The organism is Parapedobacter soli (genome assembly GCF_025460835.1).
GTDB classification, from domain to species: domain Bacteria; phylum Bacteroidota; class Bacteroidia; order Sphingobacteriales; family Sphingobacteriaceae; genus Parapedobacter; species Parapedobacter soli.
The window spans coordinates 1-57,671 of record NZ_JAMXAY010000021.1 but is presented as its reverse complement, the minus strand read 5'-3'; the positions used below and the strand labels follow the sequence as shown (position 1 = coordinate 57,671).

27 protein-coding genes (1 of these 27 running past the window's edge) are annotated in these 57,671 nt (G+C 52.0%); 26 read left to right on the top strand and 1 reads right to left on the bottom strand.

What is annotated here, in order from left to right:
* The 17 genes from NGM62_RS10775 to NGM62_RS10695 all read left to right on the top strand — a co-directional run.
* On the top strand, positions 1-13 hold the 3' portion of the coding sequence (locus tag NGM62_RS10775) for a DUF4998 domain-containing protein (protein ID WP_262247889.1). It extends 1,223 nt beyond the left edge of the window; 13 of the gene's 1,236 nt are visible here — the last part of the coding sequence; its start codon lies off the left edge, out of view; it ends in the stop codon at positions 11-13.
* Positions 14-315: 302 nt separating this feature from the next.
* Positions 316-1,749 (top strand): DUF4998 domain-containing protein, encoded by a 1,434-nt coding sequence (locus NGM62_RS10770; RefSeq protein ID WP_262247886.1) that lies wholly within the window; start codon positions 316-318, stop codon positions 1,747-1,749.
* A 39-nt stretch (positions 1,750-1,788) separates the two neighbouring features.
* Entirely contained in the window at positions 1,789-3,723 is a 1,935-nt protein-coding gene (locus NGM62_RS10765; protein ID WP_262247884.1) for a glycoside hydrolase family 97 protein, read from the top strand.
* 11 nt (positions 3,724-3,734) lie between these two features.
* Positions 3,735-5,321: a hypothetical protein gene (locus tag NGM62_RS10760; RefSeq protein WP_262247883.1), complete on the top strand. Its 1,587-nt coding sequence runs from the start codon at positions 3,735-3,737 to the stop codon at positions 5,319-5,321.
* Positions 5,322-5,426: 105 nt separating this feature from the next.
* On the top strand, positions 5,427-7,316 hold the full coding sequence (locus NGM62_RS10755; protein WP_262247880.1) for a glycoside hydrolase family 97 protein: 1,890 nt from the start codon (positions 5,427-5,429) through the stop codon (positions 7,314-7,316).
* Positions 7,317-7,383: 67 nt separating this feature from the next.
* On the top strand, positions 7,384-10,467 hold the full coding sequence (locus NGM62_RS10750; protein WP_262247879.1) for a SusC/RagA family TonB-linked outer membrane protein: 3,084 nt from the start codon (positions 7,384-7,386) through the stop codon (positions 10,465-10,467).
* Positions 10,468-10,484: 17 nt separating this feature from the next.
* Positions 10,485-12,224: a RagB/SusD family nutrient uptake outer membrane protein gene (locus NGM62_RS10745; RefSeq protein WP_262247877.1), complete on the top strand. Its 1,740-nt coding sequence runs from the start codon at positions 10,485-10,487 to the stop codon at positions 12,222-12,224.
* 26 nt (positions 12,225-12,250) lie between these two features.
* Positions 12,251-13,771: a DUF4955 domain-containing protein gene (locus tag NGM62_RS10740; protein WP_262247875.1), complete on the top strand. Its 1,521-nt coding sequence runs from the start codon at positions 12,251-12,253 to the stop codon at positions 13,769-13,771.
* 23 nt (positions 13,772-13,794) lie between these two features.
* Positions 13,795-16,749: a glycosyl hydrolase family 28-related protein gene (locus NGM62_RS10735; RefSeq protein ID WP_262247873.1), complete on the top strand. Its 2,955-nt coding sequence runs from the start codon at positions 13,795-13,797 to the stop codon at positions 16,747-16,749.
* Positions 16,739-19,366, top strand: a complete 2,628-nt coding sequence (locus NGM62_RS10730) for a glycoside hydrolase family 95 protein (protein ID WP_262247869.1) — start codon at positions 16,739-16,741, stop codon at positions 19,364-19,366. Before NGM62_RS10735 ends, NGM62_RS10730 begins: the two co-directional genes overlap by 11 nt.
* Before the next feature lie 2 nt (positions 19,367-19,368).
* Positions 19,369-20,820, top strand: a complete 1,452-nt coding sequence (locus NGM62_RS10725; RefSeq protein ID WP_262247868.1) for an alpha-L-fucosidase — start codon at positions 19,369-19,371, stop codon at positions 20,818-20,820.
* Between the two features lie 10 nt (positions 20,821-20,830).
* Positions 20,831-23,293: a glycoside hydrolase family 2 protein gene (locus NGM62_RS10720; protein WP_262247866.1), complete on the top strand. Its 2,463-nt coding sequence runs from the start codon at positions 20,831-20,833 to the stop codon at positions 23,291-23,293.
* A gap of 139 nt (positions 23,294-23,432) precedes the next feature.
* Positions 23,433-24,269, top strand: coding sequence for a ligand-binding sensor domain-containing protein (locus tag NGM62_RS10715; protein WP_262247865.1), 837 nt, complete (start codon positions 23,433-23,435; stop codon positions 24,267-24,269).
* Entirely contained in the window at positions 24,158-27,544 is a 3,387-nt protein-coding gene (locus tag NGM62_RS10710; protein ID WP_262247864.1) for a hybrid sensor histidine kinase/response regulator transcription factor, read from the top strand. The genes NGM62_RS10715 and NGM62_RS10710 overlap by 112 nt, the downstream gene beginning before the upstream one ends.
* Positions 27,545-27,659: 115 nt before the next feature.
* Positions 27,660-30,818, top strand: a complete 3,159-nt coding sequence (locus NGM62_RS10705) for a SusC/RagA family TonB-linked outer membrane protein (RefSeq protein ID WP_262247862.1) — start codon at positions 27,660-27,662, stop codon at positions 30,816-30,818.
* Between the two features lie 38 nt (positions 30,819-30,856).
* The gene (locus NGM62_RS10700) at positions 30,857-32,557 is read left to right on the top strand and encodes a RagB/SusD family nutrient uptake outer membrane protein (RefSeq protein WP_262247860.1); all 1,701 of its coding nucleotides are present in this window, start codon (positions 30,857-30,859) and stop codon (positions 32,555-32,557) included.
* 43 nt (positions 32,558-32,600) lie between these two features.
* Entirely contained in the window at positions 32,601-35,039 is a 2,439-nt protein-coding gene (locus NGM62_RS10695) for a sugar-binding domain-containing protein (RefSeq protein ID WP_262247858.1), read from the top strand.
* Positions 35,040-35,084: 45 nt separating this feature from the next.
* Here NGM62_RS10695 and NGM62_RS10690 read toward each other — a convergent pair whose 3' ends face one another.
* The gene (locus tag NGM62_RS10690; RefSeq protein WP_262247857.1) at positions 35,085-39,167 is read right to left on the bottom strand and encodes a hybrid sensor histidine kinase/response regulator transcription factor; all 4,083 of its coding nucleotides are present in this window, start codon (positions 39,165-39,167) and stop codon (positions 35,085-35,087) included.
* Between the two features lie 231 nt (positions 39,168-39,398).
* On the opposite strand from NGM62_RS10690, the gene NGM62_RS10685 reads away from it, so the two are divergent.
* The 9 genes from NGM62_RS10685 to NGM62_RS10645 all read left to right on the top strand — a co-directional run bounded on the left by NGM62_RS10685 (position 39,399) and on the right by NGM62_RS10645 (position 57,646).
* Positions 39,399-42,467 carry a SusC/RagA family TonB-linked outer membrane protein gene (locus NGM62_RS10685; protein WP_262247856.1) on the top strand — a complete coding sequence of 1,023 codons (3,069 nt, stop codon included), beginning with the start codon at positions 39,399-39,401 and terminating at the stop codon, positions 42,465-42,467.
* 17 nt (positions 42,468-42,484) lie between these two features.
* Complete coding sequence (locus NGM62_RS10680; protein WP_262247855.1) at positions 42,485-44,233, top strand: RagB/SusD family nutrient uptake outer membrane protein; 1,749 nt, start codon at positions 42,485-42,487, stop codon at positions 44,231-44,233.
* A gap of 23 nt (positions 44,234-44,256) precedes the next feature.
* A complete protein-coding gene (locus NGM62_RS10675; protein WP_262247854.1) occupies positions 44,257-47,259 on the top strand; it encodes a SusC/RagA family TonB-linked outer membrane protein in 3,003 nt (1,000 codons plus the stop codon).
* A 23-nt stretch (positions 47,260-47,282) separates the two neighbouring features.
* On the top strand, positions 47,283-48,959 hold the full coding sequence (locus NGM62_RS10670) for a RagB/SusD family nutrient uptake outer membrane protein (RefSeq protein WP_262247851.1): 1,677 nt from the start codon (positions 47,283-47,285) through the stop codon (positions 48,957-48,959).
* Positions 48,960-48,990: 31 nt separating this feature from the next.
* A complete protein-coding gene (locus NGM62_RS10665) occupies positions 48,991-51,444 on the top strand; it encodes a family 43 glycosylhydrolase (protein ID WP_262247848.1) in 2,454 nt (817 codons plus the stop codon).
* A 16-nt stretch (positions 51,445-51,460) separates the two neighbouring features.
* The gene (locus NGM62_RS10660) at positions 51,461-52,453 is read left to right on the top strand and encodes a glycoside hydrolase family 43 protein (protein ID WP_262247847.1); all 993 of its coding nucleotides are present in this window, start codon (positions 51,461-51,463) and stop codon (positions 52,451-52,453) included.
* Between the two features lie 62 nt (positions 52,454-52,515).
* Positions 52,516-55,182, top strand: coding sequence for a DUF7133 domain-containing protein (locus NGM62_RS10655; protein WP_262247844.1), 2,667 nt, complete (start codon positions 52,516-52,518; stop codon positions 55,180-55,182).
* A 70-nt stretch (positions 55,183-55,252) separates the two neighbouring features.
* Positions 55,253-55,825 carry a helix-turn-helix domain-containing protein gene (locus tag NGM62_RS10650; protein WP_262247843.1) on the top strand — a complete coding sequence of 191 codons (573 nt, stop codon included), beginning with the start codon at positions 55,253-55,255 and terminating at the stop codon, positions 55,823-55,825.
* Between the two features lie 255 nt (positions 55,826-56,080).
* Positions 56,081-57,646 (top strand): TonB-dependent receptor plug domain-containing protein, encoded by a 1,566-nt coding sequence (locus NGM62_RS10645; protein ID WP_262247840.1) that lies wholly within the window; start codon positions 56,081-56,083, stop codon positions 57,644-57,646.
* Positions 57,647-57,671: the final 25 nt, after the last annotated feature.

Genomic DNA, 57,671 nt, shown 5'->3' with positions numbered 1-57,671 from the left:
TAACATACCATAATAACTTTGAATGTTGATATATACGAACAAAAGCGAAAGACATTCTTTTGTTCACTAAGTGAATAGAAATAATGAAATATTTGGTGGTTGCTAAATATTGAAAAGATTAATATCGAGTTTGAACGCTATAATATAATAGGTCTGAAAAACTAAGGCCGCAATACCGCGGCCTTAGTCTTTAAATCCCTAAGCTCAAGGCTGAAAATAAACAGGATATGATGCACTGGACACATTTTACACATTATTTGACCCTCTGAAGGCTCCCAGACCGGAGCCGAAGAACCTTTGTTAACACGACTGCCTATGAAGCAATTATTTATTATTATAAGTGCACTTATACTTAACCCCACTGCCTGTACAAAAAAGGATAAAAGCAGCATTGAAAGTGTAGAAAAAGCACCCGCGGCGGTGAGTGCATTAACGGTACATCCCGGAAGGGAGCGTGTAAAGCTCACTTGGAAGCAACCTGTTTCTGAAGAGGGGATAATGAACTATCAGGTATCCTGGAACAACGATGCAGATTCACTTAAAATAGCTGCTCCTTCAATAGACAGCGTAGGTGTTATGATACCCAATCTCGCTGAAGGTGATTACGCCTTTCTAGTGCATTCATACAATGCTAAAGGAGTTAGATCACAAGGTGTTGCTATCAGCGGAAAGGTTTATGGCAGTCAATACGAGTTGGGCCTAGTAGGCCGCCCCATAGACTATGCATTTTTTAATGATGCGACGAGCGCTGTTACAATCAACTGGAAGGCTGCTTTGGGAGACGCAATAGCCTCTGAATTAAAATTTACCGACAACAGTGATATGCAGCAAACAATACTTGTTTTGAAAGCTGAGATGAGTACCGTGCTCTCGGCATATAAGCCTGGAAGCGATTTTACCTACCGAACATTATATAAGCCTCGTGGAGCAATAGACACGTTCTATACGGCCTATGAAATCGTTACCGTAATTGAATCTGATGACGAGGACGGTAAGTATAGCAGTATGGTTACGCTGGAAGCTGACGGTCCGGGAAACACCTATGAATTACTTGGCAGTGTGCTGGGAGGTTCGCCGGAAGAAACTCCCGACTGCGGCCATACGGATTTTGGCAGACACATCACAGAAGAATTTAATACGGAACTCAATAAACATGTATTTGCTTTTTTTGCGCATACCGCTTTCGATGATGATCGCTGCGGAGCCACAGACCGGCAGCGGACGGAGATTAAGACCTACAGTCCTTCACCCGCAGCTGTAAAGGCATTTAATGGCGATGAAATGATCTTCAAATGGAAGTTTAAACTAGCGGACGGTTTCCAGCCTTCTTCGTCTTTTACACATATCCATCAAATCAAGGCCGGAGATGGCACGAATGCTGGGTCGCCGTTAATTACGATTACGCCACGCTATGGAAATCCGGATAAATTGGAAATCATCCATACCGGGAACACCGGAGCAACGTCACTGAATAAGGTACATACTGTGAATTTGGAAGCGTTTAAGGGAGCCTGGATAGAAGCGGTGGAGAAAATCAAATTCGGTGCACATGGCACCTACTCCATCGTACTGAGAAGAGTAAGCGACGGCACCGAGCTGCTATCCTACGAAAACAATGATATTGACCTTTGGCGTTCGGCTGCTACGTTTATACGGCCTAAATGGGGTATTTACCGTAGCTTGAATAACAAGGAAAGGTTACGAGATGAGAAAGTTCTTTTTGCCGATTTTGTAATCGGTAAAAAGTAACAGATTTAAAATGTGAAGATTGTCTATATGATTAAAGCTATGCATAATTTGAAATTGATATTGACATTGACCGCTGTAGCCTTCGCGGTATTTGTTCGGGCGCAACCTGTTACAATCAGTAGTCCGGATACTGCTGTGACGCTACAGGTAATGAGCGCTGAAGGACAGTTGACCTATACTGTGCAGTATGCCGGTAAGTCCGTAATCGATCGATCCCGCTTGGGGATGGTCGTCGATGGGGTAGACTTGGGAAAAAGCGTACGTTTGGGTGAAGTGGAATCTTACGCGGGTGAAAGGACCTACCCGATGCGGGGCAAGCATTCGCAAGCTACGGACGCCCACCGTGGAGCACGGATCACCATCCGTAACGAGTCGAATAATACGGCGTACCAACTTGACGTACGTGTATTTAACGATGGGGTAGCATTCCGATACATACTGCCCGGCAGCGGGGAGCGCCAACTCACGGCCGAATCGACGTCATTTGCCGTAGTTGACGGAAGTACGGTGTGGCATCACGGTATCACTGCCATGCATTATGAAGAAAAGCACCAGCAAAGTGATGTCAATGCGATTGTTGCAGGTACATGGGTGGCCCCGCCGATGACGGTAAAGTTGCCGGATGGCAGGGGTTTCGCGGCGATTACTGAGTCGGGCATTATCCAGGCAACGGGCGAAAATTTTCCGGGGATGGCATTGGAGGCCACTGGGCAGCGAGTTTTTGAAGCGCGTTTGGGCCATGAACATCCGGCAAATTTCCCATATGTATTGCGTTACGGCGAAGAAGACCATCAAAGGCTTACGGAGCCACCACTATTGCACGGAACCATTGAATCGCCATGGCGCATCGTTATGATCGGCCAAGACCTCAATACGCTGTTTCACAATGACATCGTACAGCATGTTGCGCCCGCACCGGATCCCAACGTATTTCCAAATGGTTTTGACGAGGCATGGATGAAGCCTGGCCGCGCCGTGTGGGGGTATCTTACGGACGAACCTCGGACACTGGCCGGAATGAAAAATTTATCCAAGCTGGCCGGTGACTTGGGGTTTGAATATCATGTGGTAGAAGGCCATTGGCAGCGATGGAGTATCTCCGAGCGGAAGGAATTGGTTGACTATTCCAATCAGTATGGAGTGAAACTGTTGTTCTGGAAGCACTCAAAAGACATCAGAGACCCCGAAGCCCGACATGAGTTTTTCAAGCATTTGCATGAACTTGGTGTGGCTGGGGCTAAGATTGATTTCTTCGATCATGAGGCCAAGGAGATTATTGACCTTTATGCGGCCTGTTTGAAGGAAGCGGCTCATTATCAACTCGTCCTTAATTTTCACGGCGCTTACAAACCTGCGGGCGAATCGATTACTTGGCCCAATGAAATGACCCGCGAAGCCATTCTCGGTTTTGAGATGCGGGGTCCATGGGCCATACACAACACAACACTCCCATTTACCAGGATGCTGGCCGGCCACGCCGACTATACGCCGCTTCATTTCGGTGATCGTCGGGCAGAGACGTCAGAAACGCATCAGGTAGCCAGTGCTATCGTTTTACAGGCACCTCTGCTGATCTACGCGGCACACCCGCAAGAGATGCTCGACCACCCTGCCGTAGCGGTGATTAAGCAGATCCCAACGGTGTGGGATGAAACCATTGTGCTTCCAGGAAGTGAAATCGGTGAGGTTGCGGCGTTTGCCCGGAGAAGTGGCGATAAATGGTTCATTTCGGTCATGAACGGCGAGCAGTCGCGTTTTTTGAAAATCGATCTTCCATTCCTCGGCCCGGGCGAGCACAAGATAACCATGGTACGTGATAAGCAGCCGGAGTCGGCGATGGTATCATTGGTACGCAAACGTCGGTCTTTCGGCGCGCAGCAGGGGGTATTAATTGATGACGAGACGATTGCCCACAACGAGTCGTTGTTTGTTGAGTTGGTTGCAGGTGGTGGTTTCGTTGCGGTTATTGAGTAAGGTGAAGGGCTATGAGGAATAGGTCTAATCGATTGTTTTTAAGCGTGCTGGCCACTATGTTCGTGGCTGTTGTACACGCCCAATCCAATGCTACGGCCGATTTGGCAAAAAGCGAGTGGGTCAGCTTGGATGCCAACGATAAGTTGCAATACCAACGGTTGCCACAAGGCGACCAGATTATGGATTTTTCACATGCCGGCTATAAGGGCGGAGGGATAGCGCTGCCTGATGTTCCTGTCCGTGTTTCTGTAAAACCTTCCGGAACAGGAGATGATACGAAGACTATCCAGGCCGCAATAGACCAGGTTTCGGCCATGCAACCGGATAAATACGGATTCCGTGGCGCTGTGTTATTAACTCCGGGTACGTTTACCTGTTCAGAGACAATCACTATTACGACGAGCGGCGTGGTGTTGCGCGGCAGCGGCACAGGTAATGAAGGGCCGGCCAGCACCATTCAGATGGCTGGCGGCAAACATACAGCCATTGTAGTGAGCAGGCCACGCAATCGCGGAGCAGGAGGTGTTACTGAATCCGCTAGAACGGTGTTGACCGACCGTTATGTGCCTTCGGGATCGGTGATGTTTGCGGTCGAGAACGCGGCTGACCTGGCTGTGGGTGATACCATCCAACTCCGGCGACCGGTGACCAAGGCCTGGCTTGAATTTATGGAAATGGACAATCTGGTCCGGGATGGCAAGCCCCAAATCTGGATACGTGAAGGTACCCGAACGGTTGCGGAGCGGCGAATTAGCGCAGTAGATGGCAACCGGATCACAGTCGATGTTCCGTTGTCTGATTCGTACGATGCTGTTTACCTGAATCCGCCGGGCACGGAAGTTGTCAAAATCAGTGATTCTCACCGGCTTAATCAATGTGCGGTTGAATACCTGCACATCGTTTCGCCGCCACAGCCTTTTAATCATACGCAGCAACTGTATGCCGCCGTAAGGTTAAACGGCGAAGACTGCTGGATGCGCCAAGTACGCATTGAAGAAACGATGAATAGCGTCAGCATAGGCGGCCAGCGGATTACACTACAGGAAGTATCGGTAGTCCGGAAGGCACGGCACGAGGGGTCTTCCAAACCCTCGGAGTTTTCGCCCAATGGTGGCCAAGTGTTACTCGATCGCTGTTCGGTAGAGGGAGACAATGTGTGGTTTGCTGCGACGGGTGGCGGTATATCAGGTCCAATCGTGTTGCTCAATTGCACATTTAAGGGAAACGGCCGTATTGAAGGACATCAGCGATGGACTACCGGTATCTTGTTGGATAATTGTCATCTTCCCAATGGCGGCATCGATTTCAAGAACAGGGGATCCATGGGATCGGGACATGGGTGGGGAACGGGTTGGTCGGTAGCATGGAACTGTGTAGCGAAATCGTACGTAGTACAGCGACCGCCCGGAACCCATAATTGGGCCATTGGGTGTATCGGTGAAAGCACCCCACTTCCACGCCCATTCGATCGGTCGCCCCTGCTACCAGAGGGTTCATTTGATGCTCACGGCACACCCGTTGCGCCGCGAAGCCTCTACTTAGCACAGTTGGAGGAGCGATTGGGAAAGCAGGCATTAATTAACATTGGCTATCCATAATGATAAACCTGATTGCGCTGCCAATGCCCCTTACCATTAAGCCAATATCCCTGATCTAAGCGATATTGTTTGTTTATAAATTTGACAGATAATGTGTCTCAGTCTATGATGGAAAATATCAGGTTTTCTCCCTTTTTTGTCTTTATGCTATTCCACTTCAATTTATCTGCAAATGTCGTAGTGAATAGCCCTGATGGAAAAATTGAGTTTAAGATTTCTGTCGTTGAGCAAACGATTAGTTATTCAGTAAATTTTTTGAAAAATCCAGTTATCGAAATATCCCCTATGCATATGATACTGGATGGGGAAGATTTGTGTGACCATGCTGAACTCGGTCGCGCAGAAAAATATTCGGTGGATGAAAAATATCCGACAAGAGGTGTGCATTCCTTAGCGATAAATAGATGTAACGGAGTGAAAATTCCCATTATCGCTAAAAATAACACCAAATATTTTATTGAAGTCCGAACGTATAACGATGGTGTAGCCTTTCGGTTCATTATTCCCGGCGACCATCAGTGTCGCATTCCTGATGAAGCAACGGCTTTTAATCTCCCCACTTCATCGACCGTCTGGTACCACGATTTTTATTGGCATTATGAGGGTGTGCATTTAAAGAAAGATGTTTCGGAAATAGGAAAAGAGGAGTGGGCAGCTCTACCATTAACATACCGATTACCTTCAGGCCACTATGCCGCTATCAGTGAAGCCGATTTGAGAAACTACGCTGGTTTGGCCTTGCAGGCTGATGGTAGGGGAGGGTTTACAACAAGACTTGGTCATACGCAACCTTCTTCCTATCCTTTTGCACATGATTATACATTGGAAGATGCGATTCGTTTATCAAAAATAGCAGCAATCGAAGGGAACATCACTACACCATGGCGGACCGTTACCATTGGTGCCGACTTAAATACGTTGGTAAACTCAAACTTGCTTACCAATCTATCGCCTCCGCCGAGCAATGTGCTTTTTCCAAATGGACTTGAAACAGATTGGATAAGACCCGGCCGCTCGGTTTGGGCTTGGTTGGATGGTGGCGAGCGTACCACAGAGGGAATGAAAGAGTTTTCCAGGCTAGCTGGAGAACTGGGGTTTGAATACAATACGGTTGACGCTTTTTGGAGCAGGTGGACGGACGCGCAAATTAAAGACCTGGTCGATTACTCTGCCAAACAAGGTGTCAAGATTTGGCTATGGCAGCATGGCAGGAACATACAGAATCGCGATGAACGTCGTCAATTTTTTAAACGTTGCCATGATTTGGGAGTTGTTGGAGTAAAACTGGATGCATTTTCTAACGAGTCCAAGGAATTCATAGACCTTTATCAGGATTGTTTGAAAGATGCTGCTGAGTTTAAGTTAATGGTGAATTTTCATGGGAATAATAAGCCAAGTGGAGAATCCAGGAGCTGGCCGAATGAGATGACCCGTGAAGGTATTAGGGGGTTGGAGTACGGTAGGAATCAAGATGCCTGGGCGGTACATAATACCACGTTACCATTTACTCGTTTACTTGCGGGGCACGGAGATTACACACCGGTTATTTTTGGTGAACGACGTTTGGAAACAACGTGGGCCCATCAGGTAGCGACAGCAATCATTTTCACCTCACCGGTACTCATATTCGGGGCAAACCCAAATAGCTTGCTCGAGAATCCTGCCGTAAACGTAATTAAAGACATCCATGGTTCTTGGGATGAGACGTATGTTTTACCAATTAGCGAAGTCGGGGAGCTAGCGGCATTTGCCAGAAGAAAAGGAGATACCTGGTTCCTGGCAATCTTGAACGGAGAAGCCGCGAAGCGATACCAGGTTCCACTTACTTTCTTGGAAGAAGGAAATTGGTATGAAGGGACGGTATTAAGTGATAGAGCAAGTAATCCCGCATCCCTAAAAGTAGACAAAGTTTTTAGCCGATCCACGGATGATATACCTGTTCATCTAAGTGCCGCTGGCGGATTCGTAGTGCGGTTTAAAAAGACCAAACAATAACTTTCTGTGATCATGTTTAAAATTTATTGAAATGATAAAACGAAGTGTAAAATTAATCAAACCCTATATGAGACTTTTTACAACACTCATTCTTTTGCTGCTTTTGACGACCAGTCAACTATTGGCATCCATTGTTACACAGTTCACCGTTAGGGGGAATGTCTCAGATGATCAAGGCGTTTTATCCGGGGTATCGATCAAAGTCAAAGAAACCGCTAGCGCTACGGTTAGTGATCAAAACGGAAACTATGAAATAAATGTGCCTGCAAATGCCACGCTGGTGTTTAGTTTTTTGGGTTACATTCAACAAGAGGTTGCAGTTAATGACCAGTCCGTTATCAATATCATTTTAGCGCCGGATTTAAGGCAACTGGAAGATGTGGTGGTTACAGGTTATCGTACGCAAACCCGGGGGAGTATAACCGGGTCGGTGTCGTCCGTTAATAGTTCGGACTTTAAGGATACGCCGGTTGACAACCTTTCTAATGCGTTGTCTGGCAGGCTGTCGGGGGTCACCATAACACAAGCCGCTGGAACCCCGGGAATGGAGTCTTCTATTCGGGTACGGGCACAAGGTACATTTAACAATGCCGATCCGCTATATGTTATCGATGGCATTGTAAGTGATAAATTCGCATTCGATGGGTTAGGGCCAACGGAAGTGGAGAGCATCACCGTATTGAAAGATGGGGCTTCAGCCGCAATTTATGGTTCGAGAGCGGCCAATGGCGTTATTTTGGTGACTACAAAAAGAGGCAAGGAGGGTGCGCCTCGGTTGTCATATAGCGGTTTGGTGGGCGTGCAAACGCCAACAAAGCTTCCTAAGACGTTAAATGCATACGAACATGCTTCTCAAATAAACCATCAATTAAAATATACGAATGTGCCAACCACCGACGCTAGGTATTATACGCAGGATGAGTTGGATTATTTTAAAACGAACTCTTGGGATTGGGTGGAGGAAATGTGGAAGGACCCACTAACTACTCAACATTCGTTGGACGTGAGTGGGGGAACATCCACGGTACGGTATTTCTTGGGGGGGTCATATAATTATGCCACAGGTACTTTCGATAATGTAGGTTACAAAAAGTTGAATTTACGAGGCAATGTGGATGTTTCAATAACGAAACACCTTAAAGTTTCTCTTGATTTAAATACAGACAAGCGAAATACGAATGGACCAAGCTGGGATATCAACAATTGGCGGTTGGAAGACCTGTACAAGGCCTTATTGCTAAGATCGAGTATGGTACCTCCATATATCAATGGGCAGCCTGTAGGTAATTGGGTAGAATGGCATCCGGGTGTTGTGCTCGATCGCGGCTCAGCCGGATACAACGATAGGGAATGGAACGGACTCAATTATACCGTAGCGTTAAATTATAAAGTGCCATTTATTGAGGGGTTAAGTGCGAAAGTCTCCTATAACAAGTATAATAGAAATCGGTATATCAAGCAGTTTAACCTACCGTATAACATGACACTCTTCAATACCCTGGGCGAACACAATCACATCGTGGGAGATCAGGCGGTCGGTATAAGACCGCGGGCAGCGGCCGAATTTTTACAGTCGAGATATGACAAGGGTGACCGGTACCAATTTAATGCCCAACTCAATTATACTCGGAGTTTCGATAAGCATAATATTGATGCGTTGCTGGTCTATGAGCAGGCAGAAGAAAGCGACTTGTATTTTAGTGGTCGTAGGGATGATTTTATCTCTGCTAAAATCGACCAGTATGTCGGAGGTAGCAATGTGAATTCTACTGTGAATGGGTCTGAAAGTGAGCTGGCCAGACTGTCTTATGTTGGGCTGATCGGTTATAATTATGCGCAGAAATATCTTTTAGAAGCCTCATTCCGTTACGACGGGTCAGTCATTTTCGCACCGGAAAAGCGCTGGGGATTTTTTCCTTCCATTTCTGCGGGATGGCGGATTTCAGAAGAGTCTTTTTTTAACGAAAACGGATTTGTAAATGACCTTAAATTGAGAGCGTCTGTCGGTGTACTGGGGAATGATGCAGTAGGCAACTTTCAGTGGTTACAATCATACAATATCGTGCCGGGAGCCATTTTCGATCAGGCAACGTTCGGCTTGGAACAGGGTGTTCTCGCTAATAGGGGGATAACCTGGGAAAAGTCATTATCGTACAATGGAGGAGTCGACGCTCAGTTTTTGGACAATAAGTTCAATATCAAAATCGATGGATTTTTTAGGCACACATATGACATCCTTGGATCGCGGCAATTAAGCCTTCCAAGTACATTAGGAGCTGCTATGCCTGATGAGAATTATCAAGAAATCGATTCCCGAGGTTTTGAGATCGAATTGGGGTATGCAAACCAGACTGGAAATTCCGATAAATCAATCGCTTACTTTGTGCGAGGAAACTTTGGGTATGCAACCAATAAAGTAACCAAGTTGGACGAAGCAGAGAATATACGGCCTTACCTGTCGAAAATAGGCCGCCCGGTGAATGGGATTTTAGGATATGTAGCTAGCGGTATCCTACGCACACAGGCTGATCTGGATGCCTTACCCGAGGGTTATACCATCTTAGGTGTGGCTCCCCAACTTGGAATGTTAAACTACAAAGATCTTAGAGGGCCGAATTCAGATTCACCCGACGGCCGGATTACTTCAGACGATCGGATGTATATTTCTGACTATCGTATTCCTCCGATGAATTTCGGACTGTCTTTCGGTGCTTCCTTCGGTGCCTTCAGTGTTGATGTACTGCTGCAAGGGGTTGCTGGCGGTAACGCTATGTTGCCCACATCTGGAAGGGATATCCAAGCACGAGCGGAGGAGTCTTCATTTGCCTATTGGGCCGATAGCTGGTCTCCCGAAAATCCAAATGGAGAATACCCCGGATATCGGGTAACGGGTTACCGTACACGTTTTGACGAATCAACTTTCTGGCTTCAAGATCTTACTTTTTTGCGGTTTAAAAACATAAATATTTCATATAGCCTGCCACAAGGAATACTTAAGGGAATCAATGTGAAAAGTACAAGGATATTTTTCACAGGATCGAATCTTTTCATGCTGTATAGCGGCAATAAAATTTATGATGCAGAGATGAATAACATTCAATCGTATCCCATGATGGCAACGTATTCTTTCGGATTAAATATCGGACTATAATTCAAACTGTTTTTATTATGAAATTCTATAAATTTATATATATAACGCTGGTTGGTTGCCTCCTGAGCGGTTGCGAAAAGATTTTAGATAAGAAAGACCTCGGTAAAATAGGTGAAGCGGACAATGTATGGAATGACCTTGATCTGGCAACAGCTTACGTCAATCGGATACACGCGCAATGCTTGCCGGAATGGAATACGTCAAACGCAGGTATTTCTGACGAAACCGCTGGAGGCGGAAGCTATATGTACGGGCAATTAACGGAAAATTCGGTCGACTATTGGCCCTATGATCATATCAGAAGAATCAACATTTTATTGGCGGAGATTGATCAAGGTACCCTAGAAGATGCAGATAAACAATGGCTAAAAGGCCAAGCACTGTTTTTCAGGGCGTGGGAATATTTCGAGATGGTTAAATTATATGGGGGGGTGCCGCTCATTCTCGAGCCCCAGCAATTGACAGATGATTTGTTGGTGAAAAGAAGCAGCACTTCTGAATGTATGCAACAAATCATTGCAGATTTGGATTTAGCAATCGAATACCTGCCGGCGGTCTCCCAGGGTTCGGCCGAGAATAACGGCCGGGTACATAAAGGAACGGCTCTGGCCGTAAAGGGAAGGATATTATTATATTATGCTAGCCCGCAGTTTGATCCTGATCAGGATGCGACTGACCGTTGGCAGGCGGCCTATGATGCTAATTTTGAGGCCAAAGCATTCTTGGAAAGTATGGGATTCGGCTTGTATCCCAGCTTCTCCGAGCTATGGTTTGAAGAAATGAATAAGGAGAGTGTTTTTGTGAGAAGATATCAGTACTCCCCAAGCGATCCGGCCAGTTATAATAACTGGGCAGCTGCCACTCGTCCACTGGATGTCTCGCAAGGCTCTACCGGTGGCAATCGGCCGACATGGGATATTGTGCAAGCTTTCCCAATGAAAGATGGGAAAGCTATTGATGATCTCGCCTCTGATTATGCATACGACCCCGACTACTTTTGGCTGAATCGTGACCCCCGTTTTAACCAGACAATCGTTTATAATGGGAGCTTGTGGGAACTTGGGATGTCTGCAAGACAGAGTGGACGGATTCAATGGACGTATATTGGGTCTGAACAAAACAGCCCTACCCCTTCAGGTTTTTATACGCGAAAAGCGATAGATGAGAATCAGAGTGCCATCCAAGCATTCAACAGCAGTACGGATTGGATTGAACTTCGATTTGCAGAAGTTTTACTCAACCTGGCTGAAGCAGCAAACGAGATTGGTAAAATCGAAGAAGCGTATACGGAGATAACGGCATTGAGAGCGAGGGCAGGAATCGAATCGGGCACCGATAGTAGGTATGGTTTAGCCGATGGGATGAATATTGCTCAGATGCGGGATGCGATTATGTTGGAGCGAAAGATTGAATTTGCCTTTGAGAATAAACGTTATTGGGACTTAAGAAGGAGAAGGTTGTTCGAAGATGAATTAAATGGGACCCGTCGCTATGGGCTCACCATTACATTGAAAGTCCCGACGGACCAATGGAACGCGGTGCGCAATTCAATGACTTCGCAAGAGCTCATCAGTCATTTGAATACGAATTATACAGACTACTTCGAGAGCGCACCGAAGCTTCTGGATACGCAGTTTGACATCAATTGGAAGCCGGAGTACTACTTTTTTGCCATCCCGGCTGAGCATTTACAATTGAATAGTAACCTGGAACAAACAAGTGGCTGGCCGGGAGGAACGTTTAATCCTTTGTTATAAAACAACACTAGCAGCAAACATTCATTATGAGAAAGGCGATTGGCATCGCGGGGTGTCTCCTCTCAGCTACTTTAACAATCTATGCCCAGCAACAGGCTACCTTGTGGGACGAGTATGTGCTGGCTTACAAAACGGGTACATCCGCTACTTTGCCTGATTTTTCCTACGCCGGCTACCACTTTTCGGAGGAAGAGATTCCTGATGTCTCAAACCGCAAACACTTCGATGTGACCCGCTATGGCGCCGTCCCGGATGACGATCTACCTGATGAAGCGGGTATCCAGGCGGCAATAGACGCGGCCCAAGCTCATCCGGGCGGAGGAGTTGTGTTTTTTCCCCCGGGAAGGTTCTTGGTGTCTGCCGATACGGCCAGTCGCCGTCAACTTCATGTCAATTCAAGCAACATCGTGTTGAAAGGTAGCGGTAGCGGTCCGGGAGGAACAGAAATCTATCAGGCCAACATTTGGGTGGGGCGCCGGCTGTTCCTCTTCCAGCCCGCTAATAGCCGGTCCAAACGATTGACAACGGTGGTAAGCGATGCGGCCAGAGGAAGTTTTTGGGTGGATGTGGAAGATGGGAGCGGCCTCCGCCCCGGACAACACGTTGTGCTTAGACACCGCAGCGAAGCGTTTACAAGAAAATATTTCGGACAATTACCACTCAAACCAAAGTGGGATCGGTTGTTTGGTCCCCGGGGAGGGATGCAGATTCAGGAGATACACGTTATTGAGCAGGTGCAGGAAAACCGTATACGCTTCAAGAATCCCATCCAGTTTGATCTCACCTTGGTAGATGCGGCGCCATTCGAGCTGCATGCCTTCGAATCGATAGCCGAATGTGGTGTAGAAGATATCCTGTTTACCAGTAATTGGCGCAGCTACCCGGAAGATTTTGTGCACCACAAGGACGCCATTCACGACAGTGGTTATATGGCCCTGGGGATGGAAAATGTCCGGAATAGTTGGATACGGAATTGTGAATTCCGCGATTGGAACGATGCAATCCATATCCGGGCGGGCTTTGCCGTTACCGTGGAGGATGTCATCTTCAGCGGGAAAAAAGGTCACACGTCCGTCCATGCGCGCAGCGGCTACGGCGTGTTGATTAAAAACTGCCATTTCAACGGTGCGCACCACCATGGGCCAGGAATAGGGTACGGGGCGGTATCATCGGTTATCACACGTTGCACGCTCGGCGAGGATCAGAACATCGATATCCATTCGGGGCAACCTTATGCTAATCTGTTTGATGATATTGATGGCGGGATATTTGCCAACCTTGGCGGGCCGGAGCCCGGTTTTCCGCACCACGGAAAACAATTGGTGCTATGGAATTTTAAACACAGCTCATCGCGTGACCGGCACTATAACTTTTGGGATATGGAACGAAGGCGTAATTATACCATTGCTCGCCCGATTTTGGTGGGGTTTCAATCCAATAGGCAGGTCATCTTTGAAAACGAACAAATTAATCAATTGTTCGGCGAGGAGGTCCGCCCGCTATCCTTGTTTGAGGCCCAGTTAAAATTGCGGCTAAACCGTGAATAGTTCCGGAAGCCAAATGATCCACAATGAAAGGAATTATAATGCACCCAATCAGTTTGTTTATAGCCCTGTTTCTTCCATGCCTTTCGGTCGCGGATGCTATCATCAAGCCCAAAAAGCGGGCAACGCATGTCATTGCAATCAAAAAAGACACACTGGTGACCATTGTTGGGAAAACCTATGCATATACGGTAGATAGCGCTCCCGGTGAAGGACTTGTTTTAATCGCACCCAACGTCGATGTTCTTTTATCCCAGCTTGCATCCGCAGATGGTACCCGGCAACGATACCAAGTCACGAATCGTAGCGGAAGCCCTAAAAGCCAGGGTGAACTAGAGCCAGGCGACGTATTGGAGGTCTTGGACGATAGTGGAAAACTACGAAAAAAATTCTACATTAAATCCCACCCCGCGGCCCTCGGCGGTAAGCTTCACTTGGTACCGCAGCAAGTAACGGCGAATGCCTCGGTTGATTTAGTCTTATCTTTTACGGCAGGCCAGCGCAGCCCTGATGCGACGGTTTATTTTGACCTCCCCACAGGTATCCACCCGACCCCGGAGAATACTACCGTAAATGTAATTGGCCGCGGTGAGGTTCTCTTGGCGGAAATGGAACGGCAGCCCATCGGGCGGACCGGTACAAATTATAGCTACCAACATGTAGGGTCTGCGGTTATTGAAGACAAGGTAGGTGGTGGGCGTAGGTTGGTGCTGAGCGGATTGGATCTACGTCCGGCCAATGGTGACGACGTTGTCGTCACTATCCGAGATGTGAAATTTTCAACTCCCGGTAGATTCTGGATCCGGGCGGGTTACTCCATTACCGAACCGCAAAATCTCAACAGCCCCGGTATCGGTGCAGAAACGGCAGAATTGGTGGTTTCGAATACCATCTCCAACTTTGAGCGGGTCGTTGACCGGAAACGTACCTATGTGGAAACCCTTGATACCTATACATCAACGCGGTTCAAATGGAAAGCCACACGAGGCACATGTGTAAAACTGATGCAGTCGTTGGATAACGGTAAGACGTGGGAAGAAGCCAAAGCTAAAATCGACACAAAAAATGGTTCCGCCGGGATTTCAGGATTGACACCGGATACGTTATACACCTTCAGGCTGGTCGTGGAGAATGGTCCGCACGCAGGGCCTTCCAATAGCGTGCGATTCTTTTCGGGCAAAATGGACGTGAAACGGTTTGGCGCTTCGGGCAACGGTGTCAGCGATGACACAGAACACATCAACCTCGCGATCGATTCAATCAGCAGGCTGGGAGGCGGCACCCTGTTTTTCAGCGAAGGGATTTATCCCGTACGTACTGTACACCTGAAAAGCAACGTGTACCTGTATATAAGCGCCCAGGCGGTAATCAAGGCATTGAAAGGTACCGATGCGCCGGAAACAACGTGGTTCAGCGACCGGGCCTATCGTTCGGGATTATCCCCGACCGACACAGGTCCCTATGAAGAACCTGAAAATTGGTTAACCAAACAAGATGTGGGGCACACCTATTTCCGGAACACGCTATTTTTCGGGGAGCGGCTTGATAACATAAAGATCATCGGGAATGGGCGGATTACGGGCGATGGCAACCTGGTGACCAGCGACCGGGTGATGAATAATGCACCCGATAACCGGGCTGACAAAATGTTTACCTTTAAGCTTTGTACGAATATCGAAATCGGGGGACTACATACGCAAGATGACCTTTGGTACGATGAGGTCCTTGACGAACCTTATTATATTAACGAACGGAATGAAAAGCGAACCGATTTATCAAACATGCTGCATATCGATCGCGGCGGCCACTTTGTATTATTGGCCACCGGCACGGATAGTATCCACGTACATGACACCTATTTTGCAAAACATCATGCGGGGAATGCCCGTGACATCTATGATTTCATGGGGTGCAACGAGGTGACAGTAACTAACATTTATTCCAAAGTAAGTTCAGACGATATCGTGAAACTTGGCTCGGATTGCTCGTTAGGCTTTACCCGCAAAGCGAAAAATTACTGGGTACGGAATATTATCGGCGATACAAACTGCAACCTTTTCCAAATTGGATCGGAAACGGCCGATGACATTAGCGATGTTTATGTAGATAATATCTACGTGCTGGGAGCAAATAAGGCTGGGTTTTCCATCTCCACCAACGACGGCGGCCATGTGCGAAATATTTTCTTGAATAGCGGGCGTACCGGCCGCATCCACTCGCGCTCTAAGATGCTCCGGACTACAACACCGTTTTTCCTCTCAATATCTAACCGGGGACGCGTATTGGGTGCTGAAGTGACACGGCAGAAATTCATGGAAAATGGTGCTTTACGGGATGAGTTGTTGGTGACGAACGTGGATATCGGCGTGGTTGATAATATTGTTATTAATGGTGTGGATGTCACTGAATTATATGGCGGTAGCTCATACCGGGATAATGACATCCGTTGGAAGCCGTATGATGGCTCACAACGCAGGGCTGCGCCGATCATTGCGGGTTATCGACTACCTCGTGCTGGAGCTGTCGTTGAAGGGGCGTCTTTTCGTCTGCCTAACGGCCGGCACACAGGTTTTGTAACCAATGTGAAGTTCAGCGACGTACATATCCTAACCAAAGGAGGAAACCCGCTCTCCGATACCACGCAGCGGCCACCCGAGTTGGGTGTAGGCCAGTATAATGTATCCAACCTGCGTGTACAGCCTTCCTACGGTTTTTGGGCTCGGCACGTAAAAAACCTCGAATTGACCGATTGCACATTTAATTATGAAGAACAGGATGGTCGATATGCACTATTCCTGAAGAACGTACACGGAGCGAAGCTAACTGGTATTGAAACTGTAACCATGGGGGGCAACGACAGTCCGGTTGCAGCAATGGGATCGGTGGATATATCAATTTCTGACAGCCAGAATTATCAAAGAAACTGGGGGGAATCACCCCAGCCCCTTACCGTAACAGCATTAAGAGACCATGATGAATAACGTTATGCCTAAAATCAACCAATCTATGCTACGGCGCAGATTATTCGTCTTGCCCCTATTTGCGATACTATTTTATCATGGATGTGCTTTGGGAGATGGGGCAGCCTATCCTACTCCCGTCGTCGACTCGTTGCTTCGGCTATGGTATAAACAGCCGGCCGGAAATTGGAACGAAGCGCTCCCCGTTGGCAATGGTAGGCTCGGCGCCATGGTCTATGGTGGCACTCAGTTGGATGAATTGCAACTCAACGAAGCTTTCCTATGGTCAGGCGGTCCGCGGGAAACCAATAATCCGCGTGCGGCGGAAGTGCTTCCTGAGATCCGCCGGGCGCTATTCGAGGAAGACTACCTTCGTGGCGACACGTTGGCTAAGAAGATGTTGGGTCCGTATTCTGCGCGGTATCTCACCTTGGGGAGTATGTTGTTCGATCACGACCTGCAAAAGGGCGGTGTAACCAACTATCATCGGCAACTTGATCTGAATACGGCAGTTGCCCGAACGTCATTTGAGGTCGGGGAGACTATATTCACCCGGGAGGTTTTTAGCAGTTATCCCGACCAGTTGATTGTGATACGGTTTACCGCTTCCACCCCCAATGCCCTATCGTTTAATACACGGTTTAAGAACCCAATGCCACATCAGCTTACCAGTTTGACAGATGATCACTTGGTCATGAGCGGGAAGTGCCCCGAGTATGTTGCCCATCGGAGTTATGACAAACGTCAAATCGAGTATGCACAAAATCCGGATGGACAAGGGATCAACTACGAGGTGCATGTAAAAGCCATGGTCAATGGAGGTAGTGTGAGAACCGATACACTGGGGATGGAAGTGAAAGATGCCACGGAAGTGGTCTTGCTGGTTTCTGTGGGGACCAGTTACAACGGACCTTTCAACCACCCGGGAAAGGACGGCAAAGACCCGGCTGCGGAAGCTGAAAAACACCTCACCGCATCCAAAGGGAAATCGTATGACACATTGTTGAAAAGTCACATAACAGATTACAACACGCTGTTCAGCCGTGTACGGTTAAATTTAGGGGCCGATTCAGCGACGCTCCTGCCCACCGATACCCGGTTGGTGCAATATACCGCCGCTGGCGGATACCGCGACCCGCAACTCACCACTTTGCTGTTTCAATACGGCCGATACTTGATGATTGCCGGGTCCAGGTCGGGTGGGCCGGCGATGAATCTACAAGGGATATGGAATAATAAAATGCAACCGCCCTGGGGGTCTAATTATACAACCAACATCAACACCGAGATGAACTATTGGCCCGCTGAAGTGACCAATTTGTCGGAGTGTGCCGAACCTTTAATAGACTTCATTGGCCAGCTGGCCAAAAACGGGGCGAAAACCGCACGGATAAATTACGGCGCAAGAGGCTGGACGGCACATCACAATACGGATATATGGGCCGATACCTCCCCAGCGGGTGGAGCCGATTGGGGAGACCCCTCCGGGCAGCCGCGTTGGGCCATCTGGCCGATGGCCGGTGGATGGTTCTGCCGCCACCTGTGGGAGCACTATCAATATACGGGCAATCTAGACTTTCTGCGGGATAATGCCTATCCCCTCATGAAGGGTGCGGCAACCTTTATGCTCGATTGGCTCGTTAAGGATGGTCAGGGGAGGTGGGTGACTAACCCGTCGACGTCGCCCGAAAATTCATTCCGCGTAAATGGTAAACGTGTCGGTTCGGTAAGCATTGCTTCTACGATGGATCTAAGCATCATCCAAGACCTGTTTGATTTTACGATCCGTAGCGCCCGCATCCTGGATAGGGATAAGGCTTTTGCCGATTCGTTGCAGTCTGTATTGAAGGACCTCCATCCGCTTCAGGTTGGGCAGTATGGGCAATTGCAGGAATGGTACAAAGATTGGGACGACCCGGAGGATAAGCATCGCCATCTATCCCATCTTTACGGGCTGCATCCTGCCGGCTTCATCGCCACACGAACACGGCCACAGCTGGCAGCCGCAGCGAAACGTAGCCTGCTGATGCGGGGCGACGGCGGTACGGGGTGGTCGAAAGCATGGAAAGTTAATTGGTGGGCACGGCTCGAAGATGGAAACCATGCCTATGAAATGCTAAATAAACAACTGTTTTTAACCACCGAAACCGGCATTAGCGTAGATGAACATTCCGGCGGCTCTTACCTGAATTTACTGGACGCCCACCCCCCTTTTCAGATAGATGGGAATTTCGGCGTGACTGCGGGTATTGCCGAGATGTTGCTGCAAAGCCACGATGGCACAGTTTACCTCTTGCCTGCCTTGCCCGATGCATGGGCCGACGGAAATGTGAGTGGCCTTAAGGCACGGGGAGGCTTTGTGGTGGATATGGAGTGGAATGATGGAAAACTAGTTGGTGCCCGAGTATATAGTGACGTGGGAGGTACATGCCGCGTCCGTACCAAACAACCGGTAGACGGCATGGATGCAGTTTTCAAAGCGGCACTCAGCAAGCAAACGAATCCATTTCTTGTCGGGGCGCAACCTGTAAACGCGGTCATCAACCATGAGTCGCAACTACCCCAGCTCTCGCTTGAACCGGTGTGGGAATATGATATCCAATTAGAGGCAGGCAAAACCGTAACCTTAAAATTCTGACGATGAAGATAAAATGCATAGTAGGGAGCCTATTGTTCCTGACGCTATTAGCAAATACCGCTGCAATAGCGCAGTCAAACGAACTATCGAAGGATGAACGCATGAAATGGTGGCGGGAAGCCCGATTTGGCATGTTTATTCATTGGGGTGTATATTCCCAGTGGGGGGGCGTGTACCATGGGCACCGGCAGGCACGTGGTGGTGCCGAATGGATCATGAACCGGAGCAAAATTCCGATGCTCGAATATCAAGAGCGTGCAAAAAGCTTTAACCCAATCCACTACGACCCGGACTATTGGGTGCAGTTGGCCAAAGCCGCGGGCATGAAATACCTGATCATCACCGCCAAACACCATGACGGGTTTGCACTATTTGACACGAAAGCGAGCACCTGGGATATCGTGGATGCCACGGTGTATGGAAAGGATCTCCTGGCGCCGCTGGCCGAGGCCTGCAGGAAGCACGGTATCAAGCTCGGGTTTTACTATTCGCAGTCCCAAGACTGGAATAATCCCGGCGGCGCTACCGCCAGGAAGGTCATGGCAGAGGGATGGCCAAATCCCGATAGTGCCGCGATCGATGCCTACACCAAAGCCAACGGCGGGCATTGGGACCCGATGCAGCAAACCAAAACGTTTGACCAATATGTGAACGACGTGGGGCTACCGCAGGTGAAGGAGTTGCTGACAAACTACGGCGATATCGCAGTCCTGTGGTGGGATACACCGATGGGTATTACCGACGAACAGGCAATCAGTTACCAGCAATTGCTGACGTTGCAGCCCCATATCATTACCAACGATCGGTTGAAGCGCCCTAATTTTCCGGGCGATACCGGTACGCCCGAGCAAAAAATACCCGATCCTGACGAATTGGATGGTCGCGACTGGGAAACCTGTATGACCATGAACGGCTCATGGGGGTACAAGAGCTGGGATCATAATTGGAAGTCAGCACGGACCCTCATCCGCAACCTGATTGACATTGCCTCTAAAGGGGGAAACTATCTACTGAATATCGGACCAAAAGAAGATGGAACATTGCCGGCTGAAAGTGTGGAACGGTTGCAACAGATAGGCCAATGGATGGAGGTGAACGGAGAGTCGATTTACGGCACGCAAATAAGCCCCCTCCTGCCGATGGATTGGGGCCGGTGTACCTCAAAGAAAGACGATGACCAAACCATCCTCTACCTCCACGTATTCGATTGGCCGACCGACCAGCAGCTTACGTTGCCGGGGCTGACGAACCGGGTGCTCGCCGCCGAGCTACTGGGGAGCGATATTCCCATGCGTTATAAGCAAATGGGTGACGGGGTGCACCTTTTCACACCTGTGCAGGCACCTGACAGCGACGCCAGCGTGATCAAGCTCACGGTACGTGGTGAAGTTGCCAACCAACGGACGATTCCCCAAGGGAAGGAAATGAAAACAGGAGCCTTAGATACCGAGTAAAACGTACAGCATGTTAGTTAGAAAATTTGTAATCAGTTACTTTCTTATTGTAGCGATTTTATCAGCGTACGCGCAGGAGTCACGCCGCCTCACTACGGACTGGGAGTTTGTAAAGCACGATTTGGGAGGTGTATGGGAAGCCGTGAGACCCTTTAACCCGGGAAGCCCCGAATCGGTTCCCATCTGGAGTACGGTTATACTCCCTCATTGCTACAACGCGCTCGATGCGGTCGATCCTGATGTGAACTACTACCAAGGTCCGGCATGGTATCGAACACAACTAAGGCTGCACAACCCATATGAAAACGGCCGTGTTTTACTGCATTTTGAAGGGGCAGGCCAGAAAACCGAAGTTTACATCTATACTACCAAAGTTGGCGAACACGTTGGCGGTTATGACGAATGGACGGTCGATATTACAGCGGCGGTTGACGCGTTTAAAGCAACTTCGGTATATAAGGAGCAGTTTAAAGGAAAAATCCCAGTGAGCATCCGTACGGACAACTCACGCGATTTGGAACTTATACCTTCCGACATGTCCGATTTCAATGTTTATGGTGGTCTATACCGCCACGTCAATCTGGTCTACACACCACAGCTAGCTATCGACAAGGTATTCGCAGATGCCGCTGTTGACGAAGGGGGGCGCCGAGGTACTGTAAAAATCCGCACACGGTTCCGTAACCCCGATGGGTTGCGGCAAGCAACGGTGAACGTACGGCTATCGGACCACGGGGGGCAGGAGGTAGCATCGCTGCGGCAGTTGGTTGAACTTGGCAGCACAGATCAGGAAATCGGTGAGCTAACGGTAGCTATGCCAACCCTTTGGCACCCAGATAGCCCACAGTTATATGCGTTGACTGTCCAGGTAATAGCGGACAATATCAACTATACACATCAGCAAAAGATTGGCTTCCGATATTTTCAATTTGTTGATAAGGGGCCCTTTAAGTTGAATGGAAAGCGCTTGCTGCTCAGGGGAACCCACCGCCATGAAGACCATGCCGGTGTGGGTGCGGCGATGACCGACGAGCAGATACTGGAAGAGATGGTGATGATGAAAGCGATGGGCGTCAATTTTATCCGATTGGGGCACTACCAGCAATCGCGCATCGTTTTGAATGCCTGTGATAGCTTGGGTATCCTGGTTTGGGAGGAGATTCCCTGGTGCCGTGGCGGCTTAGGGGGCGATGCCTACCAGCGGCAAGCAAAGCGAATGCTCACCAACATGATCGAACAGCATTACAACCACCCATCCGTTATTATTTGGGGGGTAGGCAACGAGAACGATTGGCCGGGCGACTTTACGGTATTCGAACAGGAGGCAATACGCGAGTTTATGAACGAGTTGAATGACCTTTCGCACCGCCTAGACCCGAGTCGAAAGACGGCCATCCGGCGATGTGATTTCTGCAAGGATATCGTAGACGTCTATTCGCCATCGATATGGGCGGGCTGGTATCGCGGCATATATACCGACTACAAGCATGTTTCGCGTAAGGAGTTTGAACGGGTTCCTCATTTCCTGCACGTGGAATGGGGTGGTGATAGCCATGCGCGCCGCCACGCAGAAAATCCAGATAACGGCTTGGAAGCGATTGCCTCGGGGAACAGCGCCGACGAACGGCTCGGCGATGCTTCATTGTTCGGCGGTGCTGCCCGTGCATCAAAAGACGGTAATTGGAGTGAAAGCTATATCTGTAACCTCATTGACTGGCATCTGAAAGAACAGGAAACGATGCCATGGCTCACGGGAACGGCCTATTGGCCCTTCAAGGATTTCTCCACACCGCTTCGGCCCGACAACCCGGTACCTTACGTGAATCAAAAGGGAGTAGTGGAGCGCAACCTGGAAAAAAAGGAAGCCTACTATGTTTTCCAATCCTATTGGACCGAGAAGCCGATGGTCCGGATCTATGGACATACCTGGCCGATTCGATGGGGATTTGCAAACGAGCAGAAGCAGGTGAAAGTTTACTCCAACTGCGATGAGGCAGAATTGTTTCTGAATGGCGTGAGCCAAGGTGTACGGAAACGAAACAGCCAGGATTTCCCTGCCGCCGGACTGCGCTGGAACGTGAATTTCAATGAAGGGATCAATACCTTGACGGTATCTGCGTGGAAAGATGGCGTAAGGGTGCAAGACTCACTGGTACAACAGTACCAAACCGACGTTTGGGGAGAACCATCCAAGCTATTACTACAAACGGTGACGCGTGTCGATGAGACGGTTACCGTCTTAGCCGAATTGGTGGATAGCAACGGAGTGCGTTGCTTGGATGCCGACGACTACGTTCGTTTTTCATTGGCGGGGCCAGGGCATTTGCTGGATCACCTCGGCACATCCGATGGGTCCAATAAAGTTCAGCTGTACAACGGCCGGGCGATGATAACAGTGGCTACAGGCTCACAGCCCTGTGTGGTGGCGGTTGCCTGCGAGAATGTCCAACCCGCTTTTTTAACGATACCGTGATACGACCGAGTTAACTTCCGCCCGCAATGAAATCCTGGATTTTTTATAGATTTTATCTTCCCCAATGAATATCGCGAATATCGGAATTTGAATTGACCGTAAGGGTATTTTAACTAAGTTTGCTGGTAAAAACTTACCCATGTGGGGGAAATTCGTTAGTGCGCTTGCCTTTTTCTTGATTATCCTGCTTGCTGCCCACGGCAAAGCGGTTCAGCCGTCTGCGCTCATCCCGCACCATTACACTAGTCAAGAGGGGCTGATCTTTGATAACGTCAACAGCATCGCACAAGACCGTGCCGGTTTCATCTGGGTAGCCACCGAAGATGGGCTTAGTCGGTTCGACGGCAAAACATTTCGTAACATCAAGTACGACGTCCATTCCCCGCAGGGGCTAGCGGGAAACTATATCGCACAGCTTTACGCCGACACGCAGGGCAACCTGTGGGTCACCTCACGGAACGGTATCAGTAAATACGACGTATCCAGCGAGTCGTTTACCCACTTCGAAGTAGCATCAACCCGTGATAGTCGACTGAAGTCGGATGTGAGCTCGGTAAGCCGGTCGACCAACAACAATGAACTCTGGATTTCGTCAAACGGACGCGGCTTCTACCGGTTCGACACGGCCACTGGTGATTTCTTTCGGTATACTATCGAAAATTTGTCCGGGCTCAGCTCAAACATGGTTACCCGTGTGTACGACGATGGGGAGGGACACCTGTGGGTGGGTACGCAGGATAACGGGGTGCAGGTATTTGCCATGCGTAATGGTGCATTGGTGCTGGATAGCCACCTATCGATACTCCAACAGGAAAACCGGTATTGCCGTGTGCACCACATTTACGAAGATATAGCCAACCGGGTATGGGTGGCTACCGACAACGGGCTGCTGGTTTACGATCGGCATACGGCAAAACACCGTTGGTTCCAGCCGATCAGCTCAACCTGCCCAGCAATCGGTTTCTTTCGCTGGTAACCGATGGAAATGACCAGCTCTATGTGGGTATGGAAGACGGCGGTGTGTACCGCTTCCGTATGACTACCGACCCGGCACTTAACTTGGTGTCTATCCCGCTGATCGCAGATGCCAACTACAAAGTGGCACTGACCGAACGTTCGGTGCCGGCGCTATTCATAGACCACGACGGCAACGTATGGGTAGGCACATCAGGCGACGGCCTTTTTCTAACCGCCAAACCCAAGTACAACTTTGCCCAATTTGGCGCCGGGGCCTCCTGGCCTGCTAACTTCCCCAACATCCGGTATTATGGTTTAGCCGAAGATAGACAGGGGAACCTGTTCGTGGGTACAGACGGCCATGGCCTGTTTAAATTCGATGCCCAAAACCGATTGGTGAAACATTATACGGCATGTAGCCACGAAGGTTGCTTAACCGATAACGCCCTGCTGTATGCCTATCGCGACCGACGGAACCGGATCTGGTTCGGTACGTACAAAGGCGGCCTGCTGCAGTACCGGCCCAAAACAGACGACTTTCTTGCCTATCGCTTCGACGCCACTGTGGAAGGGTTTTCCGGCGGGAACGATGTCCGTGTAGTATTCGAAGACCACCGGGGGCAGCTGTGGATCGGTACGAACGGCGGTGGTCTCAACCGCCTTAATGAGAACACGGGCCGATTCACCCGCTACCTGCAAACCAATAGCAACATCCCCGCGAATGACATCCGGGCAGTGGCCGAAGACCACGACGGCAACCTCATTGTGGGTACGTATGGCGCAGGAATCACGTTCTTCGACCCGCAAAAGGAACAATTTGGACTACCGCGTCACGAAGCACTTTACGAGCAGTTGAAGAATGAAGTGATTTTTGCGTTGCATGTAACCGAAGAGAACCACCTTTGGATTGCTACCGAAAGCATGGGATTGCTGGTTTACGATCTGCACGCAAAGCATGTGGTTCGCCATGTCGACGAGCACAATGGCTTGGCGAGCAACACCGTCTTCAGTATCCAATTCGACAAGGCCGGCAATTGCTGGCTAAGCACCAACAAGGGGCTTTCTAAAATCATGCGGCAACAAAAGCTCGTGTTTAACTTCGGCCACTCATCGGGCATCCAATCGGGAATCTTCAACCCCAATTCGGCGCTTTTCAGTACGCGCCGCAACCAGCTCTTTTTCGGCGGTACGGGCGGGCTAACGTATTTTTCCCCGCCGACGGTAGTCCGCAAGGCCCCCGATAGCCCGGTAACACTTACAGGGATGGCGATTTTCGGCCAATCCGTGCAGGTTGGCGTACCACGGGACCAACCCATGCTCAGCCGGGCGCTGAATGAAACGAGCTCCATCACCTTGGGCCCTTGGCAAACGACGTTTACCATCTATTATTCATCGCTCGAATACGGGTATGCCGATGAATTGCAATTTGCCTATAAACTCACCGGACTCGATGCCGATTGGAACCGCGCCGGCCATCAGCGGTCAGCCACCTATCGCTATTTGTCGCCCGGAGAATATACCTTTGCCGTAGGTGTGGAAAGTGGTGGGATCGTGCGCCCCGACAGCATAAGGACCCTGCGCATTGTCGTGCTCCCACCATGGTACCGCACATGGTGGGCCTACCTGGGCTACTTAGCCATCGCCGCTGTTATCTATTTTTATTACCGGAAATACCGGCGCCAAAAAGCCGCACTGAAGTATGAACTGGCCATCGCGACGATTGAGCGTGAAAAGGAAAAGGAATGGAACGAGTTGAAAATCAATTTCTATACCCGGCTGTCGCACGAATTTCGATCGTCGCTCACGCTGATACTCAATCCGGTGAAAGACCTCTTGGGCAGCAACCCGCCACCGCAATTGGAGCCGTACGTAAGCACGCTCCATGCCAACACCACCCGGCTGCTCCGGCTGGCCGACCAGGCATTGGCCGTCCGGCAAGACGAACTGATCAGTGAAAATTTAGTGCTAAGCGAGTTTGACGTGGTGCAATTGATTCGCGACGTGATCGATTGCCTGACGAACCTAGCGGCAAAGAAAAAGATTGCCCTTTCCCTGCATGCCACAACCAACCGCCTTCCCGTTTGGTCCGATCGTGAAAAACTGGAGACCATTATTTTCAACCTCCTGTTCAATGCGGTTAAGTTTACCGATGAGGGTGGAGTGACCGCCACGGTTAAACTGGATGAGGAGGACCACTTAGAAATTACGGTCACCGATACGGGCTGTGGCGTAGCCGAAACAGTGGGCCTGCGCCTATTCGAGCAGTATTACCACTTATCGGCAGCGGATCCACAGCTGCCCAAAGGGTTTGGCGTGGGCCTGTGGCTGGTTAAGTCGCTGGTAGAGCTGCTGGGTGGAACGATTATTTATCAGAGCCGGCAGGGGCATGGCACGACATTTACTATACGGCTGCCGCCCAATCGGATAGACACCGATGCCGGAACGGATACCGCCACCAGCGCCCATATCTCCAATACGCTCGCCAGGACCATCCAACGTGCCGCCACCACATCGAAGATTTTGGTGGTTGAAGACGACCTTGAATTGGCGAAATACCTCAAATCGGAATTCGAAACCGAGTATACCGTGTGGTTGGCCGACAATGAAAGCGACGCGCTGGAAATCGTAGCAGACGAAATGCCCGATATCATCGTATGCGATATCATGCTGGCCGATGGTAATGGCCTCCATTTCTGCCAAACCGTAAGGCAGAACGCCAGTTGGAAACACATCCCCGTGTTGCTGATGACCGCCACGAAAGGTACCGAAATACAAATCGACGGAATCGAAAACGGCGCAGACGATATTCTCGTTAAACCATTTGATAAAGGGGTGTTGCAAGCCAAGGTGAAAGCCCTGTTGCAGCGGAACCAAAACCTCCGCGATTATTTCCTAAACCACGTGACCGATGCGGTGGGGTATCAGAAAATCGCGCCGGAGGATAAGGCGTTGCTCGATAAATGCATATCCATTATCGAGTCGCGGCTCACCGACGACGCTTTTAACGTGCAGGTACTGGCTGACGCATGCGGGATGACTTACGCGACGCTTTCTAACAGGGTGAAAGACATAAATCAGCAAACGCCGAATGCCCTCATCCGTACAGTGCGTTTACACAAAGCGGCGCAACTGTTGCTTACCACCGATGCGACCATCTATGAAGTGGCGTACCAAGTGGGTATCAAAGATCTCAAATACTTCCGTGAGCAGTTTGCCAAATTGTACCGGCTCAACCCCTCCGAATTTGTGAAGAAATACCGTAAGCCGTTTCACGAAACGCTGCATTCCAACTAGTTTTTGGCAATAATTAAAAATTATCCCCCTCTATTTTCGTTTTTACCCCTCACGCAATATGCTCGCGATAGTGGAGTTTTGTAGTGAATTGTAAACCAACCAAATTGTAATCATTATGGTTAAACATGTACAGCATGCATTTCGATGCAACAACAAAACCAACCGGCTGGCCTGCCTATTGCTTTCAGGCTGCTTGGTTGTGCCGGCCGTCACATCGGCTGGTGGATGGCTGACCGCGCCTTATGGAAGGTACGTTTCGGCAACATTGCAGACCACCGTATCGGGTGTAGTGCGAGATGTGGCAGGCAATCCGATGGCGGGCGTAACCGTCGCCTTGAAGCAGGCGGGAACCACCACCACAACGGACGATGCTGGCCGGTACCAGCTTACCGTAGCTGCCGAGGGGGATGTGATCGTCTTCAGCTTCGTGGGATTCTTCACCGAAGAAATCACCATCGACGGCACTGCTGCCAACACGCAGGCGACTCGTAATGTGGTGTTGGAAGAAGATGCCCAAGCCCTTGACGAAGTGGTGGTAGTGGGATACGGCACCCAAAGCCGCGCCACGGTAACGGGCTCGGTATCCGAGGTGAAAGGTGCCGATCTGATCAAAAGTCCGCAACCCAACTTATCCAACTCGCTCGCCGGCAGGTTCTCCGGGCTGGTGGCGACAAACCGCGGCGGTGAACCGGGGTACGATGGCTCGCAGTTGCGCATCCGCGGCGTGTCTACCACCGGCAATACCGATGTACTCGTGGTGGTAGATGGTGTGCCGGGACAGGTGGGCGGACTGGAACGGCTAGACCCCAACGACATCGAAAGCGTGACCGTGCTCAAAGATGCGGCAGCGGCCGTTTACGGCAGCCGTGCGGCAAACGGCGTTATCCTCGTTACCACGCGCAAAGGGCTGTCGGGCAAGCCCACGGTTTCCTATTCCTTCAACCAAGGGTTTTCGTCGCCCACGCGCTTACCGTCAATGGCAGATGCTGCTACCTATGCGGCGATACGCAACGAGATCGACTATTACAGCAACCCAAATGGGGGCATGAACCAGTTTTACAGCGAAGCGGATATCCAGAAATTCAGGGATGGGTCTGACCCCGACCGTTTTCCCAATACCGACTGGCAACAGGAGGTACTCGCGAACACTGCACTGCAAAACCAGCACAGCCTCTCGGTGTCGGGCGGCTCCGATCGCACGCGGTATTTCGTATCGGCTGGCACGCTGATGCAAGATGGCCTGTTCAAAGAAGGTGTTACCAAATACAACCAATATAACTTCCGTTCCAACATCGATATGGACGTGACCGACCGCTTCAAGGCGGGGCTATCGTTGGCGGGAAGGGAAGAAAAACGCCGCTTCCCCACGGTGGGAGCGGGTGATATCTTCCGCAGCATTTACCGTGCCTACCCCACCATCCCGGCCCGCTATGCCAACGGTATGCCCAGCACAGGAATTGAAAACAACAACCCCGTGATGATGGTGACGGATGCCGGCGGCATAAACAACAACCCCAAACTGGTGTTTAACGGTATACTGCGGGCCTCCTATGAGCTGCCTTTTCTCGAAGGATTGATGTTGGACGGTTTCCTGGCCGTCGACAGATCACAGGAGTCGGGCAAGAACTTCATTACCCCGTACCTCGTGTACAGTCACGATGCCAATGCGGGAACATACGACCCAAGGACAGTAGGGGAGTCGCGTGCGCAGCTCCAGCATTTCCAGCAGAATACGGCGCTCGCCACGGCCAATATCAAGCTCAACTACGAGCAGTCGTTTGGTAGCCATAACGTCAAAGCCTTTGCCGCTTATGAGCAAAGTGAACGGACGCTCTCGCGCATCGAGGCCGGTAGGCGCAATTTCCCCTCGCCGCTCACGCCGGAGCTCTCTCAGGGGGGCACCGCGCTCGAAGACCGCACCAACGCGGGGCTTAGCTGGCGCGAAAGCCGCGTGAGCTTCATCAGCCGGGCCAACTACGATTACAAACAACGGTATCTGCTCGAAGTGCAGCTGCGCGTGGATGGCTCATCCATCTTCCCCGAAAACGGCCGTTTCGGCTATTTCCCCGGTGTTTCCGCCGGCTGGCGCCTTTCGGATGAAGAGTGGTTCAATGCAGGGTTTATCAACGATTTGAAGATCAGGGCCTCGTATGGCGAACTCGGTGGCGATAACGTGGGCGCCAACCAATTCATCAACAACTACCTCTTCAACAATACGTATACCATCGGCAACAATATCTATGCCGGCATAGACCTGGCCAAGCTGGCCAACCCCAGCATCACATGGGAAGTTTCGAAAAAAACCGACGTAGGCTTCAACGCCCGGCTGTTCGATAGATTTGACCTGGAGTTCATCTATTTCAACGAAAACCGATCGGATATCCTGTTGCCGCGCAATGCATCCATACCGGGGGTAACGGGTATTGTAAACCCGCACGGTAGCGATCCGCTGGTGCCCTCAGAAAATATCGGTAAGGTAGACAACCGTGGTGTTGAAGCCACGCTGGGCTACCAACACCGTGGAGAAATCAATTACGGTATATCCGGTAACATCACGCTGGTGAAGAGCAATGTGGTCTTCCGCGATGAGGCACCCGGTATTCCAGAACACCAGCGCGAAACGGGCAGCCCCCTCAATACATACTTGCTGTACCGCACCATCGGTATCTTCCGCACGGCAGAAGACCTCAACAACTACCCGCATGTGCCGGGAGCGGGGCTGGGCGACTTGATTTTTGAAGACTATGACCAGAACGGCGAAATTACCGCCGACGATATGGTGCGCACTGATTTGGGCAACATCCCGCAACTCACGTTTGGGCTCACCTTCAACGCCAGTTACCGTAACTTCGACATCTCGGCCGTGCTGGCTGGCCAGGGCAAGTCAAGGCAATACATCCTCTCCGAAGCGGGCACGATAGGTAATTACTTCAATACGTGGGCCGAAAACCGGTGGAGTCCCAACAACCCCGAGGGCACGTACCCGAAGGTTAACGAGCGGGCGTCCTCTGCTATCAGTGGCGGGTTGTACCGCAACGACTTCTGGCTGTTCAACACGGCATTTGTGCGGTTGAAAAATATCGAACTGGGCTATACACTACCCGAAAGCATCGTTCAGCGTGTTGGTCTTGGCCGGGTACGGGTGTATGGCAGCGGTTTTAACGTGTTTACCGTAACCGGACTGAAAGACTTCGACCCCGAGGGGTCGAGCGAAAGCGGACAGTTTTACCCCCAGCAACGAATTTTCAACTTAGGAATCAACGTGAGCTTCTAGTAGAGGCTCCTTTTGACAGCTATTAAATTACCATAGCAATGAACGCATTGAAAAGATTATATCTGATGATGGGCATCACGGGCATCGCTGCCCTCACCGCCTGCAATAATGACTTTCTCGACGTGGTACCCACGGACCGGGTATCAGATGCCGCTATCTTGTCCGATTCGGTATTGTTTGAGGCTTTCGTGGTCAATCGATACATGGGTGTGCGGCTTACCGATAAGGAAGCAGAAGGCACGCCACCGGGATTCGGCCGCGGGTTTGAATATGCCCTGTGGTCGTCGCTTACCGACGAATCGGTGTACAACAACGACGACAACACCTGGCTTATCCAGCGGGGACAGCTCTCACCAGAAAATACGGGTATCGCGGGGACCTTTTGGAAAAGGAGTTACCGAAGCATCCGCGAGTGCAATTATGCACTGGCCAACATTGGTCAGGTACCTATGAGCGAGGTACGCAAAAACAGGCTCATCGCCGAACTGAAATTTATCCGTGCTTTTCGCTACCACGACCTTATCCGCAATTATGGCGGCGTGCCGCTGCTGGGCGATAAGGTATACCAACTGAATGACGACTTGACCGATCCGGCACTTTTCGAACGGCAAGACCTGCAGGCCTGTATTTCTTATGCCATGGCCCAGCTGGATGAAGCTGCTGCCGGACTACCGGCGGAAAATGGTTCGTCGTGGCAGCTGGGGCGTGCTACCGCTGGCGCTGCCCTGGCGCTGAAATCGCGCCTTGCGTTATATGCCGCCAGTCCGCTCTACGCTACCGGTAGTTGGGAAGATGCCGTGGATGCGGCCGTGGCCGTCATTGGACGCAATAAGTACAGCATTTCGCAAAACGGGTACCGCGAGCTCTTCCGTACGGCGTCTACCGACAACGAGATCATCTTTGCAAGGTACTACTCCGTTGGTGCACGCCACGTACCCATGGAGATTGCCAACGGCCCCAACGGCCATGGTGGGTGGGGTGGCAATGTGCCGCTGCAGAACCTCGTGGATGCGTACCGGATGGCCAATGGCAAAGCCATCGACGACGAAGATTCGGGTTACGACCCGCAAAACCCCTATGAGAGCCGCGATCCACGCTTCTATGCAACCATCCTATACAATGGCGCCCAGTACCGCGGCCGTGCCATCGAAACATTCGTGCCCGGTGGCCGCGATAGCCGCGAGGGTGCCGACAACTGGAATACCAGCCGTACCGGCTACTACCTTCACAAGTTCATAGACGAGGAAATGCCCATCAACAATCCGTGGAATATCGCTGGCCTGCAACCGTGGATCTATTTCCGGTATGCCGAAATCCTACTCAACTTTGCAGAAGCGGCAAACGAGGCCGCAGGGCCCGATGCCGTGCCGGCAGGCGCACCGTTCAGTGCGCGTGAAGCGCTCAACCAAATCCGCGCCCGGGCGGGTGTGGAAATGCCTGCGATACCGCAAGGGTTAAGTGCCGATGCGTTCCGCGAGCTGGTCCGTTACGAACGCCGCATCGAATTGGCATTCGAAGAACACCGGTTCTATGACGTGCGGCGGTGGCTTATCGCCGAAGACACGGAAAACGTACCTGCCTACGGCATTGAAATCACACGTAGTGGCAATGCCTTCAGCTACGAGCGTAAGGTGGCGCTAGACGGCCGCCAGTTCCTGCCACGGCACTATTGGCTGCCCATCCCGCGTGAGGAAATCCTCGCCTCGAACGGCCAACTGCAACAGAACCCCGATTATTGATGTTAAATTTGTATCGAACCATAGCAAAAGCGAGGAAGTAACCATGAGATTGACGATCTGTTTTTTTGTGGCCTGTATTACGATGGGGCTTAGGCCTGCCCATGTATATGGACAACCCGGATTCGGCCAGGCCGAGAAGATAAACGATGGCTGGGCGTTCAAGCTGGGCGACGTGCCTGAAGGCGAACAACCCGGCGAACCCGACCGTTCATGGGAGCGATTGGACCTGCCGCACGACTGGTCGGTCAAACAACCGCTCAGCCCCACGCTGGCCAGCGCCACCGGCTACCTGCCGGGTGGCATCGGTTGGTACCGCAAAACGCTCAGCGTGCCAAGCGACTATCGCGGACAGCAGCTGTACGTCTACTTTGAAGGGGTATACAACCACAGCGAAGTGTTCGTCAACGGCCAGTCGCTTGGCAAACGCCCAAACGGCTACATTTCGTTTATGTACGACCTCACGCCGCACGTCCGGTATGGCGAAGAAAACGTATTGACGGTACGGGTAGACCACAGCCAGGATGCCGATTCACGCTGGTACACGGGCTCCGGTATTTACCGCGATGTATGGTTGGTACGGGCGGCGCCCGTGCATCTCGAACAGTGGGGCGTATATGCGTATCCTACGGTAGACCGAAATAAAGGCACGTTGCATGTGCAGGTGGCCGTGGCTAACCAATCCACTTCGCCAGCTGACGTATCCATCGTCTCCGAACTGAAAGACCCGGCGGGTGCCACGGTAGCCAAAAAGACCACCAAAGCATCTATTGCATCCGCCGGCCGCCAGGAAGTCCAATTGACGCTGGATGTGAAAAACCCGGTGTTGTGGCGGTTGGACGATCCCGTTCAGTATACGTTGGAGACGGTCGTGCTGCGGGGGGGGGAACCGATCGACCAGTCGGTGGTTAAAACCGGATTCCGCACGTTTACCTTCGATCCCGATAAGGGCTTTGCCCTCAATGGCGAATGGATGAAGGTAAAAGGCGTATGCCTGCACCACGATGCGGGCGTGTTGGGGGCAGCGGTGTATCCCGAAGTTTGGCGCCGCCGGTTGTTGACGCTGAAGGAGGTCGGTGTGAATGCCATCCGCACCAGCCACAACCCCCAAGCTTCCTCGCTTTACGAACTGTGCGACGAGCTGGGGCTGTTGGTGATGAACGAAGCGTTCGACGAGTGGGAGTTCCCTAAGCGGAAGTGGTTAGAGGGGTGGAACGTAGGTACACCCGGGTTTCAAGGGGCTTACAGCTTTTTCGAAGAATGGGGTGAGCAGGACTTGGCCGATATGGTAAAACGCGACCGCAACCACCTCTCCATCTTTGCGTGGAGCATCGGCAACGAGGTGGACTACCCCAATGACCCGTATTCGCACCCGGTATTGGATGGCGATGAAAAAGACGGCGGCTTTACGCAGGCCACATTCGGTGGGTTCAAACCCGATGCCCCAGATGCCATGCGCCTCGGCGATATCGCGAAGCGTTTGGCCGTGGTGGTGAAAAAATACGACACCAGCCGCCCCGTTACCGCAGGCTTGGCGGGCGTGGCGATGTCGAACGAAACGGCCTATCCCGCTGCACTCGATATTGCTGGCTACAACTATACCGAGAGCCGGTACCATGAAGACCACGAGCGTTACCCCGACCGCGTGATATACGGCAGCGAAAACCGCCACGACCTGGCCGCCTGGAAGGCGGTGCGCGATAACGAACACATCTTCGGCCAGTTCCTTTGGACAGGTATCGACTACCTTGGCGAATCGGGCCGCTGGCCATCACGTGGTTTCTATTCCGGATTGCTTGACTTCGGTGGCTTCATCAAGCCACGTGGCTACTATCGCCAGTCGCTCTGGGCCGATAAGCCGATGGTTTACATCGGGACCTACCCTATCCACAATCCATGGCAGCGGCGTGTGTCGGTGGATGCGTGGCCCGTTTGGAATTATGCCGACGGTGATACCATTCGCGTGGTCAGCTATACCAATTGCGCCGATGTGAACCTCCTGCTCAACGGCGAGCCCGTTGCCGCCGAAAAGCGATTCGATGACGAAACCGGCGTTTATTATTGGGATATCCCTTACCGGGCGGGCCGATTAGAAGCGGTAGGGACCCACAACGGCGAAGAAGCCGCTCGGCACACTATCCAAACGTCGCAGCGGCCCCATAAGCTGGTCGCTTCGGTAGACCGGGCGCAACTCGGGCGTAGCCACGAGCTTGCCCACGTAACCATCGAAATCGTGGATGAAGATGGGCTACCGGTTACCCTTGCCGACGATAACATTTCGGTACAGGTCGATGGCCCCGCTGAATTGCTGGGACTCGAAGGCAGCAACAACTCCGACATGAGTGACTACACAGACGATACGCACCGGGCGTACCGAGGCAGGTTATTGGCCTACATGTTGTCAACGGGCGAGCCGGGTACTGTGACGGTAACATGCACCAGCCCTTGGTTGGAACCAGTTACGGTGTCGTTGCGGGTAGACTGAATTGGAGCACGTTGAAAAAGCGGTGGCAATATCAACGGCGCAGCACTACCGCTTTTTCAACGTGTGTTTCTTGCTGAACACCTTTCCGTATTTCCGTTTGTACTCGGAAGGCTTCATGCCAAATAGCTTCGAAAATTGGTCGCGGAAGTATTTGATATCATTGAACCCGGCTGAAAAAGCAGCCTCATTGATGTTCTGGTTGGTGGTAATGAGCAGCTGTGCCACCTTACGGAGACGTATAAACCGAATGAATTCATTGGCCGACTTGCCGGATATAGATTTGATCCGCTTGTATAAGTTGGAGTGGCTCATCCCGATTTCGTCTGCCAGCGTTTTGACATTGAAATCAGGGTTATCAAGTTGTGCCTCGACGATTCCGATGCATCGCCTAAGGAAATCACTATAGGCCGTGGGGATTTTGTGATCGTTGCTTTGAAAGGTAATCTCGTTGTAAAAATACGTTTGCAGTTGGTCCCGACCCCTAAGTATATTGGATACCCTGGCAATCAGCAGTTCCTTATCGAACGGCTTGGTGATGTAGTCGTCGGCACCGCCTTCTATCCCTTTGAGTTTTACCTCAGCGGATGAACTGGCCGTAAGTAGGATAACCGGAATATGGCTATATAACGGATCCCTTTTCATCTGCGAGCACAGGTCGATGCCTGACATCCCTTTCATCACCACGTCACTGATGACAATTTCGGGTTCATACGACTTGACAAATTCCAACGCAGCGGACCCGTTGTCAACATCGTACACGGTATAATCATTTTCAAAGATTTGCCGGATGTAAGCTCGGATTTGGTCATTGTCATCGACCACCAGCATCACCGGGCCATCCGACACCATGTCAGAGACATGAGTGAGTTCCCGATGGACCACCTCGGCTCCAACGGCATCTTCTTCTGGAGCATCGGGCAATAGCTCGTCCAGAAAGGCCGAATGTTCGCCTACATCTTCAAATACCAAGCGACCTTCGTATTGTTCTTTTCCGGTGGGTAGCCGAAGACTAAAACAAGTCCCTTTGCCTAACGTGCTTGTATACGAAATGGAACCATTGTGAGCCTCAATAAACTGCTTGGTAAGGAATAAGCCGATTCCAAATCCTTCAATACCATGGCCATTACCCTCGTAGTCGCGGTAAAACCGGTTGAACAGTGCATCCCCCACATGGGCAGGGATGCCACAACCGGTATCCGAAACCACAATTTCAACTTCTTCATTTGCCTTAGAAAGCATCATCGTCACGCTACCATGGTCAGGTGTGAATTTAATAGCGTTGCCAATGAGGTTAAACAAACAGATTTCCAATTTTTCCCGGTCGCCGAGCACCTCCAACCCCTCCATACCGCAGATAAACCGATAGGATATGTCACGCGATGCGGCATGCTGCTTAAAGCAGAAGAATACCTCATTGCATAACGTTACTAGGTCCAACTTGACAAGCCGAAGTTCATCTACTCCGCTGTCCGCTTTCCGGAAGAGCAGAAGTTTGTCGACCAAACTGAGCAACCGTCGCGAGTTGCGGTACACATTGGTAAGCTCTTCTGGATCAAATACCTTGTTTTCGCTATAGAGCATGTCCTTGATGGGGTTGACAATCAAGGTTATCGGTGTACGGAACTCATGGGAGATGTGGGTGAAGAATGCTAGTTTTTTTTCATTAAGCCGGCGTTCGTTCTCTACGTCCTTACGCGCCAGCGCTACTTCATATTTCAATTTTGTTTGCCACCTGTCGTAAACGATATAGAGGTAAATGATACCTAAACCAGCCATTACATACATGCAGTATGCCCACATGGTACGCCACCAAGGGGGTAATATCTCAATGGCGATGGTCCGTTCGGCCCCACTCCATGTACCATTGGTATTGGTTGATTTGATGCGGAGCGTGTACGTGCCTTCGGCCAGCCGGGAGTAGTGGGCAGTTCGCTGCCCGTCTACGTAATTCCAGTCGCTATCCCAGCCTTCCAAGAAATATGCGTATTTGATTTTATCGGGAAATGCATATTCTAATGCGGCGAAACCGAATGTGAGGACCGCCTGCTGGTAGGGAAGGACGAGACGGGTCATTGTTAATAAATTGTCAGTCCGATCCAGATAGCTATTGAACGGCCGGTTGTTAATCCGTAAATCTGTCAATACAACCGGTGGTGCAGCGGCTTCGAAGCGCACACTATCGGGGTGGAATATGTTGAACCCCCGGATACCGCCAAACAAGAATTCTCCTGATTTCATTTCAAGAGCAGCATTATAGCTGAATTGGTTGCTCTGCAGTCCATCCGATTCATAAAAGTTTTGGAATGTCCGGTCTGTGGGATTGAATTTCGATAATCCGTTATACGTCGAAATCCAGAAACTGCCATTGTCGTCCTCCAGGATGTTGAGCACGACGTTGCTGGGTAGGCCGTTTTCTTCGGTGTAACGCTTATAAGTTCCGCTTAGCTTATCAAAAGCAAGTAACCCGCCGCCTTCGGTACCTACCCATAGTAAATTGCCGGCTCCATCATGGATACAGCGTACCGGATGGCCTATATCGAAATGTTGCGTTGACCGCGTGAACATGTCTGCCCTGATCAGCGCATAATAATTGCCAAACCAGAATACGTCGTCATCTTCTTCAAAGATACTTAATGCGTCGGTCACATTAATCGCAAAGGGTTCAAAGCGGTCGGTTTCCCGGTTTAGTAAATATATGCCGCCGCCAGCGAGGGTTGTCGCCCAAATGCGGTTCAGTTTATCTTCGTGGAGTTTCCAAACGTAGCGGTGGTTGGTCAAATCAGCTGCTGTACAGGTATAGCTAATAAATGATCGGGTTTGTTGATCCCAACGGTTTATTCCGCCGCCATAGGTGGCTGCCCAAAGGCCGTTATCGCTGTCGCTCAGTACGCTGGTCACATAATTGCTGCTCAACGCACCCCGGTGCTCGTTTTGTTTGAAATATTCGTATCGGTCTGCTTCTCTGTCCCACCTCATCAGTCCACCCCCATCGGTTCCAATCCACAGCGTATGGGCATCGCCTTCAGCAAAAGAGAGCACAAAATTATTCGCGCTGATAACACCTTCCGGGGTGGGGTGTTTTACCAGTTCGAAATTGCCCTTATTGCGGTCGATTATGTTTATTCCGCCCCGCAATGTGCCAATCCACTGGCGCAACTGGGCATCTTCATACACTGCAAATACGGCTTTACTCGTCAACACACCGCCTTCGTCGCTCCCTGTCAGGTATTCGAATTCGCCCGACTGCGTATTCATCACGGCAATGCCACCGCCGTCAGTACATATCCAGAGCCTACCGTCTTTTCCTTCGTAAAGTGCAGAAACCAGGTTGCTGGGTAAACCCGACTGCAGGTTGTAGTGTATGTACTTTTTTGCTTGTGGTTGGTACCGGAACAGGCCGTACTCGTTGCCTACCCAGAGGCGGCCGCCGACGATTTCCATGCACGTGGCCGTGCGGACTTCATCAGTGACCAGCCGCATGGCGTTTTCCTTCTTATCATAATAGCAAAGGCCGGTATTCTGTATCATTACCCATAGTCCATTATCCGGGTCGAGATGTAGTGTTTGTGCATTGTAATTTGTTTTCTGCGTCCCCTCCATAAGCAACACAATGGGCTCGGCAATCGGGATCCCTGCTTCGGAAAGACGGATGTTGAATACACCGCCCCGCTCGCCAGCTGCAAACAGTCGCTGGTCGTCGTCCAGGGCAAATCCGGTGATGGCAAACGCGATAGGTGCGTATTCTCCGTTTTCGGTTACAAGATGTAATTGCTGGAACGTCTCGGCGCCTTGGCGGAGTACCGCTGCACCTCCCTTGGTAGCTACCCATATATGGCCAGAAGCATCTTCGATGATATCGATGATGCGATTGTCCGGCAATGTAGCCGCATTTTCCGGCTGGTTTTTATAGATCTTAAATTGATAGCCGTCATAGCGGTTCAAACCATCGTAGGTGCCGAACCACATAAAGCCGTGCCGGTCCTGGAATATCTTCGTTACATAGTTGTTTGATAACCCTTGCTCAATACCCAGGTAGCTAACGTGGTTTTTTATTGTTGCATACACATTTATATGAACAAACACGGAAGCAGCTATGATAACTACGATAAAGGGATATAAACGTATCATTCAACGCGAAGTTAGTCCAGTAATCAGCAAGTAAATGTCCGCAAACTAATTTTGTTATACAAGCCAAAAACCGGTAGAACGGAGCTAAACGCTATTGTAGGCTGGTTTACCCCCCTCTTTTGACGAGTTTCACCCCTTATCAAACCATATTGTTCGTTGATATTTGCCGAATGATGAATTCGAGCATTTGTTCGAATACCGGTAACTGAATAGTAAACCAAATCTCAATTTATGAAGAAATTAAAACGTATTGGTATGTTGGTGGCTTTGTGGGTGTGCGCCATTGCCGTGTTGCCCGCCCACGGACAGGCACCTGTATCGGGAAAGGTAACGGATGCCCAAGGGACGCCCTTACCCGGGGTAAGCGTGCTGGTGCAAGGTGCCGCCGACGGGGTAACCACCGACACCGAAGGGGCATACCGGCTGAACGACCTATCGCCCGATGCCACACTCGTATTCCGGTTCATCGGGTATACCACGCAACAGCAACCGGTAAACGGGCGCACCACGATTAACATACGGTTGGAAGTAGATGAAGCCACCCTCGATGAGGTGGTGGTGATCGGCTACGGTACGCAGAAAAAGGCTACGCTGACCGGAGCGGTCTCCACGATGGAGGGCGAACAGTTGGTGCAGTCGCCCACCGCCAACATCAGTAACTCGTTGGTGGGCCGTCTACCCGGTTTGGTTGCCTTGCAGCCCAGTGGCGAACCCGGATACGACCAGTCAAGGCTGAAGATCCGGGGTATTGGCACATTGAACGAAGGGGCCGAATCCGATCCGCTGGTATTGGTGGATGGTGTTCCGCGGAATTTCAATGAAATTGACCCCCATGAAATCGAAAACATCAGTATCCTGAAAGACGCTTCCGCCACGGCCGTATTCGGGGTGCGGGGAGCCAACGGGGTTATCCTGATTACCACCAAGTCGGGTAAATCGGGTAAGCCCCAGATCAGCTATACGGCCAACGTGGGATTGCAGGCACCGAACAGCCTTCCGGAGATGCTCAACAGCTACGAATATGCCATACTGCATAACGAGGCCGAAGAGAATATGGGGCGCCAGCAACTGTTTTTTTCGCCGGCCGACATCGAAGCGTACCGTACCGGTTCCGACCCGATATTCAGGCCGAGTACCGATTGGTATGACATGATTATCCGTGATGTATCCACCCAGCAGCAGCACAACTTCAACATCAACGGCGGGGCGCAACATACGCGCTATTTTGTCTCCGCGGGGTATTTCTCTCAAAACGGCGCGTATGACGTAAACGAAGCGCAACGCGAATTCTCGGCCAATCCCAAGTATCAGCGCTACAACTTCCGGTCGAATTTCGACATGGATTTCAACGATAACTTCTCGGCAACACTCAAACTGGCCGGGCAAGTGGCAGATATGAATTACCCCGGTCAGGGTGCAGGCGAAATTTTCTTCCGCATGCTGCGGGCGAACCCGTTGATGAACCCCGGTATTGTAGACGGGCGCATCATCGATAACGTGGAAGGATTGCCGGCCAATATCAACAACCCGTTAAGCTTCATTACGTCCAGCGGCTTCCAACGGAACTTCAACAGTACGCTCAACGCTAACATCGGGCTGAGCCACAAGCTGGGCTTCATTACCGAAGGCCTTTCGGCCCGGGGAATGCTGGCGTATGACCACTATTACCAGCACTGGGTGCGGCGCAACAAGTGGACCGCTACCTACAACATTGTGCGCAATCCAAACAACCCGGACGAACCTGTATTCATCCGGAACGGGGAGGATACGCCGTTTTCATTCAGTGAAGGCTACGGGCGCAACCGGAAGATATACACCGAACTCGCGCTGGATTATGCCCGCTCCTTTGGTGACCACCGCGTTACCGGCCTGTTGTTATATATGCAGGAAAAAGCACACAACCCTTCGTACGCCTATGCCGTTCCGATGGGCTACGTCGGCACGGTGGCCCGCGCCACCTACGGGTATGCGGGGCGGTATCTCACCGAGTTCAATATGGGGTATAACGGCTCCGAGAACTTCCCCGAAAACAAACGATACGGCTTTTTCCCCTCGTTTTCATTGGGCTGGGTAGTTACCGAAGAACCTTTCATGCCGAAGGATGGGCTGATCAGCTTCCTCAAAATACGCGGGTCATACGGTGAGGTGGGCAACGACAAAATCGGTGGTGAGCGCTTCCTATATTTACCGGACGTGTTTAACTACGCCGGGGGCTACCATTTCGGCGATGCCAATGCCGGCAATGTGCAATGGTATGGAGGTTCACAGGAAGGGAAAGTAGGCAACCCGAACGTAACGTGGGAACGCGCCCGGAAAAGCAACATTGGATTGGAGTTGAACCTGGCCGACGACATGATCGGCATTGTGGGCGACGTGTTCCATGAACGGCGCGACAACATCCTGTCTTACCTGGGCACGGTGCCCGATCTGGTACAGGCACCGCTACCCCCGGCCAACATCAGCTCGGTGGAAAACCGCGGGTTTGAGGTGGAGGTTAATTTCCGGCACCATATCAATGCCTTCAACTACTGGGTGAAAGCCAATTACACCTATGCGAAAAACGAAATCCTGTTTATGGACGAACCCGAGCGGCCATTCGAATACATGCGCGAAACCGGCCGGCCGGTCGGCCAGTTTTTCGGCCTCACCAGCGATGGCATTTACAATACCACCGAGGAAATCGAAAACAGCGGCATCACCTCTTGGGCCTGGGGAACCCCCCAGCCGGGCGATATCCGCTACATAGACCGGAATGGTGACGGCGCGCTCGACGACTATGACCGCGGGCCGATTGGATTTTCTACATTCCCGCAAGGCGTATACGGCGTTGCCCTTGGGTTTGATTACAAAGGGTTTGATTTCTCGGTGCTGTTCCAGGGTACCGATAAGGCATCGTTTTACCTAAATGAAATGGCGGCGTGGCCGTTTGATACGGATTGGGGCAGTGCGCAGAAAACACACCTGGAGCGGTGGACCCCCGAGCGTTATGCAAATGGCGAAACCATTACCTTCCCCCGGGTGGAGCTGTCGCCCACGCCGGGTAAGCATAATTATACCCAATCGGATTTCTGGCTGGAAGACGGCCGTTACTTGCGGGTGAAGAACGCCGAACTTGCGTACCGCTTTAGCGGCCCTTTCCTTGCCCAGATGGGTGTAAGCCATGTACGCGTGTTTGCCAATGGCAACAATCTACTCACCTGGAGCAGCGTGCGGCACTTCGATCCGGAATCGCCCAGTGGCCGCGGCCAATTCTACCCGCAGATGCGGGTGTATAACTTTGGGATAAACGTACAATTCTAACCGCAATACGTAAACAAATGAAGAAATTAGACAAGTTTTGGAAGTATATAGCAGCTGGGGTACTGGGCTGTTGCGTGGCGGTGCTTGCTTCATGCAATAAGGATTTTCTCGAAAAGCCCGACAGCAGCGATGTGACCATCGATACCATCTTTTCTGCCAAAATAAAGGCCGAAACGTTTCTCTGGGAAACCTACGGCACGTCAGTACCTGCCGGTTTCCCCAAAGACTGGGGGCGCTGGGAAGGGGTCAAAGACGCCTCCATGGTGATGGCGGCGAGCGATGAAGGCGACGTCTACGACGATTGGCCGGGATCGAATACGTTCAATACCGGTGTGTGGGGGCCGCAATCCAATCCGGAGGACGGCTTCGGCCACCATTACAAAGGTATCCGCAATGCAAACATCTTTATCGCCAACATTGACCGGGTGCCCGACATGTCTGAGCAGGAGCGTACACAGATGCGGGCTGAGGCAATCTTTTTGAGGGCCTTGCAGCATGCCGAACTGTTGAAACGCTATGGAGGTATTCCCATTGTGGACCATGTGTTGCAGGCCGACGGCGATGTCAAATTACCACGCAATACCTATGCCGAGTGTGTTGATTTCATTGTGCAGAGTTGCGATGAAGCTGCGGCAGTATTGCCCGACGGCTATCCGTCGGCGTTCCTCGGACGGGCCACCAAAGGTGCCGCATTGGCACTCAAATCGCGTGTGCTGCTGTTTGCGGCTAGTCCGCTTGCGAACAGCGCAAGTCCCTACAACGCGCAAGAGCGTGAATATACCGGCTATGTAGACTACAATCCCGAACGGTGGCGCGCGGCAGCGGATGCCGCCAAAGCGGTGTTGGATTGGGCTTCCGGTGCAGGCAATATCCGGCTTATCGTAAACCCCGCTGACCCGGGGGCCGCATACGAAACAGCCGTGACCCTGCCTGACAATGCCGAGGTGATCCTTGCCAATAAATCAGACAACTGGTGGGGGGCCTGGTGGCCCATGATGTTTCAGTTTGTGATGCCCCGTGGCATCTATGCGGGTTGGTATGGCCACGGCGTTACCCTGCAGCATGCCCAAAAATATTATACGGTAGCCGGTCAGGACCAAGTGTGGCCCGACGAGGGGCCCTATAGTGAGTTTTTGGGGAAAATGGGCGAATTGGAGCCCCGGTTCCAGCGGTCGGTGTTTTATTCCGGATCGCGTTGGAACGATGAATACGGAGTGCGGCATTTCTACCGCCGCAACAATGGCTCGTGGACCGAGCATGCGCCCGTGAACGGGGTAGGTTATATGAAGAAGTTCCTGTCGCGCTTGAACTGGGATGGCGGGCAACTCAATTGGATTGTCTTCCGCTTGGCGGAGTTCTACCTGAACTATGCCGAGGCGCTTAACGAGATCAACCCCATGGACGGCGCAAGCTATGCGGCGGTGAACGAAATCCGCCGCCGTGCGGGTATCCCCGAACTCTCAGCTGCAGACGCACGCTACGATACACAGGAAGAACTCCGCGAGGCAATCCGGAGGGAACGTGCCATCGAGCTGGCATTTGAAGAACACCGGTATTGGGATGTAAGGCGGTGGCTTATTGCCGATCAAGAAGGGGTGATGCGGGGAAGCATGTGGGGCCTCAATCTATATGAGCAGGCAAACGGCGATATCATATACCGCAAGGAAGTGTTCGAGAACCGCGTGTGGGACAACCGGATGTACCGTTATCCCATACCGCAAAGTGAATTCGACAAGGGCTATATTTCTCAGACACCGGGATGGTGATACCCAACCCAAATCGTAATATTATGATGAACAAGTATATCAGTATTTTTTTGATAATCGGAATTTGGTGCCCCGTGGCTTTGATGGCACAGGAACAGGCCTCCGGGCGGGTAACCGATTCATATGGATACGGGCTGTCTTTTGTGACCATCGAAAATAGAGACGGTGTTTCGCAGGGACAGACCGATGAAAATGGCGCATTTGCGATTGTACTGGCAGACACCGCGACCTTGATGTTCAGCTTGCAAGGGTATGGAACGATTGTACAACTCGTACGTCCCGGGCAGCAGGATTTGGCACTCGTGATGGCCCCCGACAGCCGTACCGCTTTGGTGGATGTGGCATTTGGCCAGCAACCGCAGCACGCGGTCACCGCCTCCATGGCTACGGTGGGCACTGACGTATTACGCACTACGCCGGTGCCAACATTGAGCAACACGCTGTTCGGCCGGCTGCCCGGCCTGACGGTGATGCAAGGAAGTGGCGAACCGGGATACGACGCCCCGCAGCTATTTATCCGCGGTATCGGTACGTATCAGGATAACAGCTTCCTCGTTTTCGTGGATGGACTTGAAACGCCGTTCGACCAGCTTTCGGTCGATGAAATTGAGACGATATCCGTACTGAAAGATGCCGCAGCGTTGTCGCAATTCGGTATCCGCGGAGCCAATGGTGCCCTCTGGGTAACCACCAGGCGTGGGCAAGCGGGCAAGACACGCATCACGCTCAACGCACGCAACGGATGGCAGCAGCCCACGGAGCTTCCCCAATTTGTAAACGCGTACGACTATGCGCGTTTGTACAACGAAGCCCTCAATAACGATGGATTGGAGCCCCGGTACAGCGCAGAAGCACTGGAAGCCTACCGTACCGGTAGCGATCCTTACTTATACCCCGACGTGAATTGGTACGATGAGGTGCTCCGTAAATACGCGCCCCAGCGCGACATGAGCCTGACCTTTTCCGGGGGCGGGCAGACCGCGCGCTACTTCATCCTATTGGGGTACAACCGAAACGAAGGGCTGTACGCCAATACCGATCGCGATCGCGTGGAAAACGCAAATGCCGACTTCCAGCGGTACAACTTCCGTGCGAATGTGGACATGCAGCTGAGTAAATACGTCTCTGCGGCAATGGATTTGGGTGGCCGTATCGAAGACCGCCATTTCCCCAATTTCAACGGGCCGGAACTGTGGAATAACATGGCGCGGTTTCCGGCCAATGCCTATCCGGTACGCAATCCCAATGGTACGTGGGGCGGCAATGCGCTGTATTTCGATAACCCCGTGGCATCCGTGTTGGATAGGGGGCTGAACTCCAGCACCGATCGCAACCTCATGGCTACACTGCGGCTTACCGAACACCTCGATTTTATTACCAAAGGCCTCAGCCTCCGTCAAACGGTCGCATTCAACAATTGGCACCGCGGCAACTATAATAAGACGCGCAATATTGCTGTGTACGAATTGAGTGCCCAACCGGATGCCGACGGTCAGCAGGAATATGCATACCGGCAGCATGGTACCCGTACCGATTTGGCCATAGACCAGAGCGGCAACGACCAGTGGAACCGGACCAACCTCCAGTTCTCTGTAAACTACGACCGGGATTTCGGAGCCAACGGCATTTCGGCCCAGCTGATGTATTATCAGGACGTATATGCCGTAAGTGGCAACAACGTGCCCTACGCCAACCAGAGTGTGATGGGGCGTTTCCATTACGGCTACGCCGACAGGTATTTTGCCGAACTCGGGTTTTCTTACAGCGGGTCAGAGCGCTTCCCTGCGGGCAACCGTTTCGGGTTTTTCCCGGCCCTGTCGGGCGCATGGGTAGTCAGCAACGAAAATTTCCTCAAAGAAAGCACCACTTTTTCCTACCTCAAGGCCAGGGCCTCGGTAGGGCTGTTGGGCAACGACCGGTTGGTTGGTCCGCGGTTTGCTTACCAGCAGGACTTTTACTATTCGGGCAGCTATTTTTTCGGGCCGGGCAACAACGGTTTCGGCACCATCGTGGAAGGTGTGCCGGGCAACCCCTATATTTCGTGGGAGAAGTCGTTACAGTATAACCTAGGCGTGGAAGCGACCCTGTATAACCGGTTTGATATAGGGATCGATGCGTATTACGAGAACCGCTGGGACATCTTAGCGACCGACGATGGCACGGTACCTTCTTATATAGGGCTGGGCTCCGCGTACCGCAATATGGGCGAAGTGAACAACTGGGGATTTGAGGCGACCGCCAACTACCGGAATACCATTGGTAACCTGGCTTATAAGCTTGGCGGCAGCATCTTCTACAGCCACAACGAGATCGCAGCGATGAATGAGGTGGTACGGGCGGAACCGTACCTGTACCGTACTGGCCATCCGGTGGGGCAGCCTTTCGGGTTACAAGCCGATGGGTTTTGGGGCGTAGACGATTTTGACGGCAATGGCTCGTTATTGCCGGGCCTACCGGTCTCTACTTTTGCGCCCGTGCAGCCCGGCGATATCCGCTACGTAGACCAGAATGCCGATGGGCTAATCGACGAAAATGACTACGTGGCCATTGGCGAGGCCTTCCAACCTGCGCTCACCTATACGTTCAACGTGAGTGGGGCATTCAAAGGGTTGGATTTCCATGTGTTTTTCCACGGCACGGGTCAGCGGAGCCTGTTCCTCGACGGCACCTATTTCTGGGCACTCCAGAATGACAATAACATCCCGGCAATGGCACTGAACCGATGGACGCCGCAAACGGCTGGCCAAGCTGATTATCCACGGCTGAGTACGTTGCCGAATGACAACAACTACCAGCATTCGTCGTTTTGGATGCGGTCGGGCGCGATGCTGCGGTTACGCAACGTGGAACTGGGCTATACATTACCAGACGGCTGGCAGCAGAAGCTGCGCCTCAACAACCTGCGTGTTTACGTGAGCGGAATCAATCTCGCCACATGGAGCGGGGTTGACGGTACGGACCCCGAGAGCATCGGCGGATACCCGCCGTTGAAATCCTATAATGTCGGACTAACGGCCCAGTTTTAAACCCATTGTTTACTACGATGACCATGAAGAAAATATTGATAGGGCTTGTGGCAGCGTTGCTGCTGACCGCTTGCGAAAAGAACTTCCTTGACCGGAGGCTGGATACCAACTACACGGTAGACCAAGTATTCAATTCAGCCGGTACGATGCGCGATTTCGGGCTTGGTATTTATACTTATCTGCCGGCCGGCTTTGATCGGATTGATGGTGCGTTGCTCGCTTCCGCCTCGGACGAAGCAGTACATGCGTGGCCGGGATCGGCCGTGCACCGGCTGGTGAATGGCAGTTGGAGCGCATTTAGTAATCCCGACGATCAATGGGCCGCAAACTATGCCGGAATCCGCAAAGCGACATTGTTTTTAGATCGCTCGACTGACTACCGCCAGATCGTTTACCGCGATACCATAACCGAAAGCGGCAAAAACGCATATGTAAATGATGTGAACGATATCGGCTGGCTGCGTGCCGAGGCGGTAGTACTGCGCGCTTATTTCTATTTCGAACTGATTAAACGCTACGGCGGCGTGCCCATCATCCAGGAAGTGCTCGACGCCGACGCACCCCCCATGCTGCCCCGGAATTCGTACGACGAATGCGTGGCGTTTATCGTTTCGGAGATCGATGATGCCTTGCCAGCACTGCGCGATTCGTGGCGCGGGTTCCAGTCCGACCGTTTCCTGGGGCGCATTACCCAAGGCGCCGCCATGGCGCTCAAAGCGCGGGTCTTGCTGTATGCGGCCAGCCCATTGAACAACCCGGCCGGCGATGAGACGAAATGGCTTGCCGCTGCGCAGGCTGCCCATGAGGTGATTGCACTCAATCGTTATTCCCTTGCCGACAATTACCGCGACCTATTCAGAGCGGTAGACAATGGGGAATTTATCTTGGAGCGCCGTTATGGCGCTTCCAACAACCTGGAGCGGTCCAGTTACCCGGTGGGCTTCGAAGGTGCGCGCGGTGGTACGAACCCGTCGCAAAACCTCGTGGATGCGTATGAGACGATCAATGGGCTGCCTATTGACGAAGACCCGGAGTACGATCCGCAGCAGCCCTACGGGAACCGGGATCCCCGTTTGCAGATGAGTATCATTGTCAACAATTCGTCGTATAAAGGACGAACTGTAGAATTTTGGGATGGCGGACTGGACGGGCCGGGAAAACCGCGCGCAACAGAAACCGGCTATTACCTCAAGAAGTTTGTGGATGAGGGCCTCGATCTGCTGCAGAATCGGACCAGCACGCACAATTGGATCTATTTCCGGTATGCGGAAATTCTGCTGAACTATGCCGAAGCCATGAACGAGGCCTACGGCCCCGATGCTGTGCCGGCTGGATTTACCCTGTCTGCCCGAGAGGCGCTAAATACGGTACGGCAACGCGCCGGCGTGGATATGCCGCCTGTGACCGATGCCGATCAAGCGGCTTTCCGGAATCGCGTACGCAACGAGCGTCGGGTGGAACTGGCCTTCGAAGAACACCGCTTTTGGGATGTGCGGCGCTGGCAAATTGCTGAACAGGCATTGGGGCAGCCGATTCGCGGTGTAACCATTACGCGGGCAAGCGACGGTGCCTTGACGTATACCTACCCAGCACAAGCTGTGCAAAGCCGGGTGTTCGAAAACAAGATGTACCGCTACCCCATACCACGGGCCGAAGTGGAGAAATCCAATGGCGTGCTTACACAAAACGAGGGGTGGTAACTTGCATAGTAGAAAAATAAAGAAACGCACGATGATGAAGCGACTCGTATATGTATTGATAGCCTGCTCCCTGATGGGCCAGTGGGCGTATGCTGACACGTACTATGTGGACGCACGTGATGGCGATGACCGGGCCTCAGGCTTGGATTCCACCGCCGCATGGCGGAGCCTCGACCGCGTGAACCAAGCTACATTCCAACCCGGTGACACCCTGCTGTTCCGCGCGGGCCGTATTTACGAGGGTCAGCTCAAACCCCAAGGTTCTGGCTCGGAAGCACAGCCCATCGTGGTAGCCAGTTTCGGCGACGGGTACAAGCCCCGATTGCAGGCACATGGGCGTTTCCTTGCTACCGTACACCTCTATAACGTATCGGGGTGGGAGCTTTCGGGCCTCGACATCTCCAACTACGGTCCGGAGCGCGAGGCTGGCAGGGCGGGGGTGATTGTCGAAATCCAGGATTTTGGCGTGGCAAAGGCCATACGGCTCCACGAGTTGGATATCCACGACGTGAATGGCAGCTTGGTGAAGAAAGAAGGTGGCGGCGCAGGTATCATCGTTAAAAACGGTGGCCGCGAAACCCCCTCGTGGTACGAAGGGCTCACCATTGAACATTGCACCGTAAAACGCACCCACCGCAACGGCATACTCATCAACGGCTATTGGAGCCGCGACAATTGGCACCCCAGCCGCGCTGTCGTTATCCGCCATAATTTGCTGGAAGGCGTGCCGGGCGACGGCATCGTACCCATTGGGTGCGATTCGGCACTGATTGAATGGAACGTGATGCGCGACTGCCCCCGCCTACTGCCCGATAGCGAGGCGGCCGCGGGGATATGGCCGTGGAGCTGCGACAATACCATCATCCAGTTCAACGAGGTAAGTGACCACAAAGCACCGTGGGATGCGCAAGGGTTCGATTCCGACTGGAACTGCCGCAATACGCTCATCCAGTACAATTACAGCCACGACAACGAAGGCGGGTTCTTATTGGTATGCAATGACGGCAATGCGAGCGGGCGGTCGAGCGTGGGCAACACGGGCACCGTCGTGCGCTACAACGTCAGCGTGAACGATGGCGGCCGCATAACGGGGAAGCACGCGGGTTTTTCACCGGTGATACACCTGCCGGGACCCGTCTCCAACACGAAAATATACAACAATGTATTGCTCGTGTCAGCCCACCGGCACCCCGATGCCGACAGCACGTTGGTTGCCTTCGATAATTGGCACGGTTACCCCGACAGTACGCTCATTGCCAATAATATTTTCTACGCGCTGTCGCCAGTGGACTACGAGGACGCGAAAGCCACCCGTATTTTTTATAGCCACAACCTGTACTACGGTGAGCATATCGACCGGCCCGGCGACCCGGCCGCCGTATTGGACGACCCGCTGTTCGTTACGCTGGAAAACCTGGGGCACCCAGGTATGGATGCGCTCAAAGGATTGTTGCTGAAAAGCGGTTCGCCAGCCAAAGGGAAAGGCAGGCCGTTAGTGGATTCGGTGGTGAGCGATTTCTATGGCCAGCCCGTGTTGCCCGGCCAGTCGCCCGATATCGGGGTGGCCAATAACCTGAGTCGTAACGCCTTTGCGCCTGGCCAGCTGTGGCACGACGATCGAGGCGAACATATCAATGCCCATGGCGGTAGTATCGTGTACCACGACGGTGTATACTATTGGTATGGGGAGAAACGTGGCGGCCGGCAATCGCAGGGCGTAAACGTATATACTTCTACCGACCTCTACCACTGGCGTTATGAAGCTTTGGCCCTATCGCCCGTCGAGGACCCCAACAGCGACATCACCTGGGGCTGCATCATGGAGCGGCCCAAGGTAATCTACAACGAGCGAACAAAGCAGTTTGTGATGTGGTTCCACCTCGAACTTCGTGGGCAGGGATACGCTGCGGCCCGAGCCGCCGTGGCGGTGAGCGATTCGCCTACGGGGCCGTTCCGTTTCATGGACAGCTTCCGGCCGAATGGCAACATGTCACGCGATATGGGGTTGTTTGTGGACGACGATGGCAGTGCATACCACATCTACGCTTCTGACGACAATTTCGATCTGCGTATTTCCCGACTAACCGACGACTACCTCCAGCCGACCACGCAAGACAGCCTGCTCTTCCGTGAGCATCGTGAAGCACCGGCCCTATTTAAATACCGGGGTAAATACTACCTCTTCACCAGTGCCTGCACCGGTTGGCGGCCCAACAGGGCCCGGCTGTATGTGGCCGATAACCTCTTCGGGCCATGGACATCGCTGGGCGACCCGATGCGTGGACCCGAATCGGAAATTACCTTCGACGCGCAATCCACATTCGTGCTGCCCGTTCCGGGGAAAAAGGATACGTTTATTTTCATGGCCGACCGCTGGAAGCCAGGCGATCTCAAAGATAGTCGCTATATTTGGCTGCCCGTCCGACTCGACGAAGACGTCCCTTACGTGCAGTGGGAGGATGTGTGGAGTCTTGATGATTTATGATAATTGCTGATTGCTTATGAAGAAATTATTGGTGGTTGGTACGTGGATGGCATGCACCTTAGTGTGGGGCTTTGCACAACCCCGCGAGCTGAAGCTACGAACGGATGTGCCGCTCGACTCCATCCGCTTGAACGACCCCTTTATCCTGGCGGATAGTCAGACGTCTACATATTACATGACCGGTACGGGTGGACTGCTTTGGAAAAGCACCGATTTGGAAAAATGGACGGGCCCTTTCCGGGTGATCCAACACGATCCCCAATCATGGATGGGGCCGCAGCCGATGGTGTGGGCGGCCGAACTGCATGCCTACAACGGCAAATACTACAACTTCGCCACGTTTACCAACCGGGAGGTGAACATCGACACCGTAAAAGGGAACGTCATCGAACGGCGGGCCTCCCATGTATTGGTGAGTGATCGCCCCGACGGCCCTTACAAGCCGATGGCGGATACAACGTACTTACCGGCCGACATGCCCACACTCGACGGCACGTTTTGGGTGGACAAAGATGGCAAACCATATATGATATATTGCCACGAATGGCTGCAGAATTGGAACGGCACGATGGAAAAGATCGAACTGAAACCCGACTTGAGCGGTTCGGTGGGTGAAGGTGAAATCCTGTTCCGGGCAAGTGATTCGCCGTGGAGCAAGGAACGTGATGCGGAGGGCAACATCGTACCCAACAAAGTGACCGATGGACCCTTCTTGTTCCGTACCCAGACGGGCAAATTGGGTATGCTATGGACCAGTTGGGTGTTTGATGTGTACACCCAGGGCGTGGCTTACTCACAAAGCGGTACCTTGGATGGTCCATGGATACAGGAAAAAGATCCGATTACCCCACCCAACCATGGCCATGGCATGTTATTCCGTACATTTGACGGCAAGCTCCTCATGGCCGTGCACAGCCACCGTGCCGATGAAAATGGACGGTATATCCGGATTCCCAGGTTGTTTGAAGTGGATGATTCAGGGGATAAGTTGGTAGTATTGGAGTTATAGGTTGCATGACGGAGCGACTTTATCTAAGTTTGCCAAGCATTAAAACGAATTTTATATACCAAATGGATAAATTGATCAATACTTGGAGTGCCTACGCGCTGGTAGTCGCCGGCGCCTTCTGGAGCTGCACCGACCATACACGCAACTGTAATCCGGCAGCCACGTACCAATACGAGGCCATGACCGACTCGCTGGCGGCGGGGCTGAAGTGGCCGGAAGATCTCGATATCCGAGTATTTGCAGACGCCGGTTTGGTGCCGAGCCCGGCATGCATGGCCGTTTCCGCACTGGGTGATGTGTACGTGGGTGTTGACAAGATGGGTTCCCTCGGTAAGGACATGGGCTACGGCGCTATCGTCAAATTGATCGATTGCAACGGCGACGGTATCCTCGATACACACACCGAGTTTGCCAAGGTGGATAACCCCCGCGGCATCCTCGCTATGGGCAATAAGGTATATGTGCTGCATACGCGTTTTTCGCCCGAAACGGAAAAGGCCGAGAACATGGATCTGATTGTTTTTGAAGACAACGACAACGACGGGGTGGCGGATAGCACTGCGCAAGTACTGATCACCGACCTGAGTAACCCCACCTACCTTGCCGAGCGGGGTACCGACCACGCCACCAACGGCATCCAGCTGGGCATCGATGGCTGGATTTACATCGCCGTGGGCGACTTTGGTTTCCATAATGCGACCGATCGTGACGGTACCCGGCTGACCATGCTCGGTGGCGGTATCCTTCGCGTGCGGCCCGACGGCACCGAGATGGAAGTCTATACACATGGTCTGCGCAACATCTACGATGTGGCCATCGACCCGCTGATGAACATGTTCACCCGTGATAATACCAACGACGGCGGGGGCTGGAACATCCGGTTCTCCCACCAGCTGCAATCGGGCGAATATGGGTACCCGTTGCTGTTTAAACACTATACGGAAGAGATCATTCCAGCGCTGGTGGATGTGGGTGGTGGCTCGGGAACGGGCTCGCTGTACCTGAACGATCACCGTTGGCCCGAGGCTTACAACAATACACCACTGATGGCTGATTGGGGTAGGAGCTACCTCTATAAACATCCAGTTACGGCTGATGGTCCTACATTCACCCAGGCCGAGGAGCCGTTCATCCAGTTGCCGCAGATTACCGATGTGGATATCGACGGGTCGGGGATTATGTACCTATCCGCTTGGGACGGCGCCGGATATTCGGGCAGCCCGGATATCGGCTATGTGGTCCGCGTGGTGCCCAACGGGTGGGAATATCAGCCGTTTGCCGACGTGACCCAGTTATCGGACCGCAAACTCATCGCCCTGCTTGAATCGCCCGATGCCAAAGTACGCCAGGCAGCACAGTTCGAATTGCTCAGCCGGAATCCCGGCGACCGGACAACCTCCTCTATATGGAGATTGGTGGAAAAGGAATCGCTGGACAAACCGCAGCGGGTGGCCGCCTTATACACCTACGCACAGCTGACCGGCAGGGCAGGCATCGACCGACTGGTGGAGGCTACGCAGGATACCGCCCTGCAGGAATTTGCCCTGCGCGCCCTGGCCGACCGTAAAGGGCTGGCTGATGCAGTGCCTGCCGAACCCTTCCTCGCCGCGCTGCAATCGGATAACCCACGGGTAAAGGCCGCAGCCATCATCGGCGTAGGACGATTGGGTATCCGAAAAGCCATCGGCCAGTTGCTCAATACCGGGGTACCGGCCTCTTTCAGAGCACCGGCACTGGGAACCGAAGGCCCGCACGCCACCCCTAACGCAGAAATCATCATCCCCCACCTTACGGTACGGACACTTGTCGCGCTGGATGCCGTGGCGGAATGCATCGACGCGCTGGGCACCGAACAGACCGATATGGCGTTATGGACCATGCGCTACTTCCATGACGACCGTGTGGTGGATGCGTTGATTGGGGCTTATGACCATACCGATGACACCGCCTATCGCGAAAAAATAATCAACACCTTGGCGCGCATCTATCACCGCGAGCCGGCATACGATACCTCCTGGTGGTGGGGCACACGACCCGATACACACGGCCCGTACTATAAGACGGAAGATTGGACATCGACCCCAGCGATACGTGGTTTCCTGATCGCACAGTGGGAAGTGGCCAGCAAGGCAGATAGGGCTTCCTTCGCCGCCCTCAATACCAAGTACCGTCTCGGTATCGACCAGTTCGGCACGGTCGACCTGGAAAAAGCACGTGAAGAAGCGGCGTTGGTCGATTTGGAAGCGATCAAGAACAAGAAGGGACAGGTGGGCGAGTCGTCGATTGAAGACGTTCTGCTTGCGTTGCAGCGTATCAAAGGTGATCCGGAGGCTGGGGCAGCGTTGTTCGTGCAGCAGGGCTGTGTGGCCTGCCACACCGTGGATGCCAGCGAGCCACAAAAAGGCCCGTTCATGGGGCAGGTCGGCTCCATCATGAACCGTGAGAAAATTGCCGAATCGATACTCAAACCAAATGCATCCATCTCACAGGGTTTTGCAACGGTACAGATTGAGCTCAATAATGGCCAAATGTATGTGGGCTTTGTCACGGCGGAGTCGGCCGAGAAGCTCACCATCCGCAACGTAGCCGGGGTAGCCACTGAGATCAAGACGGCAGATATCAAGGACCGGCGTGAACTGGATATGTCCATGATGCCTGAAGGCTTAGCGAATGCACTGAGCTACGAAGAGCTGGCCTCGTTGGTGGCGTATTTGGAGCAACAGAAATAAGGGGGTTATTTTACACCTTGCTTGGTGTTCACCGGAAATGGCATATCTTTGCTTGCGGAGGCACTGTTGAATGAAAGAAGATATACTTATCCAGATTGCAAACCAGATCAGGGAGCGGAGGAAGAGCAAGGGAATTACGGTACAGGAACTCGCTGAGCGCGCATCCGTAAGCAAAGGGTTGATTTCCCAGATTGAAAATAGCCGTGCCGTCCCGTCTTTGATTGTGCTGATAGCGATTATCAAAGCCCTGGATGTCGACCTGAATGTCTTCTTCAAAGAAATCGATACCGCAGAGTCGGCAAAGACCATTCTTGTAAAGCGGCGGGATGAATACTACTATTTCGAAAAAGAACAGGCCATGGGTTTCCGCTACCATCGGATATTCACCCGGAATATCGAGAAGTCCACAGTGGATATCGTCCTGCTTGAACTGGAGCCGAACGCCAAGCGGCCCATGGTGGAAACTGAGGCATTTGAATACAAATACATGTTATCAGGCGAGGTTGAGTACCAGTTTGAACACGAAAATATCCGGTTAAATGCCGGGGACTCCATGTTATTTGACGGGCGCATACCACATACACCCAAGAATATCGGAGCCTACAATGCTGTGATGTTGGTTATTTACTTCTTTGAGAATTAACTAAAAACAGCCGCCTCGCGCACCTAACCTTTCCATCTCTTTTCTGCGTTTAAATACCTGAACCGGAGTTGCCCACCGGTTTAATGATTTTTTAATTTTCTAGGTTTATTCCGTTAATAAACATTGTTTAGTATTGCTTAACTTTTCTAGGCAAGCAATTCGTGCTTTGAGAGTTAAGGAAAGCGTATTGATACTAAAATAAATATATATGGATAGTTTGTCGACTGAAGTATGGAACCGATAACCCTTAGTATTATGGACTTATTCCGCAAATCCTTTTGGAAAGTAATTTTCAGCATTCTTTTACTCCCGGCGGCCTTGATGGAGACTGATGCACAGGAGGTAGTCCAAGTGGACAGTGTGTTGTGGCCCGTACGGAATGGGGTAGAAAATCTTTTGCAAGGCAGTACAGCCGGTCTTCGTGTGAAAAGCTGGTCGGGCGAGGCCGGCACCCAGTCGGTCATCAACCTCCGCGGACTGAGTATGGATCCGACGGATGATTCCACCATGCCGATGATCATGATCGATGGCGTGCCGATTATTGGCAGCCCTTCCGGTGTGACGGCGATTAACCCGTTGAGTTATTATGCCCCCGAACAGATTGAACGTATCGAGATCATCAAAGCGGTGGACCAGTTGGCCGCTTATGGTGTACTGGCGGCAAACGGGGCGATTAACATCGTATTGAAGGAGGGGCGTACCGGGCCGTTGCATGTCAGTGCATCGGCGTTTGCCGGCACCAATTATTTGAACGACTTCAACTACCGCAAAGATGCCTTCTACAACTTCAATACCACGGCCCGGCGGGAGGTATACGGCCGGGAGATTACCCACAGCCAGCGGGCAATCATAGACGGGGGCGGCGATTTCGGGTCGTATTTGTTCGGGTTTACGAACGAGCAGGATAACGGAGCGGTGGCCGCAACCAAATTTACCCAACAATCGTTGTTTTTAAACGCAACCTATAACATCTCCCCACAGTTTACGGCGCAATTCTACAGCAATCTAACCCTCGCCAATCGGAAAGGCCGCTATGCCGGCGAATACGAGCGTGGGCTGCCACGCCCAGTGGTGCCTGATGAAACATTCTTCATGGATGACAATAAGAACACGGCACAGCTTTCATCGCTGCGGCTCAGCTATCAATTGGCTCCGAAGTGGTCCGTTACCTCCTTGGCGGGTATATCATACGAGGGTGCTAAGCGCGATTTTTTCATCCCGTCTGATGTGTTGGACGGATCTGTCCGCGCCGCCAGCGCCGCCGTAAAGCGACAGTTGATTTCCATCAACACCACGGTGAATTACAGCCACCGTTTTTCCGACCGGACGGACCTGACGATGACACTGGGTAATGAGGTCCGGACCACGGATAACCGCATTACCTCCGTCGACGGAAATAAGAATTTGGAATACGGTGGGTCCAATTTCGTCAAAGTGGTAACCGGTTACAACGCCAGCCAGACCGATGCCTGGTCGGGCCACGACCGGGATAACCTGTTGTCTTTCTTCGGCCTCTGGAAACTGGATTTCAACGACGACCTGAATGTGAACCTGACCCTCCGTGCTGATGGGAGCTCTTTGTATGATCAAAAATGGGGGCTGTATCCGGCCGGGGGCGTAAGTTATAGCTTCAAAAATACGTTAGAACTTCCACTCACCGTTAGTGCGGCGATGGGCAAAACGGGAATGTTGGCCCGGCCGGAAGTATACCGCGGCGAGCTAACCGCATTTGGCGACTATTTCAGCGGCAATGAGCTGGGTATCGGCAAGTTGTACGAAGCATTTGAGCATGCCAAAAGCATCCAGGGATTTCGCTTTTAAGAATTTTGGGGATTGGATTTGCAGG

Coding starts and splice junctions, on each gene's coding strand:
- NGM62_RS10770 (WP_262247886.1), top strand. CDS start 316: ATGAAGCAATTATTTATTATTATAAGTGCACTTATACTTAACCCCACT.
- NGM62_RS10765 (WP_262247884.1), top strand. CDS start 1,789: ATGCATAATTTGAAATTGATATTGACATTGACCGCTGTAGCCTTCGCG.
- NGM62_RS10760 (WP_262247883.1), top strand. CDS start 3,735: ATGAGGAATAGGTCTAATCGATTGTTTTTAAGCGTGCTGGCCACTATG.
- NGM62_RS10755 (WP_262247880.1), top strand. CDS start 5,427: ATGATGGAAAATATCAGGTTTTCTCCCTTTTTTGTCTTTATGCTATTC.
- NGM62_RS10750 (WP_262247879.1), top strand. CDS start 7,384: ATGAGACTTTTTACAACACTCATTCTTTTGCTGCTTTTGACGACCAGT.
- NGM62_RS10745 (WP_262247877.1), top strand. CDS start 10,485: ATGAAATTCTATAAATTTATATATATAACGCTGGTTGGTTGCCTCCTG.
- NGM62_RS10740 (WP_262247875.1), top strand. CDS start 12,251: ATGAGAAAGGCGATTGGCATCGCGGGGTGTCTCCTCTCAGCTACTTTA.
- NGM62_RS10735 (WP_262247873.1), top strand. CDS start 13,795: ATGAAAGGAATTATAATGCACCCAATCAGTTTGTTTATAGCCCTGTTT.
- NGM62_RS10730 (WP_262247869.1), top strand. CDS start 16,739: ATGATGAATAACGTTATGCCTAAAATCAACCAATCTATGCTACGGCGC.
- NGM62_RS10725 (WP_262247868.1), top strand. CDS start 19,369: ATGAAGATAAAATGCATAGTAGGGAGCCTATTGTTCCTGACGCTATTA.
- NGM62_RS10720 (WP_262247866.1), top strand. CDS start 20,831: ATGTTAGTTAGAAAATTTGTAATCAGTTACTTTCTTATTGTAGCGATT.
- NGM62_RS10715 (WP_262247865.1), top strand. CDS start 23,433: ATGTGGGGGAAATTCGTTAGTGCGCTTGCCTTTTTCTTGATTATCCTG.
- NGM62_RS10710 (WP_262247864.1), top strand. CDS start 24,158: ATGGGTGGCTACCGACAACGGGCTGCTGGTTTACGATCGGCATACGGC.
- NGM62_RS10705 (WP_262247862.1), top strand. CDS start 27,660: ATGGTTAAACATGTACAGCATGCATTTCGATGCAACAACAAAACCAAC.
- NGM62_RS10700 (WP_262247860.1), top strand. CDS start 30,857: ATGAACGCATTGAAAAGATTATATCTGATGATGGGCATCACGGGCATC.
- NGM62_RS10695 (WP_262247858.1), top strand. CDS start 32,601: ATGAGATTGACGATCTGTTTTTTTGTGGCCTGTATTACGATGGGGCTT.
- NGM62_RS10690 (WP_262247857.1), bottom strand. CDS start 39,167: ATGATACGTTTATATCCCTTTATCGTAGTTATCATAGCTGCTTCCGTG.
- NGM62_RS10685 (WP_262247856.1), top strand. CDS start 39,399: ATGAAGAAATTAAAACGTATTGGTATGTTGGTGGCTTTGTGGGTGTGC.
- NGM62_RS10680 (WP_262247855.1), top strand. CDS start 42,485: ATGAAGAAATTAGACAAGTTTTGGAAGTATATAGCAGCTGGGGTACTG.
- NGM62_RS10675 (WP_262247854.1), top strand. CDS start 44,257: ATGATGAACAAGTATATCAGTATTTTTTTGATAATCGGAATTTGGTGC.
- NGM62_RS10670 (WP_262247851.1), top strand. CDS start 47,283: ATGAAGAAAATATTGATAGGGCTTGTGGCAGCGTTGCTGCTGACCGCT.
- NGM62_RS10665 (WP_262247848.1), top strand. CDS start 48,991: ATGATGAAGCGACTCGTATATGTATTGATAGCCTGCTCCCTGATGGGC.
- NGM62_RS10660 (WP_262247847.1), top strand. CDS start 51,461: ATGAAGAAATTATTGGTGGTTGGTACGTGGATGGCATGCACCTTAGTG.
- NGM62_RS10655 (WP_262247844.1), top strand. CDS start 52,516: ATGGATAAATTGATCAATACTTGGAGTGCCTACGCGCTGGTAGTCGCC.
- NGM62_RS10650 (WP_262247843.1), top strand. CDS start 55,253: ATGAAAGAAGATATACTTATCCAGATTGCAAACCAGATCAGGGAGCGG.
- NGM62_RS10645 (WP_262247840.1), top strand. CDS start 56,081: ATGGACTTATTCCGCAAATCCTTTTGGAAAGTAATTTTCAGCATTCTT.